Genomic DNA, 57,671 nt, shown 5'->3' on the forward strand with positions numbered 1-57,671 from the left:
AATCGCCATCATTGCCCCTGGAAAATTACGTATTCAGATAAAACATATCCCACATTTTATTGGATTAGGGGTATGTGGTATTGTCTTATTCAATTGGTTTTACTTTACTGTGATGACACAGACATCCATATCAATAGCTGTAGTATTACTCTACACTGCTCCTGTCTTTGTTACAGTATTATCTAGATATTTCTTTAACGAACCAATTACGAATAGAAAAATCGTCTCTTTAGTATTATCGATTTTCGGATGCTCTCTGGCAATTCAACTTATTCCTGTCGGGCATATGCAAATTCCATTCATTAGCGTTGCTTTCGGTTTACTTTCTGCTTTTTTCTGTGGTTTATACAGTATTATTGGTAAAAAGATCAGCAGACATTATAATTTTCTTACTACAACAGTATATGCTTTATGTATGGGCAGTGTCTTTATCCTTCCGACAAGTGGCTTATGGAATAAGATAGATGCTTTTCAGTCGTTTGACGTCTGGTTTAATATTGGTGGTATTGTGATTATTTCTACCATTAGTGCCTATACACTTTATACGTATGGACTTACTCATATCGAATCGAGTAAAGCTGCCATCTTAGGAGCATTAGAACCAATTGTTGCGGTATTAATTGGTGTAATCATTTTTGATGACCACTTAAGCTTTTTACAAGTCATAGGTATCTTACTGGTAATCAGTGCAGCATTCGTTACTGTTTACCATAGACAGAGAATAATATATAGACATACAAAAACCGAGCAATAACGCTCGGTTTTTGTATGAGACCCTAATTAATAATGAAGGACACTTTTGTTCCAGGTGCAAGAAAAGCTCAGAGCACTGGGCGTTCGGAGCTAGACACCCACACAAATTTTATGCTTACTAGTCTTACCAGATAACAGCTTTAACTTACTTTAAATAATTTAATAAATAACTCCAGACGTCTTCTTTTCCTTCGCTTGTTTCAGCAGAGAATGGGATGACGCTATCATCGGGATCTAACTCAAGCGTATCTATCACTCTTTTTAAATGTGTCGCTTTTTTGTTTTTAGGAATTTTATCCAATTTAGTCGCGACCACCAAAACAGGTATTTCATAAAACTTCAGAAAATTATACATCATCACATCATCTTCTGATGGTTTATGGCGGATATCTACAATCATCACGGTTAATCTTAATGTGTCTCGGAGTGAGAAATATTCTTCCATCATCTTACCCCATTTTTCCCGCTCTTTCTTAGATACTTTGGCATAGCCATAACCAGGAACATCAACAAAATAAAAAGCATCATTAATGGTATAAAAATTTAATGTTTGTGTTTTTCCAGGCTTTGAAGATGTTCGCGCTAAATTTTTCCGGTTGATCAATTTATTAATAAAAGATGATTTACCTACATTCGAACGACCTGACAAGGCAATTTCCGGCCATCTGTCCGTTGGATATTGCTTTTCAGACACTGCACTAATAACTATTTCTGCTTTATTGACTTTCATCGTTCTCCTCCAATAATGCATATTCTAATACAGTATCTAAATGGTCAACCGGAACGAAGGTTAAGCCTTCCCGAACACTTTCAGGAATATCTTCTAAATCTTTTTTGTTATCAGCCGGAATAATAATCGTCGTAATACCTGCCCTGTGTGCACTTAGTGATTTTTCTTTAAGTCCACCAATCGGAAGTACTCGACCTCTTAAGGTAATTTCCCCTGTCATTCCAACTTCTTTTCGAACTGGTCGTCCTGTTAAAGCAGACACAAGTGCAGTTGCCATCGTAATCCCTGCTGATGGACCATCTTTTGGTGTAGCACCTTCTGGAACATGAATATGAATATCATATTTTTCATGAAAATCTGGATCTATTTTTAATTGATCGGCTCTTGAACGAATATAACTGAAAGCAGCTTGTGCTGATTCCTTCATGACATCCCCTAATTTACCAGTTAAGGTTAATTTACCTTTACCTTTCGAAATACTAACTTCAATCGATAAAATATCACCACCAGCAGAGGTATAAGCTAAACCTGTAGCAGCACCAATTTGATGCTCTTCCTCCATGATGCCATAGCGGAATTTTGGTTTACCTAAAATGGTTTCTAATTGTTTTTCCGTAACGATCACACGCTGCTTTTCACCAGATACGATGATTTTAGCTGCCTTTCTGCAAATGGAAGCTAGCTGACGCTCCAACCCGCGTACTCCTGCTTCCCTGGTATACTGACGGATAAGCTTCAATATTGCTTCATCACGGATTTGTATTTGTCCTTTTTTAAGACCATTTTCTTTTAGCTGTTTCGACAATAAGTGTTGCTTAGCTATGTGTAATTTTTCTAGCTCGGTATAACCGGCAATCGAAATAACTTCCATTCGATCTAATAATGGGCGTGGTACAGTTGCTAAATTATTTGCAGTAGCAACAAACATAACATTAGACAAGTCATACGTTTCTTCTAAATAATGATCACTGAACGTATGATTTTGTTCAGGATCTAATACTTCCAACATAGCAGCTGATGGATCTCCTCGGAAATCATTAGACATCTTATCAATTTCATCTAATAAAAAGACAGGATTAATGGTTTCTGCTTTTTTCATTCCTTGAATAATTCGACCAGGCATTGCTCCTACATATGTGCGACGATGACCACGAATTTCCGCTTCATCTCGGACGCCACCAAGTGATATGCGGACAAAATGGCGATCAATCGACCTTGCCACAGACTTGGCCAAAGATGTTTTACCCACACCTGGTGGTCCTACCAAACAAAGTATAGGGCCTTTCAACGAATTGGTTAACTGTTGTACAGCTAAATATTCGAGTACGCGTTCTTTTACCTTTTCTAAACCATAATGGTCTTCGTCTAGAATTATTTCTGCATTGTTTATATCAAGGTTATCTTCTGTTTCTTCTTTCCATGGTAATGACAATACCCAATCAATATAATTACGTATTACTGAGCTTTCTGCTGAACTTTGTGGAACTCTTTCGTATCGGTTTAATTCTTTTTCTACCAGTTCTACTATTCGTTCAGGTAAGTTTTTTTCATCCAGCTTCTTTCTTAATGCTGCTAATTCACCTGTCTTACCATCTTTATCACCAAGTTCACTTTGGATAGCTTTCATCTGTTCCCGTAAGTAATATTCTTTTTGGGTTTCTTCCATGGATTTTTTAACACGTTGTCCAATTTTTCGTTCTAATTCTAGCACTTCTTTTTCATTAGAAATGATTTCCAGTAACTTTCGGAGTCGTTTCGTAACATCTAACGTTTCAATTATTTCTTGTTTGTCTGACATCTTTAATGTAATGTGAGATGCAACGTGATCGGCAAATCGGCTCGGGTCCTCAATATCCGTCACACTTGCCAACGTCTCTTTACTTACCTTCTTTGAAATTTTAGTATAATACTCAAATTGCTCTAACAATGCTCGCATTAATGCATCTTCTTCAGCTTGTTTCTGATGTACATCTTCCACTTCTTCAATTTCAACAAAAAACTGCTTCTCTTCATTAATAAATTGTTGAATTTCAGCACGGTACAAACCTTCCACTAACACTCTCATCGTTCCGTTCGGTAATTTTAGCATTTGATTCACTTTTGCAACCGTACCAACCGTATGAATATCTTCTTTTTCGGGCTCATCTATTGCGCTTTCTTTTTGAGCAGCAAGAAATATATTCTGATCATTCATCATTGCTTTATCTAAAGCTTGAATGGATTTGTCTCGTCCTACATCTAAATGAATTACCATACCCGGAAAGACAATTAACCCCCTTAATGGTAAAAGCGGAATATGTATGAATTTTGATTCTGTCATTTGGCACCTCCGTCAAAGCTACTAGTTTTATGTAATAATACAACCGAAATAATCACCATATGTTTTGGCGAAAGTCTTCGTCGTTTATACTATAGCCAACTTAAAAATATACATACCTATAGTATAAATTAGTAATACCTAGTACCATTGTTTGATTGTTCTATTGTTATAAGTTTAAAGAAGTTTCGTTTTTTTGTAAATCTAAAAGTACTTTTTATTAGTTTTACCTATGGTTATAAAACAATACAAAATCCCTTGTTGCACAACAAGGGATTTTTTGCCTATTAAGCACTTTCTTTTGGAGATTCAAGATCGATAACAGTTCCATCCTCATGGACTAATTTTGGTCGACCACTTTCTTTCGTAACCGTTTCTTTTGTGATCATACATTTCTTAATATCATCACGTGAAGGCAACTCAAACATAACATCTAACATTATGCTTTCCAAGATAGATCTTAAACCACGAGCACCTGTTTTTCTTTCAATTGCTTTTTGAGCAACTGCTTCCAGAGCACCTTCTTCAAATTCCAACTCAACATCATCAATTTCAAAAAGCTTATTATACTGTTTGACTAAAGCATTTTTCGGCTTTGTTAAAATTTCTACAAGAGCATCTTCATCTAGCGGCTGCAAGCTTCCAATTACTGGTAAGCGGCCGATGAATTCTGGAATTAAACCAAAGCGTAATAAATCTTCTGGAAGAACTTTAGAAAGTAGTGTCGCTTTGTCTAATTCTTGATTTTCTGATTCAGAACCAAAGCCAATTACTTTCTTACCAAGACGACGTTTCACAATTTGTTCAATACCATCAAATGCTCCACCACAGATGAACAAAATATTAGTGGTGTCAATTTGAATAAATTCTTGATGTGGATGCTTTCTTCCACCTTGTGGAGGTACACTTGCAGTAGTACCTTCAAGAATTTTAAGTAGTGCCTGTTGAACACCCTCACCTGAGACATCACGTGTAATGGATGGGTTCTCTGATTTACGTGCAACTTTATCAATTTCATCAATGTAGATAATACCTTTTTCCGCTTTTTCAACGTCATAATCAGCTGACTGAATAAGTTTTAATAAAATATTTTCTACATCTTCCCCTACATAACCTGCTTCCGTTAATGATGTCGCATCTGCAATAGCAAATGGCACATTTAAAATACGAGCAAGTGTCTGGGCTAGTAATGTCTTACCACTACCTGTAGGGCCAATCATTGCGATATTACTTTTTGCCAATTCAACGTCATCTTTCGCTTTTGGTGAATTGATACGTTTATAATGATTATATACGGCTACAGATAAATTCTTCTTTGCCTGTTGCTGACCTATTACATAATCAGCTAATATGTCACAAATTTCTTGTGGTTTAGGAATATCTTTATATTCCACTTCTTCATCTGTACCTAATTCCTCTTCCACAATTTCTGTACAAAGTTCAATACATTCATCACATATATAAACACCTGGTCCAGCAACTAACTTGCGAACCTGGTCTTGACTTTTTCCACAGAATGAACATTTCAATTGACCTTTTTCTTCATTAAATTTATACATGACATTCACCCCTTGTTCAAAAAATATCTCCATATGATTCATAAAAACGATGCAATACTTTTCGTCTTTAAGCAATCATATCAAATTGTTCTAAAATTAAAAAGTAATACACTTTTTTACGTTGGTAAAGCGTATCAATCTTTTATGTCGATTACAAATAGTTTGCTTTTTTTAGGAGAAGTGTTTTCTATATGTATATGTTAGTCTTACCAAATGTATATCCTTCTATTTCATTCAACTATTTTTTATGTAAAAAAATATGGGGCTGTATTGTTAGGTAGGTTTAATCTTTATAGAAAACAAGGTACGGAGTAACGCACCTTGTTTTCACATATAGTTATGTTTATTTTGTTTTGCTATTATCAACAAGGATGTCAATTGCTTTTTTGAATTTCAAGTCTTCTTTAAGTGCTCCGGTGTTTCCACCAAGTGCTTGTTTAATTTGGTCGATTTCCATGTTGTACATAGAAGCCATTGACTCTAATTCTTTTTCCACATCTTCATCTGTTACTTCCGCATTTTCAGAAACAGCGATTGCTTCTAATGTCAAGTTTGTTTTTACGCGTTTGCCAGCATCTTCTTTCATTTGCTGTTTTAACGCATCTTCATCTTGACCTGAGAACTGGAAGTACATATCTAATGTCATGCCTTGTGATTGTAGTCTTTGTTCAAATTCCTGAAGCATACGATCTAATTCAGATTGCACCATAGCTTCTGGGATCTCTACTTCTGCATTGTCAGAAGCTTGTTGAACTAACTCTTCACGTTTGTTAGAATCAGCTTCATTTTCTTTTTGTTCTTGAAGACGTTTCTTCGTTTTTTCTTTTAATTCATCAAGTGTTTCAACTTCTTCGTCTACGTCCTTAGCAAATTCATCATCCAATTCCGGAAGTTCTTTTGCTTTAATTTCATGGATCTTCACTTTAAAAGTAGCTTCTTTTCCAGCTAGGTTCTCTGCATGGTATTCTTCAGGGAAAGTAATTTCAACTTCAGATTCCTCTCCTGCTTTTTTACCAACTAACTGCTCCTCGAAACCAGGAATGAAAGATCCAGAACCAACTTCTAATGAGTGGTTATCTGCTTGACCGCCTTCAAATGCTTCACCGTCAACGAAACCTTCAAAGTCGATTACAGCAGTATCGCCATTCTCGATTTCTCCATCTTCTTTTACTACAAGTTCTGCTTGTTGTTCTTGTTGTTTTTTGATTTCTTCTTCTACGTCTTCGTCCGTTACTTCTGTACTTACTTCTTCTACTTCAAGTCCTTTGTAATCGCCAAGTGTTACTTCAGGCTTCACAGTAACTTTAGCAGTGAAAATAAGGTTTTTGCCTTTTTCGATCTGTTCAATATCTACTTCAGGTTGATCTACTGGTTCTATACCAGCTTCTTCTATTGCATTTGTGTATTCACCAGGAAGAATAATATCTACCGCATCTTGGTATAATGATTCTACACCAAAACGTTTTTCGAACATTCCTCTTGGCATTTTCCCTTTACGGAAACCAGGTACTTGTACTTCTTTTACAACCTTTTTAAAGGCTTGGTCTAAAGCACTATCTAATTTATCTGCATCTACTTCTACAGTTAAGACGCCGACATTACCTTCTTGCTTTTCCCATTTTGCTGTCATTCTAAATTCCCTCCAACATAAAAAATCTGTATATTTGACGTTCATTCAATGTACCATCCTATAATAGACCGAACGCAAATTGCAACCATCTCATTATAACATAATTGGATTTGCTTTCAATAATAATAACGTATGTAGTCAATTTTTCACAATCTGTTACAAAACCATTAAACGTCTAAAATTGTTCCATAAAGTGTTTCGGATACATCAATCATGTTTAAATAATGTTCTTTTAGAACAGAAATCTGGCGATCGTCTTCCTGATCTAAATATTGAAAGCTTCTGCTTACATAGTACAACAACGACTCAGCTAGGAGTTCATAATTTTCCTGCTGTGGTAAAAAAGGGGTGTACACATACGCAAATCGTTCTAAAATGAATTGAATCATTTGATATTTGGTTGGGTCTTGCTGTTGTATGTTATCTAAAAAATTGGTGACACCTGTAATAAATGAAACAGGTAATATGTCGTCCAATTCTTGTATATGTATTTCTTCTGTTAACTGAAATTTCTCAATATGTATCGGTTGGTCCGGTTTTACTTTTTGATAATACTCTAATAACGCCGTCTTTACCACCGGGTGAATTTCTGGATTCTTTAACATCTCTCTAAAAAATGATTTGTCGTGGTATACTTCTAACTGAAGTAAACGCTTCACCATATACCATTGCTGACGATCATTTTTCTGTTCAATTGCTTTCTCTAATTGTTTTTGAACTTCTATGTATGATTTTTTATCTTCCTGTTGTTGCAATTCTTTACTAAGTTGATACATATGTCGTAATTGATCTACGATATGGGAAGGAATATCTGTTTCTTTTAATGCATCGTCAATTAAAAACATGACTTCATTATACTTACTTGACTGAAATAACAAAGTGGCATATATATGTACGTAAGAAGTAAAATAAGCGTCTTTTTTTGCAATTAATTGCTCGCATAAATCTTCAGCTTCGTCTTGCATATTCAGTTCCATCATGCATATTAACTTTCCTGTCATTACTTCATGCGATCGGACACCATTTTCCGTTAGTTGATGGAAATGGTCATAAGCTTCACTGAAATGATTTTCCTGCATGGCAGTTTTCGCCTTGTCCTCTAGATTATCTTTCCATTTAGGAAAAATAATAATATTTTCCCTTTCTTCTTCCATTATCTCACCTGCCTTTTTTCTTATGATAGTAGATACTATTATAAAGTTTATTCCAATATTACTCAAGCGTCAGATGTATAGAAGGTAATGGAAAATGGAGGGACATTTTAATTTGTTACTAGAAAATCTTTGATAATAATCGGAATTTCATTTAAATCCTCAATCACGAAATCCGCACTGTCACAGGTAATCCCCTTATGTTTTTTCCAAATTGATTTCATGCCTACTTTATTAGCGGCATTTATATCATTTTCGGGGTGATCCCCTACAAAAAAACTTTCATTAGGTTGTACTTGCATATGTTTTAATGCTTGTTCAAAAATTTTAGGGTTCGGTTTTTTTATTCCTACTATTTCTGAGATTAAAATGATTTCAAAATACTCCTCAATTTCTAATGCACTTATATTATATTCTTGAAACTCCTTTTTCCCATTTGTTATCATCCCAACTTTTATGTTCATTTTCTTTAGACTGTGTAACATTTGATATAGATTGGGAAAAGGTGTAGAACTATAACGAAACTGGTTCACATAATCCTGTAACAACTCTTCCCATGTTAAGTCCATTAACCTGAATTCCTTTACTAACTGTTGGTAAACTTTATCCTTCCAAACCATACCTTTGTTATCCAATTTGATAAAACGAGATATATACAATTCTTTATCTATATGCTGAAAAGATTTATAATATTTATTATATTGTTTTTCCGCGAAAATATTTATGGAGGTTTCCCGGTCTAATAAAGTTCCATCTAAATCAAATATAACTGCCTTTATTATCTTCACCACCCTTTTTCTCCTTATTATAACAAAAATATACCATGAATTAATTAGAATAGAGGTGAAGTTGATGTGTCAGTCACATCATAAGTAAAATGAAACTACAGAAACTAACGTATTTATTTATTTTATTAACAGGATTCTCTATAGGCATTTATCAAGCTTTTGAACACTCTTTTACTCAAATAACTATGATTATATTGATTATTGTTACTTTCATATTAATTGTCAAAGATATCCGAAATTTGTCTAAAGAAAAATAATAATTGATGGTTTTTGCAGGAATTTTTATTCTTACATAGAAATATTTAATGTCTATAAAATTATAAGATTGATTTCTATAGGTTTTAGGGGGAGTTAAAATGAAAATAGTATTTCATGAAATGAATAACAAGAAAACGGTCCACCATGTATTTGAATTAGATTGTAGCTTTGATATGAAGGTCTTGCATCAGTTAATTGATGATCAATTAGACAGTCAACAAAATATATCTAGCAGTGAATCGTATGAGGAATTTCATGATGAAGCACAGAAATTGCATGAAGCCATTTCAAACCATGATTTATCTAAACTTACGTTGAAGTACTTTAACTTTGATATAATTGAAAAAACTTTGGATGAAGCATTAACTGAGCTAGGTTATGAGGTTATAAAAGCAGATGCATCCTCCAGTCTATATGTAACAGGGGTTAGAGGTAAGGTGATTCGGATTTCTGATCATAAAATGCCTGTTCCTTCCAGCGGGTACAGTATAATGATCGACTATGAATATGATTACGAAGTGATCTCAGAAAGTCGATTAATTAAAGCAATTGATCTTGAAAAGCTTGGACTTAAATTAGATCAGGATTACTATTTAGCGTGAAAAACAGAGAAGTATTTTAAATTAAGCAAGATGAAATCGGGCAGCTAAACTAGCTGTCTTTTTTTATCTGGTTTTCTGATAATCTTTTCACATAGGAAATACGCATACCTTTACAAAGGCATGCGTATTTCGATAAGGATGATGATTTTTTTGAGTAATTAGAACAGTAATCGATTATAAACTTCTAAATGGAACTTAAAGTGGGAGAATCGAGCTTACCAATGAAAGCAGTACGTCTAACAAAGATAAATCAATAGGTAAATTAGGTAAATTTTCCATCTTGTCGCCCTCCTTTCTTTACTAACAAAAGTGTACTACGTACATAGACAAACCGTTATAATATTTCTTAGCATTTTATAAAATTTTTATGGTCAATTAAAAAAATTTGCAGGTGAAGATAGTAATCCTCATGAGTTAGTATTAAGAGTACTTATTCTTAAGTTTTGGCTTTTCCGCTAATGATAATAGAGAAAACAATAATAAAAAGCCCGACAATCATATAAAGAGATAAACTCTCTTGTAGAATCAGAGAGCCAAGCAACACACCAATTAGTGGAATAAAGTAATTTGAAAAAGAAGCAAATACTGCGCCTTCTAAATGAATCAAGATGTTATAAAACCAATAGACAATCCCCGTTTGAAAGACACCTAAAATCAGTAAATCAATGATATGTCCTGTACTTAGTGTGGTGAATGTCAGATTTTCCATTATCAAAGTGATTGGTATTAATATAATGGATGCTATACATAGGATATTTCGCATAGACACAACTGTTGATTCAGCTGGCAAATATTGCATTAAAACTAAAGCACTTGCATAGCTGATTGCAGCGATTAGGAGTGCTACAAAACCTGCTATACCGTTTGAAAATACATTCGCTCCTAAGGATGGCAAAAAAACAAAGACTATACCAATAAACCCTAGTATCACTCCTGTCATTTGGTAGAAACTAAGCTTCTTTTGAGATACCACTCTTACAATAAGTATCGTCCATATAGGGGTGGTACCAATTAAGATTGAGGCAATACTACTGCTTACCCTTAGCTGTCCCCAAGCAACCAAGAAAAACGGTATGACTGCCTCTAATAAAGCAATGGATGCATAAAGTAAGTATAATTTAGAAGATTTAGCGATGTTGCTTTTTTTATGAGTAGGATTCTTGATGAAAACAGCAATGATAGATAAGGCGATAGCTCCTACAATTGACCGAATTGCAGCCAATGTAAGGGGAGCCACTTCATCTAATACTTTTTCGGCAAAATAAAACTGCGAACCCCAAATAAGACTTATAAGTAATAAAAACAGATATTTTTTCATCGTTTATTCTCCTCCATAACTCCGTGCTTTTAGCAACTTCATTATAATAAGAATGTGTTATGATTAAAAATGTCTATTGTTGATATCGATATCAATTTTTTTGATAAAGGAGTTTATTAAAATGGACATAGAGAATATAAAAGCTTTCGTGATGGTAGCTGAATTAGAAAGCATCTCAGCTGCTGCAATAAAACTAAACCACATTCAATCAAATATGACCGCTAAAATACAAAAAGTCGAAAAACATTATAATCAAATGCTTTTCAGTAGAAATTCAAAAGGGGTAACTTTAACAGAGTCAGGCAAGAAATTATATGATCAATTCAAGAAGATACTCTTACTTTGGGAAGAAACAGAAATTAAAATGGGGAAAAGCGAGGAACAACTACGTATTGGTACGATGATATCTATTGGAGGAGCAATGTTCTCAGATGCCTTAGATAGACTTTATAACTCTTATCCTGCTCTCTCAGTTACGTTTAAAACAGGTTCAACAGAATACCTAGAGAAGCAGATTGTTCATGGTCATCTCGATATAGCTTACACAATTGGTGCGATGCATAACAAAAAAGTTAAATATCAAAAAATCGGCCTAGACGAAATGGTTATTATCGGGAAAGGTATCCGTACAAATACAAACTTTTATGATTATATATTTGGTAAAGACCTCATTACATTATCTAACAAATGTTTGTATTTTTCTAAATTAGACCAAATATTTACCGATCATAATATTAAACAAGGGGAAATTATTGAAGTTGGTGACTTCGAAGCATTAGTTCAATTCTCAACCATTGGCATGGGAATTGCCATTGTGTCTAAGCACGTAGCCAACCGCTTCAACGTTAAAGATTATTTAGAAGTTCCCTCCCCATACAAATATATCGACTTATATCTAATCAGTAGACGTAATCATGAATTTTCATGTCTAGAAGAGCAAGTTATCGAGTTAAGTAAATTAGCCTAAACACGCTGGAAGGCTGAACATATTTAGTTAGTTTATTGCTTATGAAAAAGTTTCTCAACTGAATTTATCATCATTATTAATGATATGATTATTATAAATATATAAATATTTAAAAACATTGTATTAGTATACTGATTAAGAAAACTCAATCGATATATTACTGATTCAGGATTGCCGAATCCTCCAAGTTGATTTATCAAATCAACAACATATCTATATTCTGACAAGATGGTGATGGCAAGTATAAGAATAGAAACCAATAATATTATTAAATTGAGTCTTTTAGATATTAAATATTTATACCTTATAACTTTTCTTAGCTCAATGGAGAAAAATAGCAATAATATATATCCTATTATTAAAAAAAGTACACCTAAATTTCCATTACCTGAAATCACATCTGGTTCTACAGTAAATATTTTCACAAAATAAATATTTACTATATTTACTATAAATAATACGATTAATCTAATAGGCATGATATCATCCTTGCTTGGTTGTTTATTATGGACAAAGTTGGAGTAAATAGGCATAACTACAATCGGCATTATTTAATGTACAATAAATTCAATGTGTAGTTCCTGTACCTCAGTGACCTGTCAGCGAACACATGCATCAGTACGGACGGCATCGTGGTTCTCTCATTTCCAGCCTTAGTTGTAAAAATCTTAGATAATCTTTACGTTTAAAACGATTCTAACCGAACCTATCGAGCGGCACCATCTAGTGAAGTAAAAAATAATTAACTGATGTTTCAACTAATTTTTTCGTGATTTCTTTGAACTAAACCAAATGAACCGAGTAATATTTGGACTAAGCTTATTAACAAACATTGTACTGTTGCTAAGTACCATTCGCCTAACAACAATAATTGTATAACAATACAAAAGAAAAATAAGGCTCCCATAGTAATGGTTAATATAAATATTTTATTATTCTTCTTTATAAATCCATAAGTTGAAGCAAAGGCATTGCCAAGCCCAAAAATTATTATTGCAAATAAAGCTAAACTCGCCCAATTATTAAAAGGCATTTTACCTACCCATTCTTGTGGAAACGTTGCGAAAACTCCACTTTCTAAAAACATAATTACAGCTACATAAAAAGCGCCTAAAGACAATAATAAATTATAAGAATTTGAAATATTTTTGAGTAACAATTTTCTCCTCCTTTTGTTTCCATCTTATTTTATACATATGAAGAAATCTTCAATTAAAATACATTTTGGATAAGCATCTTTATCCCTTCATAGATTGCCATTCCAACAACGAGTCCCAGAACCATTGTGATAAAGTTCATAGGTTTCATTTTCATAAAAAAATCCCCCTTTATTCGGTAGGTGCTTTTTTTCTTTCATTAATCTTTCTATGTCATGTAAACACTTAGTTTGATTCTCTTTTTCGTCTAATGCTTTCTGTAATAATGATATAATTTCTCCAAAACCCAAGAATAAAAAGCATGTAATTATTCCAGAAACGATACAGCTGAATAATACCCTATAATTTTTATCCTTATTGGTTAGTTCACCTAACACATCCTGCTGAAACTTTTATAAGTATGAATCACATTAACCAGTTCATCTTTATGTTCTTGCCTTTCTATTTCTACTGTAACTTTAATCAACATATGCATAGCCTTACTGTTTTTTTAGCATTTTTAAACATGTCCATCACTCCTTAATATATTTAAAATTTCAACCCTTGCTTTACACAAACATCTTTTAACGTCCGCGTACGTGTTTCAGATAATGAGTCCCAAATCAAAAACGGCACATGTTTATACTGCTTAACTATTATCTTAGATAGTTCTTTATATTTTTTGACTTTATCATAGTTTGTTTTCATGATTTGCACATTATCTATAAAAAGTTGTTAACACCTTTTTTAAGGTAGCAGAAGAATAGGAGTTAATAGATCAGTATCCTTCCGACAAAATTAAGCTGCCAACCGTTAAGTCAGAAGTGCTCAGTGTGGAAGAATCAAAATGATTATTTGACCTATTACAAAAAGAAAATCTAATATGGCAATTAATCATACAACTCACAGCAGTACAGGAGCAAGCAAGGAGAACCAGCACTGGAAGGTAAATATTTAGACTTTAAAAAACGTAATATTAATTGCCACGTATTACAGATGCCGAAAAAGTGCTGCTAGGTGCCGCTAACCATTTCAATGATTTATTTAAGATAGCTTAAAAATGGTATCCTATCGGTCCCTATATAAAAATTATATCCTTTCAAAGATAAATAAAAAAACCTCACAACGATTATCGTTGCAAGGCTTTGGGTAGTGTCCCAGGCAGGATTCGAACCTGCGACCCACAGCTTAGAAGGCTGTTGCTCTATCCTACTGAGCTACTGGGACATGGAGCGGGTGAAGGGAATTGAACCCTCGACATCAGCTTGGAAGGCTGAGGTTTTACCACTAAACTACACCCGCATCACTATGTATCATATTATGTATCTCGTTAACGGACAAGTACCATTATATAAATTTGAGTTAGTATTGTCAATATATAATCACAAATTTATATGTTTTTTTAAATATATTTTATTAAAATGTTAAAATCCAGCCAGCAGAATCGATATCTGCTGGCTAATTATTTATGTTAATGAAGTTTGATAAGCAAGACTGGAAATCTCCTGATCATCTTTTGTGTAGAAACGGATATCGATATTTTCCAGTTTTTCATCAGCTGTCAGAATCGCATAGGAACCTGGGTGTGCACTTCTAGGTTGACGAATACTTCCCGGATTAATAAATAATTGATCCTTGACTTTTTCAGCGCCAGCTACATGCGAGTGACCAAAGCAAATTATATTTGCTCCTAACTCTTCCGCACGATAGGAAGCTGGCATCAAAGTTGTTTTAATTTGAAATAAGTGACCATGCGTAACGAAAAAGTGTAGCTTTCCTACTTTGAAATCAATTTCTTCTGGTAAATGAAAATCCATATCCATGTTTCCTTGGACTGCTTTAAAACCCGTGAGTTCCTTACTATCTAAATCAAGTTCTGAATCACCACAATGGATCATCGCATCCACTTCATTCTCATATCTTGCTTTTATTTCAGTTACTTCACTTGTCCAACCATGACTATCACTAAGTATTAAGATTTTTGGCATATCCTCCACTCCTTTTACAACTGTTTTACCCAGTTTTCGATTTTGTCTAACGCTTTTTTGCGATGACTAATCTGATTTTTTTCATCTGGAGTAATTTCCGCCATCGTTTTTGCGCTGCCAGTTGGGTAGAAGATCGGATCATAACCAAAACCATTCTTACCAATAGCTTGATAACCAATTGTTCCTTCACATTCACCACGTTTAAAGATTGTTTGTTGTCCTGGTTGAGCTATTGCTAATACACACACAAAACGACCAGTACGTTCAGCTTGAGGTACATCTTGCATTTCAGTTAATACTTTTTCGAGATTGGTTTTATCATCTTTGTCTTCTCCAGCATATCTGGCTGAATATACACCTGGAGCGCCATTTAATGCATCAATCTCTATCCCTGAATCATCTGCAATCACCGGAATATTGAATTTTTCACAGATCGCTTCTGCTTTAATTGCCGCATTTTCTTCAAACGTCGTACCTGTTTCTTCAATATCATCAATTGGTTCTGACAAATCTAATAAGGAAGAAATTTTGATTCCTAACGGTTCAAATAGCACTCTAAAATCTTTCATTTTTCCCTTGTTTTTTGTTGCGATTATTAGTTCTTCCATGTAAAAAATGCTCCTAAGATTGTTCTATGTTTTCTTGATAGGGATTGATTGCTTCTGCTTGCATTTCAAAAATCTCTTTTAAGCCTTTGTCTGCCAGAGCTAACATTTTAGTTAGTTGTGTATTTGTAAATGTTGCTTCTTCACCCGTTCCTTGGAGTTCCACAAATTCACCTTTTCCGGTCATCACCACATTCATATCGACATGTGCTTGAGCATCCTCAGAATACTCTAAGTCTAATATTTCCGTTCCATCAGGTAATACACCAACGGAAATAGCTGCAAGATAATCTGTAATTGGTAAAGATTTTATTTTTTCTTCTTTTAATAATTTACCTAATGCATGTACAACTGCGACAAATGCTCCAGTTATCGATGCAGTTCTTGTACCGCCATCTGCCTGGATTACGTCACAATCGACCCAAATCGTACGCTCGCCTATAGCTTCTAAGTCCACAACTGCTCGTAGTGACCGTCCGATTAAACGCTGAATTTCCATGGTTCGTCCTGAGACTTTACCCTTTGAAGACTCGCGAATATTTCGCGTCTCTGTTGCTCGAGGTAACATAGCATATTCAGCAGTAATCCATCCTTTTCCTGAACCTCTCATAAACGGTGGGACACGGTCCTCTACACTGGCATTACATATAACTTTCGTGTCACCAACAGTAATTAAAACGGATCCTTCGGCATGTTTTGTAAAATTAGTTTGAATATCAATTGATCTAAGTTGATCTATTTCTCTCCCTGTTTCACGCATTCAATTTCCTCCTTACATACTGTTCTATCTTAACATATTTTCTCAGTACATGGGCTTTTCATACATAAGAAAATTGGAAAAGAAAAACTTGGCTTTTCACCAAGTTACTGGAGAAAGCCTTAGTTTCACTTATACTCCACACTTAAACTCCCGCCACGCCTACTAATCATCTATGTTAAAAAGATATACACCCGTTTCGCAAATGAAACGGGTGTATATTTTTCTATATCATTTAACATGACACATAACCAGTGGTCATTACTTATAACTAATGGAATTAGATGCTTTCAGTTGGTGTAACCATATCTCTTGAAACAGGTTCAGTATATGGTTGTCCACTTTCACTAATTACTTCTTCATGATTTTCAACAGAGACCTCAACTGCCTCAACATCTTCCTGTTCTGTTAACGTAAGCACGATTGATTGCATCACCTCATCGGCGATCTCACTTTTTGCACTATTGGATAATATATTTTCATTAAAGTTTAACGAAAGGACTCCATCTTCAAAAACAGGTTCAGACGCAAGTTGTGAGCCAGTGTTAATAAAGTGCTGTAATGGTAAATCAAATGACGGACCTTCCATTAAGGCTTGTACAACAGATTGATGTGGATTTTCTTCATTCATTGGAATATGCTGTGTAATTGGAACAAAGTAGACCATTTCATCACCTTGCATTGGAAAGTAAAGCGTAGTAGCTTTACTTTCCATTAAATCAATACCAACAGCTTGGTGAACGTTAATACCATTAGCTCGTGAATACCCTTCCGTTAATGGTGTGCCATTTACCGGCATAGCATCTTGTGCTTCACCATCTATCCATAACTTAACACTATCAACATTTTCAAATTGTGTTAATGTATGTGTCATTGATTCTAAAATCTTCTGTTCATTCTCTGCTTCATAAGAAGTAAATTCTTCCGAAACATTAACCACTAATGTCCCGTCTGCTTCTAAATTCAAGTCGATAACCTCAGTTCCTACAGGTAAAACTGCCTGAAATCCACTTGGTAAGAGCGATGTGACAGGACCATCCTGAACCAAATATTCTAATACTTGTTTCGCTACTTCTTTTGATTCAGGAGCTGGCATTTCTACTTCCTGAGGTACTACTAAGCCATTTTGGTCTAATAAATACAAAACCCGTGTTACTTGTTCAGTGGTCGTAGCTGAATCTTCACCTTCCGTCTCTCCCTCTTCTGATGGATCTTCTCCTTCTACTTCATCCCCGTCTTCTTCTGGGTTTTCTTCAACATCATCTGAGCCTTCCGGAATGTTTTCCAAGTCATCTGCTAATTCTGCATTTTCGGGTGGTGCATCTATTTGATCTAATGTCTGTTCTCCTTCAAAAACGCCACAACCTACTAACAAAAGCAAACATAATAATACAACTCCTGCATACTTTTTAGCCAAATCGATTTTCATAACCGATACCTCCTACGATGGTTTGTACTATTATGTATACGAGCTTATTATTAAAATAGACCAAACAAAATAATCTTTAAAAAAATTATATGAAAGATTATTTCTACAGCAAGGATTTTTCTTAGAAAGAAAACATGCTTATTTTAGGAGCAGTTTCCTTCCTATAAGAAAAAAACATAAGATGACCACCTTATGTTTTTCTACGCTTTTTTCACCGTATTTAATTCAATTTTGTCTACTGCGTCAATTTTCTGATTTAACCACCGTGATGCAATTTCATGAAATACTCCAACATCTCCAGTTGTATAGAAATAATGTTGTGGTGCCTGCTCACCTTGATAAAGTTTATTTTGATATTCTAAAATGGTACTAACTTCTCTTGCTGTTTCTTCCCCTGAGGATATCACTGTCACGGTTGAACCTATCTCCTCTTGAATCAACGCTTTAATCATTGGATAATGAGTACAACCCAAAATGAGCGTATCCATATTAGAAAATTGTTTCAAAGGTTGTAAGGTTTCTCTTACCACTTGATATGCCTTTTCTCCTTGTACAATTCCTTTTTCCACTAGAGGAACAAAACGCGGGCATGCTAAATCATGCACTTCAATATCTGTGTTAATTTGTCTTAATGTATCAACATATGCTTTACTGTTAATCGTTCCGTCTGTTCCAATCACACCGATTTCAGCCGTGCGAGAATGCGTAATAGCAGCACGCGCACCAGGTTGAATTACCCCAACAACCGGAATCGCAAGTTCTTCTCTTAATTGGTCCAACGTAAATGCAGTTGCTGTGTTACAAGCAATAACTAACATTTTAATATCTCTTTCTAATAAAAAGTGGACCATTTCCCAAGTGTACTGTATCACTTCTTCTTTAGGACGTGGTCCATATGGACATCTTTTGGTATCGCCCAAGTAAATAATTGATTCTTTTGGTAATTGACGTACTAATTCACTTGCTACTGTGAGTCCGCCAACTCCTGAGTCAATAACTCCAATAGGTTGTTTCACTTTCATCGCCTCTTTACAATTTTGCATTTTCTGTTTGTTGTCTCATTTCCTGATGAAGGAGATGTAACAATTTTGACACCTGTTCCATATCCTCTTCTTTAACATTCGTTAAAACCTCACCTAAATATTTCTGTCTTTTTTTAATTACTTCTTGGATAATTTTTCTTCCTTTTTCTAATAGGTGGATGCGAACCACTCGTTTGTCTTTAGTATCTTTCACTCGTTCCACAATATCAGTCTTTTCCATGCGATCAACTAAATCCGTTGTCGTACTAAAAGCGAGGTTAATTTTTTTGGACAATTCACCTAATGTTAAATCTCCATGCTCTAATAAAAATTGTAAGGCAATAAATTGTGGTGTTGTAATCGGATAATTATTTAAAATTTCCCGGCCTTTTTGTTTGATGATTCCTGAAATATATCTTAATTCTCTTTCTATATCTGCAATTTGTTCTTCTTCTTTCGCATTAACCAAATCAAACGCTCCTTCATACATAAAAAATACATAAGTTTACTATAACATTTTTACTCAACTAAATGTTATACAGAATCTTTTTTGGTTAACAGAAAGAAAGCGTCTAACCGAATCTATACGCTTACTTATTTCTTATGCGTTAGTAATCATATAGAATAATACAACTATCACAGGTATACTTTTCTAACTTTTTAGTAGGATGCATCCGTTTAACCAATTGATACTTGGTGAGTAGAACGACTATTACCTATACCAATTACGAATAAACACGTTAAAAAGGCTACCAGTGAAACAAAATCAGTCATCATTAATCCTATACCTGCCTCGCCAGGATAGGATGGTTCTAATGTTGCATACCAATAAACTGAAGAAAATAATCATGATCACGTAAAAACTGCTCCCTATTAGAGCAAGCTTCCATTTATTCAGCTTACTTCCGCTCCAAGAACGTGCACATACAATCCATACAAATATACTGATTAATACTGCACCAGCCATAACAAACAAGTGAAGATACGGAAGTTTAACCACTTATGTTTTTCACTGTTTAATTGCAACGTCCCGAAAACTTCTATTTTTTTGATTATTGGGTTTCGGAAGAATAAAAAAAGAATAATTGCTAAAACTCCCATTAATAGAAAAGAACTCATTATTATGACCTCCTATACTTTTTGATCTGGAGATGATTTTATGCCTTTTACAAAAGATAATCCTGCTATTTATTACCAAAAAACTGGCAGTGGAACAGCTATTATATTCATTGCCCCACCAGCAATGGGACACTTAACATTCCGTTATCAAACCTTACTTGAAGATAGTTTTACAGTTATTACCTTTGATAACAGAGGAGATTGCAGTAGTGAACATACTGATACAAAATTGACCTTTTCACAATTCGTTGATGACGTAAAAAGAGTCCTTGACGAAAATGGTATCTCACAAGCTATTGTTTGCGGCTATTCCAATGGTGGGTTAATCGCTCAACAATTTGCTTTATCTTATCCTGAACATACACTAGCTCTTATTTTGATTGGTGGTTATCATGCGCCAAAAAGTATTATCCTGCGTACTGAATATAAAATAGGAATAGCGATTGCCAGAAAAGAATGGATTCCGTTATTGGCAAAAGGGCTTGCTTTCAATCATTTCTCCGACAAAACGGAAGCAAAAGAAATAGAATTGGAAATAAAGAAAACAAACGCTGACATGTTAGCGCAACAATATCAATTAGGATTAAATTATGATAATGAGGACCACCTAAGTCACATTGATGTACCTCTTTTGATTATCTACGGTGCAACTGATCATTATGTACATCCATATCAAAACATATTTCGGAAAAAATTAAAAGATGTGGAAGTTGCTTATGTTCATCGTTCTAAACATCAAGTACCTACTAAATATTTTCATGAATGTAATGCAATCATTTATGAATGGACAAAGCGAAAACAATTAAAGTAATCATTACTTATTCGATCAGATTATAGCAGATATTGTAGAAGGTTAGAAAAAAATTTGTGTGCATTATTCTTACGGGCTGCCCTGTTGTATCAGCTTATTACACATGTAATTGCTATACCGAGTTTCTTAGAAGATAGGAGACAGCCCTGTAGAATCTGCTATATTAAATCCCATGTTAAGGGAGTTCCTTTTTCGATATCCTGATTTACTATTTTACCTAAACAAACTTGATAATATTTTGGCGCCATGCCAAATCCAGGGCGAATGACTCGTAAATTATCGTGGGTTAATGTTTCCCCTTTTTTTACATTTTCACTAACATAAATGGATCTTCGATATTTTTTTGACTGATCTTCTGCTTTGGTAGGACCGTAATGGACTTGCCCCATTGCCTGCCAAGCTTTTTTCGTCTCTTGCACTAGTAAATGGAATTCAGCTGGCTCCAATGAAAACTGTGAATCGACTCCCCCATCTTGTCGAGAAAGTGTAAAATGTTTTTCGATTACAGATGCACCCATGGCAACACTTGCAACAGCAACACCGCTTCCTAGCGTGTGATCTGACAAGCCAATTGGGCATTGAAATAAATCATGCATATGTGGAATGGTTTTGATATGACTATTTTCAGGGGTTGCTGGATAGGTGCTCGTGCATTTTAATAAAATGATCTCCCTGCAACCTTCTTCTTTCGCTGCTGTGACCGATTCATCTATTTCAGCTGCAGTACACATTCCAGTAGAAATAATCATCGGCTTCTTGGTTCTGGCAACTTTGCGTATCAATGGAATATCCGTACATTCAAATGAGGCAATTTTATAGCAAGGTACCTCTAAGCTTTCTAAAAAGTCAACAGCCGTCTCATCAAAAGGCGAACTGAATGCGATCATACCCAATTCCCTACAACGGCCGAAAATCGATTGGTGCCATTCCCATGGTGTATAAGCTTCTTGATATAAATAATACAGCGATTTGTTTTTCCATGGACTTGTTTGATCCGAAATGACAAAGTCTTCTTTTTCGATTTCTAATGTCATCGTATCTGCTGTATATGTTTGGATCTTAAGCGCATCTGCTCCTGCCTTGGCAGCCGCTTCAACAATCTCTAATGCACGATTCAATGATTGATTATGATTTCCCGACATTTCTGCAATCACAAACGGTTCATACTCGGTACCAATTTTTCGATTTTGTATCGTCACTTCCTTCATAAGCGCCCTCCTATCCAATCTTCTTTGAACAATGCCATTGTTGTCACATCATAAAAGTGATCTTCTTTTACAATATGTTGGTGTAAAGTACCTTCCACTTTAAACCCCAGCTTTTGGTGAAAATGTAAGCTAGCATGATTGGTTTCCATTACTTCCGCACAAACCTTTCGTATCCCTTGATCAAAAATATGATGTAATGCCAAGGTAGCCATTTTAGTTCCTGACCCTTTAGGGGCATTTAATTCTCCAATATAGAAACCCCAAAAACATCGCTGATGCCGTTTTTGCTTATCAAAAAATTGTACAACTCCGATAGGTTGATCATGTTGGACATAAATAAACACGTCATGATCAGGAGCAGTAGATACATTCTCATACCAATTCAAATGTTCCTGCCAAGTGATATCTTTATTGGTATACATATACTGTTTAATTGGTGTACTATTTCGCCATGATAATACTTGTTTTAAATCTTTTTCTTCTATCTTCCTCAAAAAACAATTAGCCATTAGATCACTCCTTCAATATAAAACGTGAAACGGAGCGGTGAGCGACATTTGACCGGAAGACTGATAACCGCTCTGCTATTTGTCGTAACAGTTGAGGTGCATCCATTAATTGCAATAATGCTTCTTTTATGTCTGCAGATTTTACATCATCATTTTTTCCTAAGTGATGCACTAAGCCTTTGACATGCAGATGATCTAATATTTCCGATTGGTTATCTGCGACTTCAAGGGTGATTGTCGGCAATTGCATATAACACCTTTCCCACGTTGTCGTACCTCCCGCACCAATGGCGATATCTGCTTCCGCCATTAATTCGGCGATACGATTTGTTTGTTCATATAGCCGCATATTTTTATGCAACGTAGTAAAATGGTACAGTGCTTGGATTTGCGGATTGGCTGCACCTGTAACTACATCGATTTGCCAATTCTGATCCGGAATCTGAGTGATTGCCTCTAAGGTTTTTAATGTTTCATTAGTTGGATCACTACCTCCAAAAGAAACAAGAATACGATCGATAGTCTTTCCCTTACTATGTTTTACCTTCGTTGTCACAAATTCTTCTCTTAATAAAAGATATTTTGGACCCAATAACAGAACGGTATCAGGTGCCACCCATTGCTGATATCGTCTCACCCTGTTCGCAAACAGATTTTGATCCAGCAAACTGTCACAAAGATGTTTGCGGTTTGCTAGATCATCAATGACCATCACTTGATGCACATACGGTTTCACGGTGGACTCCCAGCGATAATCTAATGCATAATGATCTACTACAAAATAATCAAATGTATAATATTGTCGAATATATAGCAACGTTTCCTCCGCGTCCTGTTTCCAATTTTGTTTTAAATCATCTATCGAGGCAGAATGAGATAAAACTCGGACTGTAAATCCTTTTCTCTCTATGTGGGCAATTAAATTTCCTGGGAAATGGTGGCAAAAAAATACAACCTCCACACCTTGCATTCGTAATTGGTCCGCTAACACCAGACAACGCATAACATGACCAGTACCAATTTGTTGAGATGCATCTGCACGAATACCGACTCGCATTAGGATCACCAACCTTTTTGTTCAATGTTTGCATTGATATTTACCCAGTCTGGATGATGTTCTAATAAAGTGATTACATCTTCCAAAGTAAAGTATCGCCATTTCGGTTCCAATGATTTGATGATTTTTTCGATTAATTGAAAATCTTCTAATGTGTCGACAGTTAAACGATAGCTACTATAATTTGTATGATGAAAGACATTGTATATATGGAATTGATCAGGATGGTCTCTGATATAGGTAGTAACATGTTCCCGATCACTAGTACGGTTTGCTATTTTACTGATCTTCTCTAACGTCTGCATCGTGAATACTTCAATATCATAGCCTCTTGGATAAGTTCGTTCCTGAACATTCGTAACATAATCAGCAATCTTCTTTGTGACAAAAGCCTTTATCACTTGATCGATTGTATCTGCATCTATTAATGGGCAATCAGCTGTGAAGCGAACAATTACATCAGCTTGCGTCTCTTCTGCTGCTCTAAGATATCGGCTGACCACATCTTTTTCCGACCCTCGGACACAACGAACCTTTTCATGCCTACAAAAATCAACAATAGCGTCATCTTTTTTGTTGTTTGTTGTCGCAATAACTATTTCATCTAAATAAGAAGATTCTCTAATTCGATCTATTTGATACTTAATAAGAGGTTTTCCTACTACTTTTCGTAACACCTTTCCTGGTAATCGTGTAGAACCCATTCTCGCCTGTATAATCGCTACAATTTTCATGAAAGCACCTCATAATAAGAGAGTACTTTCTTCACAGCCGCAATCACATCATCTGTATCCTCTTCTGACATTTTCGGAAAAAGTGGTAAGGTAATAATTGCTTGATATAACGATTCCGCTTGAGGGCATAGGCCTTTTTGGTATCCTAACTGTTGATAATAGGGGTGAAGGTACACCGGTATATAGTGAACATTCACTCCGATATTTTCTTTTTGTAATGCTCGGAACATTTCTGTTCTACTTACGTTTAATTTTTCCAATTGAAGTCGAATTACATATAAATGCCAGCTGGAATTCGTATGTGGTAATTGGTAGGGTGAATGAATCAGATCAAGTTCATGAAATGCTTCATTATATTTGTTTGCGATTGCTCTTCGTATGGCTAAAAAATCTTCGATTTTATTTAGCTGGCTTAATCCTAGGGCAGCTTGCAAGTCTGTCATCCGGTAATTAAACCCTAGTGACTGCATTTCATAATACCAAGGTTGATCTGAAACAGCTAATCGATTCTGATCCCTAGTTATGCCATGATTTCTAAAATCTCGTAGTTTTTGATGATAAACAGGATCATCGGTTGTTATGATGCCACCTTCACCCGTCGTAATATGCTTGACAGGATGGAAACTGAACATTGTCATATCTGCTAGTGATCCTACCCTTTGTTTATGATAAGTTGCACCTATAGCGTGAGCCGCATCAGAGATTAAAGGAATAGAATATTTATCCGCTAACTTTTGTATTTGTTCATAGTCTACTGGTTGACCGGTAAAATCCACCGTTATGATCGCTTTTGTTTTATTAGTAAAAAGTGCCTCGATTGCCTTAGCTGATATATTGTAGGTGTTGGGGTCAATATCTGCAAATAGAACATTGCCACCTTGGTATCGAATGGTATTCGCAGTAGCAGCGAAGGTAAGAGGTGTCGTGATCACTTGATCATTTTTTTGTATCCCTGCTGCAAAACATGCTCCATGAAGGGCTGCCGTCCCACTGGAAAAGGCAACCGCGTACTTTGCACCAACATAATCTGCTATTCTTTTTTCAAACTGTTCGATTGTTGGTCCAGTTGTCAGGTAGTCACTCGTCAACACGTTAAGAACTGCTTGTGTATCAGAGCTGTCTAACCACTGTTTCCCATATGGTAAATAGTTTTCTCTTACTGGTTTCCCGCCATAAAGTGCTATAGTTTCTTCAGACATATATCATCCTTCCTTTTATATAAGATTAGTAGACTGGATCCATTCTTCTGTTTTTCGAACTCCTTCTTCCAAACTGAATTTTGGCTGCCAGTCTAATAAATTTTTCGCTTTCTCATAGTTACATAATAATTTCGGTATTTCACTTTGAGGATGGATATGTGTGATGTGTTGAAGACGATTTTGATCTTTAACAATTAATGTCGCTAACTCATTAATACTGATATCTTTACCTAGTCCCGCATTTATAATTTCTCCATTCGTTTCATCCGCATAACCCGATTCCACTACAAACCGGGCACAATCTTCGACGTACAATAAATCACGTGTTTGTGTTCCATCGCCATAAATCGATAAGGGATTTCCGGTTAATTTATTTTTGATAAAAATCGCAACAACCCCTCCTTCTCCACCTGTTTTTTGATAGGGACCATACGTATTAAATGGTCGAATTACTGTTACTGGCAAACTATAAGCATGATAATAAGATAACACCATATTCTCTGCCGCTAATTTGGATCCTGCGTAAGGTGAAGCTGGTTTTACTGGATTGCTTTCACTGATACCACTATCATTATTTGCTTTTTCATATACCATACATGTACTTATAAACACCATTTTCACCCAGTGCTTTCGGCATGCTTCTAACACATGAAATGTGCCAATAACATCATTATTAAAAGTGGTCTCTGGATAGTCGATACTATCTTGAACATTAATACTTGCACCTAAGTGATAACATATATCAAATTGCTTTTTAAATAAATCATTCAAAAGCTGCTTATTTTTCATATCAGCTTCTATTAATCCATGAAAAAGTGAATGCTGTTCAAACTCTATTAAATTTTCTTTTCTGCCATTTGATAAATCGTCTAACACCCACACATGATGTTTATCCTCTAATAAGTTTGCTACTACCCAGCGACCGATAAAGCCTGCTCCACCTGTCACGAGAATGTTCAACAATACCACCCTTTCTATCGTCCGTAACTACATTTCCACTAGTTACAGATTTTTTGAAATTGTATCTGGGTTTCTCTTTTTGAAAATTCTTAGCGTATAATTTGAAAGTTTTACTGATTCTCCAGTTGATTCTTCCACTTGTTCAAAACCTAAATTCTCAAATATCTCCCGATAATTACGGGGGAAAATACGCCAATTTTCATATTTTTCCGCTTCTAATGTTATCAAGTAAGATTTTGTTACCCTTGCAATATGGTCAAACAACCATTCACTGTCTGGATGAATATGTTCCAACACTGCCATCGTGAACACTAGATCATAATGATCTTTCGCCATATGCTTTAAAACAGACTCAGCAGGTGCATGGATGATATCCGTATTTTCTGCTAGCTGTGGATAATTCTTATATAGTTGTTCAACCGCTTCCTGACTAATTTCAATTCCTGTTAACTGTCTATAGTCGTTATCAAATAAATGATATAAGTTTCTCCCAACATTACAACCAATTTCTAATATACGTTGGTTTCCTTGTATATAATTCTGAATATAATTTAATAAAAAGATACTACGATCTGTTGCTACACGATACGTTTCTGGATAACTGTTTTTTTTCCAATATTCATGAATCTCTTTTAATGATTTTTTCACTTTTTAGCTCCTTTCGCTAATTCATCCACTAAATTGCGCAGACGTTGACCAGAAGAACTTTGATCAGGATATGCGTAAGCAAGAAATTTATCTTGAATTTTTTGTACTGATTTTCTCCATTTAGCATGTTTGAAATACAATTGGATAGCATCAGCCAATTTCAATGGATCATTGTTGACTAACGATTGTAACCCGTTGTAATATCCTGTATAACTCGGAAGTTTCGTGTGTAACATGAATACTGGCTTTCCAACAAGCATGGCTTCTAATGCAACAGTTGACGTATAGGACACTACTGCATCAACATGTGGAAGAATATCGTATAGTGAAAGATTTTTTGTAGATTTTATTGATGAATAATGAAGAAGTAATGGATGCTGTTCATCATTTGGAAAATCTCTTAGAATGATATTGAGATTTAATGTTTTTTCTATATGCTCTAATAATATTTGCCACTTATTCATATTTCGTTTTCCTCGAACAATTAGCAGCAACGTTTTTTTCCGTTTATCTAATTTTAAATACTTAATAAATTGCGCTTTGGTAATAGCTGGTTTTTGGTTACTTTGATCAAATCTCGGATGACCAATTATTTTCACACCATCTTCTGGGACTCCACTTTGTAAATACCAGTCTTTTTCAAATTGACCATAAACTGCGTCTATAGTTGCCACTTTCGGCAGATAACCGAGCTCATTTCCAATAATGCCATGTTGCATACAGATCGTAGGGATGCCTCGCTTTTTCGCTACAAAAGCCATTACCCTACCAAAATGATTAGGACTAGACATGATCACCGTTGAAATATTGTTTTTTTTAAGCAATTGTTCCATCATCTCTATCTGATCGATTACAAAGTGGATTTTTTTAATGAGCATATGTTGAAATACATGATCCTTATAAAGGTGATGATCAGAAAATTGTGTCAAGAGAGTTTGTATTTGCTTTTTAATTTTTGCTTTGGATTCAGCTGTACTATGTGACAGATAATCCTGTAAATAGTAAATATTTTGTTGAGCTTGATCATGTGGATACTTATAAGTTTTTATAAAAATGGTTTTGTTTTTCTCAAAATATTTCTCGAAGGTTCTAGTTGGTATTCGAAGTAAAGAATCTTCTAAGAAAGCGATGTGTCCATTTTTTGCGTTCTGTGGTGAATTCCATGTTGCTAAATAACGGGTAAAAAAATCTTGCACTTGTTTTTGATCAGTAACATGATGATGCAATTCGTTTTGTAAGGAGTCTCTTGCGATTCGATCCCAAATATTGGAATTATTACGAATAAGGCTAGGAAAGTGAACCAGATGAGATAATCGATAACCTCGATAGATAACTTCTTTAAAATCCTCAACAAAATCCAGATACAGTGACCAGTAATTTTCCCTGTAAATGTTCATCTGTTCACCCTTCCTTTGCTATTAACTGATGAATTAACTTATTCAAACGATCAATTGATTTTTGAGTACTAGGATACGTATATCTAAGAAATTGATTTCGCTTCTTATCTGCATATTGTTTAAAGTGTGGTTGTGAAAAATACTCAATCACTTTCTCAGCTAACTGACAAGGATCATATTGCATGAGTTCTCCTAACATTTGATAATAGCCAGTTGATCCTGGGAAGTCTTTATTCAGAATAAAGGCTGTTTTATTGCTCAGCATTGCTTCTAGACCTACTGTAGAAGAATAAGCAATTACGGCATCTACATAAGGGAACATGTCATAGATTCCATAATTTTGTGTAGAAAATACATTCGTAAACTCTTTCGTTAACATGTGTGGTTGTTTACTTGGATAATTTTTTATTAAAATATTCAATTTTTGCTTATTATTTAGTGTTTGAATTAATTTTCGCCATTGCTCTATATCTTCATTACCTCGAACTACGATCATTATTGTTTTTTGATTTTTGTTTAAACCTAAGCTTTGATAAAAGGAAAGACGGTTTAGTATAGGTTGACTATATACTTGATCGAATCGGGGGTGACCAATGATCTCCAGGGAATCTTTTTTTATTCCAAGCTTTTGATACCAGTCTTTTTCAAATTGGCCATAGAGAGCATCTACTGTTGCAATTTTTGGAATATAACCTAATTCACTAGAGATAATACCATGTTGCATACATATCGAAGGAATTCCTTTACTTAAACCAATTACAGACAGAATTCGACTGATAAAACTATGCGTAGTAGAAACTACAAAACAAGATATATTGACTTTTTTCAGCAATTGTTCGGTCATTTCCATATAGATAATGACAGAGCGAATGTTTTGTAATAACCATTTTTGAAAAGTAGTTCTGCTATATAATGGATGGTCTTTATAGTTTGCTAATAACTCTCTAGCTTGTTGCTGTACTTGTTTTACCTGTGTCTCTACATCAACTTTGATATCACCAAAATAATATAACGGAATTTGGTTGATTTTAGTTAATTTATTTTTGGGTTTTGTATTTAACACCATTTGATCAAGAGGTCTGGCACGCTTTTTCTTTTTAATTGGGCGTCGGCTAATTGTTCGGTTGGAACCATTTGTTAGCAAAATTGTTTCAGATGGTGAAAATTGTTGGTTTATGCTTAACTTAGGAAACCGAAGTAATTTATCGACATGTATAGCAACTTTACCTTCTGATTTAGCTGCATTTGTTTTGTGTTTGGTAGTAAACATACTAAATTTATCTTGTATGTCCTTCGAAGATGAAACTTCCCGTTTCGCATACTGTGTATAGAATCCCTTTTGTAGAGCTTTCATCAAATCAAGGTTCGGCAATATATAAGCCGGCAAATGACAAAAATAGACAATTTCATACTTCTTATATATTAAAGATTCAAAATCATGAAGAAAATCGCGGTAAATAGACCAATAATTTTTTAAAAATGTGTCCATGATTTCCTCCTTCTAAATCAAATTTGCTCCAGATAACAATTGATAAAGTTCCTTCTTAGAGAGTACTTTCTCGTCTGCAGAACTATAAGTGCTTGATTTTGCTTTTAGAGCATTGGAATAGGTGATGTCTGCATCTATTGGAATCACAAACATATTGGTAAATTCCCATGCATGTAAAGATTCTTCATAGGTCATTAATTCCTCATACATTTTTTCACCTGTTTTCAAACCAATAATTTCAATATTAACTTTTTGATCTGATTTTTCAATTACAATCTCAGCTAAATCTCCTAATCGAATCACAGGCATTTTCAATACGAAGATTTCTCCTCCTTTTGCTTCTTTTAACGTATTAATCGTAAGTTTCGTTGCTTGTGGTACAGTCATCATGAATCTAGTCATGTTTGGATCCGTGACAGTTATCTTTTGTTCTGTCCGTATTTGTTCCTGAAAAAGGGGTATAACTGATCCTCTTGATCCCATCACATTACCAAAACGGACACTCGCAAATACAGTGTTATTTTCACTTGATGTTGATATTAAACGTTCACCGATTAATTTTGTTGCACCGTAAGCATTAGTTGGAGAAATCGCCTTATCTGAACTAGTAAAAATTACTTTTTTAACATTTTTTGCTATTGCTGCTTTCATTACGTGGTAAGTCCCAATAATATTTGTTTGAACAGCCTCGATTGGATTCTTCTCACAGGTATCGACTCGTTTCATCGCTGCTAATTGCAAGACATAATCAACATTTGTCATTACTTCCTCTACTCTATCTTCATTACGAACATCACCGATTACGAATTCAAGTGTATGATGGTCAAATTGTTCTTTTACTAAATGTTGTTTATATTCATCCCGACTAAATATAATAATTTTCTTTGGCTGCTCTTGTAACAGTTCAGCAATGACACTTGTTCCAATTGTGCCGGTACCTCCAATAACTAATATTGTTTTATCTTTAAAAAACACCGCTGTCCCTCTTTCCTGTTTCATAAGGCTAATAATAAATGGTACTGTATATGTATATTGAGTAGTCGAAAAAAAGTAACGACCGCAGCCTATTCAAAGTTACCCAATTATCTGTTAGATCGCAAAAGGAACTTTTTTTCACAAGATATCAAGGTCATTTCACGGTATAACGCACCGACTCAACAAGATTCCATCACTTATCTCGCGACAATAAAAAAAGGCAAAACCCCCGCCCCCATTCTGATCATCAGATTCGAGATAGATACAAACTTCGAAGTAATGAAAATTCTCTTGGTGTAGCATTGTGCTTGCATACGCTACGGCAAGATACTTCGCTTTCACCCGAGGGCACAAGTGCGACATCTGTTCAACCAGGTTTTCACAGTGTCTTCTATGCCATTGGGCACGGCCTTAGCCTCCTCGTAAAGCAAAGAACGCTTTCCTGCGGGGTCTGCGGTTCGTGCTATTCCCGTATGAGTCTGCGTATCTTGCCTCCGCTTTGCGTAGTGTTCTGATTGTTGAAAGAAATAATACACGGGAAGTGAATCCCAACATTTCCACTTCAAAGAGATAAAACGCTGGAAATAGCGTAGGCAGAATACGGAGACTCCTGTGGGAACAGCGCGAGCTGAAGATCCACTTGGTAAAGTGATTTTCTTTACCAAGTTAGCTGAAGCCGTGCCCACTGCATAGAAGACACTGTGAAAACTTGTTTGAACAGATGTCGCACTTGTGCCCTTGGGTAAAAGCGCAGTATTCTGCCGGAGCGGTTTGTCAGCACTATCCAAGTGAAGAATCGAAGAGAGCAAATCTATGTAAGAATTACTTCGCAGTTTATGTTTTTTGTGCTATATTTTTTCTTTTATTGCATAAAAAAAAGAGAGGATTATTCCTCTCCTTCTGACTTTTCTTCTACATTTGTTAAATCTGCTGTTTTAGTTATTTCATTTGATTCTGGTTCTTGATTTGTGATTTCTATATTAGTTTCTGCTTTTGGTTGTTGTTCTGTATACATCATTCCTAATGTTTTAGTTTCACTAGATACATGCTTTTTCTTCTTACTTATTTCCGGTTCGGGGTCTAGAGCGGGAAAAACTACCGGACATTGTACTGGGATGGTTGGTGTTGGACAAGGCGGAACTGGTAATACATCACGCGGTTGGCAAAAATCTGCTTCTAACTCAATTGTAACCTCATATGTCGATTGAATGCTTTGGCATAACCTTACTGTAAATGTCACATTTAACTCATCAATTTCAGTAGTTGTTCCTGTATCACAATTCACCGAACATACAAAACAATCTAAATCTGTATATGATACATTAATATCAGTTCCTTCTGGTGCACACAGTATCACCTGCTCACAACGAGAAAAGGTTGCCGTACCAATTTCAATTGTACGCCCACCAAGCTCTGGTATCAGTTGTACATATACGATGACATCAAAGCTTTTACGGATATTAACTACTTGTAAAGTGACTTCCTCTCCATCTATTATAAATACCTGATCTTCACGATCTAAAATTACAAACGGATCTTCTTCTGATGGAGTAACCGTACATGTTACGTTATTTAAATCAATATCGTCACATTCTAATTGGGCTCCAGTCACTGTGTTAATCGGTAACTCCAATCCATCAATATTTAAATCAAAACTTGCCTCATTTAGAAGCCAATCGTATACTTTTTCTGTATTGATGCACAGTAGTTCCTGCCCACCTGTTATGTGGTTGTTTATCATTACGCTTACACACCTCCATTATCGTCATCTCCCTATAGACTATGAAACCACTAGGCAAAACGTTAATATAATTTCACGGTTTATCAAAAACATCATACATTAGCTAGTAGGCTTTAATCACGAAAGGAGATCGAGAAATGAACGAATATAAGGATAAATTAGACATAGAAAATCTAAGTGAAGTGCTGACTGAATTGCAGAAAGAAGTGCAGTCCATTAAGGGTGATGTGGAGAAATTACGAATAGCGAAATTAATTGATCGATTAGAATTATTTATTAAGGAAATGAATGTCGCCAAACAAGATATACATCAACTACAGCAAGGTTTAGAACAAATAAAAACACCAGAAACCTCTAAATCAACACAATACAAGCAATCCGAGTACAGCAGATTACAAAAAATGCTCCAAACCGTAAAAAAGGAAAACTCGTCTTCCACATTCAACAATTCAAATAATAGGTGGAATACCCCAACCACTGAGGTAACATCTATTCAAACCAATAGACGTTAAATACCTAATTTTAGATTACTATCTCCATTCGTCCATACCTTTTTCTGAAATAAAAGTATACTAAAACTAACCATAATAAAGGAGATGAATATATGAAAGCTAAACAAATTGCGAGTAAAGTAGGCAGTTACTTTAAAACTTCAGATGAACCAATTGTGATCACTGCCAAGATTAAGAAAAAAGGTATAATAAGAAGAAAAGGCGGCTGTTGTTTAAAATAACTAGCCAGCCTTAATATAGAAAACTTGCGGTGCGATTTGTTGAATCGTTCGTTTAAAAGTTTGTTGCTCAATCTCATCTAATATTTGATAAAAGGATGTAATTTCTTCTTCTAATAAAGAGAATTTCCGCTTTTGCTTTCGAACATTTTTTATCGGTTTCTTCCTTGACTTTGAAAGGCTAAGAGGTGGTGATGGCAGAGTTATCGTATTACATAAACCCAAAATATGCTGAAATGAGTAATCACCTATATCCCATCTGCAATAATGATACAACCTGTCATCATCAGGAATAATCGCTTTATGATGTAATAGCTGATCGATTGTTTGATGTAATTCTGTTATGGTTGTTGCCTTGAAACCTAATAGATTGGGGAGCTCTGTATCTTCTGTTTCAAAGGGTATATAGGCAATTACCGGCTTATCCAAAAGAAATGCCTCAATACCTGATGTACAACCATTATGAATCACCATTTTTGCTGCTAATAACCATTTATTAATAACACCTTCATGGACTACATGTACATTTGATAAGTCCCGAAATGCTTGACGATAAGAATTAAAATTCTCGGCAGGATGAGGGCGAATAATAATAGTTAAATGCGAAAAGCGCCTTGCAGTCTTTTCAATCATTTTTAAAAAAGATTCATACAGTTCTTTAATATGTTGGACAAAGACCGTATCCTTTTTACCTTTTGCTGCATTGTATATAGAAAACCTAGTATTAATTAAAATAAATTCACCATATTGTTCTTGTAAGCTTTTCACTTCTTTTTGATATAAAGATCGATATTTTGGTTGTAATAAATCAAACCGCGGATTACCAACCACATGACATTTATAAGCCATATCAGGATATGTATTACTAATAACTTGTTTTTGGTGCTCTCCCCAACAATATTCGTGCTCTACAAACTGTAACGTATCTTTTCTCATTCTGTCTCTGATATATCGTTTCTTTTCAATTAGTAATCCTTCTTCATCTAACTCGACGACGGTTTGACCATTATCAACTGCAGATGTAATCATTCGTTTTCTAAATCCTTTTGGGCCGCCTTTTGCAAAATAAATTCCTTGAGGATACTGTGCCAGGGTTTCTGTTACGTTTGGTTGGTCACCAATAATTACCTGATAACCTTGTTGAATCGCATAATAAGAAAGCAACAGTTTGGCATCTAGTTCACGCACTTTTACTTCTATCGGTAAATAGAGCCAACGATTAGTCATTTTGGGTACTTCCTTGCACTCGATCTTTTAATAACTGAATTACTTCTCCATATCCTTGACGATTGTTGATAATATGACTATCTAGTTTATCCACTAATTCTGAAAGGTTGAGATTAGGCTGATTATGACTATTGCTATCATCTTTCATAAACAAATACATGATCAGCATTTGCAATGTTTCATTTTCCAAATATACGAAACTATTATTCTTTTTGTGTTCCTCGTTGCTGATACGCTCCATATAGTCTTTCATATATTGAGTGACCATCTGATTAATATCAAATGAGTTTTGGTCTCTTTTACTCTTTTTCATGTATATCGCCCTCCTGTTGTCGATCTGCTACCGAACCGTTTAGGCTAATCTGATTCAAGGAATTAATTCCATCAGGTAATTCATTTCCATAGGTAAATCCTTGGATCGTTCCCGAGTATGTACTAGTTGGCATCCATTTGATTTGGAAATTGGAAAACGTCAGCGTTTCACCTGGTTCGACTATCTGATTTTGTGTGGGCCTAAGCCAAAATTCTTTTTTGTCAGATGGTTCATTGACTCGCTCCCAAGCATTTGATAGTATTCGTGTTTGTTTGGAATTTGGATAGAGATATTTTCCTGAAAAATGAAAGTCGATGTTAGATGTGATTTTTAATCCTATATGTGGATTGGTTAATGGTTTTTCTCCTACATTTTGAATATGAAAGGAACCGATGCCATAATTTTCACGACCTTCTTGGTGAAATAGCTGATAGGAAGATGTAAAGTAACAAATAATCTTTAAATGTTCTGTTACACCTAAATCTTGAATTAAACCTTTAATTTGATCTAAATACGATGATTGCTCCTCTTGCCAGTCGATTAATTTCTGTTGAATTTCTTGATGATTAGACATACAAGCACCTCTTTCGTTTATCATGCTGCTTTATAAAAAAAGCTCAAGAGCGCTCTAAAAACGTAACGACTGTGCCCGTGCCATACAGGTAGAGTAACTAAGGCTCTGTTTTGTCACCAATCGCCTAGTTTCTGGCGCTCAGAGCTAGACATCTCTAAATATGCTTTCTTACGTTATCTAATAAAAAAAAGAAAGAGAGGATTTTCCCTCTCTTTATCCCTATGTTGATGATTTATCCGTTATTCCCGTTACTAGGGAAAACTACAGGGCATTGTGCTGGAATAGTTGGTGTCGGGCATGGTGGGAATGGTAAGATGTCACGTGGTTGACAGAATTCTGCTACAAGCTCTAATGTTACATCAAAAGTAGACTGGATGCTTTGGCATAGACGTACAGTTACGGTAACATCTAATTCATCTGCTTCAGTTGTAGTTCCTTCATCACATGCAGCAGTACATACAAAGCAATTTAAATCTGTATACGATACATCTATGTCTGTTCCTTCTGGTGCACAAAGAATCACTTGCTCACAACGAGTAAATTCTGCCGTACCAACTTCTAACTGACTGCCACCAAGTTCTGGCAATAAGTTTACAAAAACAGTTACTTCGAAATTTTTACGAATGTTAACAATTTGCAATGTTACTTCTTCATCATCCACGATAAACACTTGATTTTCACGGTCCAAGACAACGATTGGATCTGTTTCAGCAGGAGCAACTTCACATGTCACTGTGTCTAAATCAATATCAGCACATTCTAACTGGTCACCTGTTACAGGGTTAATTGGTAATTCTAAGTCTGGTAAGTTTAAATCGAATGTTGCTTCATTCAAAATCCAGTCATACACCTTCTCTGTATTTATACACAGAAGCTCCTGCCCTCCTGTTAAATTATCCATTTGCATCGAGCAAACACCTCCAAATAAGATTACTGTCCATATAGCCTATGACAACACACCAAAAAATGTTTTAGTGAATTTGCGGAAATATCATGATATTTGGGAAGATAGGCGAATATCATATGATAAAAAGCCACAATCACCGTGAGTTTCATCAATACTAGTTATTAAATTGAATAAAACAGCACATTTGTCACGAATTGGTGTTTCATCAATATTATATTAATGTGCAGTAAAAAGGGTGAATCGTCATGTATCAATATAGGCTATATAATTTTGAAGATATTGAAAAATTAAATCGGGATCTCGAAGTGTATAAAAAAGCAATAGAAACATGGAACGAAAGTGAATCCGTTCTATATATGGAAGCCCAGGAAGAACTAGAAGCAACGAAAAAAGAATTAGAAAAGTACAAAGGAGAAATGAAGGTTATGGAAGAAACCTATCAAAAGCAAATGCAGGGCTATGAACACAAGGAACAGAAAGTAGCTGCTCAAATCCATGCGATTAACCACTCCATTCAACAATTAAAAAAAGATGTTCACAGCATAAAAGATGATGTGAAAGAAATACGTATCAATGAATTGCTTGAAAAAGTAGATCAAATAATTGGAAATACAGACACAGAATTATATGATGTAAAAAAGCAAATAAGTAATCAGAAAAATATCGTTAATCAAGTTAAAAATCAATCACAACCAACCAAACAACAGAAACAAACGAAAAGACGAACTAGTGAATATCGACGATTGCATAACATGTTGAAAACGGCAAAACCCAAAAGTAATGTCACTCCACCACCTAGTAATAGCTCGATGACAAATCCAAAACCGCGCCGTCAACCAGGTAATACGAATATGACTACTGTCCAAAATGGTAAGAAAACATTCCATAATGCAAAGTACGAGTTAAACAAAAACATCATTGTCAAAAAGAAAACAGCGAATACTGAACAAAAAAATAAAAATAGCAGAGTAAAAAATAAAGACGGGGTAAAAGAAGAGATTAAAGAAAAAGCCAAAGAAGAGAATAATAGCATCCCAGAAAATGAAGTGAACGAAAAATATACCCAGCAAGTGAAGCAAGTACAGGAAGAACCTCAACAACCAGCTGTCAATCCTGAAATAAAAGATCAAAAATCAGTCGTTGCTCCAGAGCCCAAAAAACAAGAACCAGCTGTTGAACCAGAACCAAAAATAGCGGTTGAAAAACAAGAATCCAAAACAAGACAAGAGGAAAATAACTCTCCAAATGGCATAAAAAAAACATGGTTATTAGCAAAATCATTATGGAAAAAGTAATCACTTTATCCAAAGACATATATCAGAAAGTGATTGCAGAAGGTGAAAATAATTTGCCTTATGAAGCATGCGGACTAATAGCTGGTTACCATCATCAAGTAACGTCATTTTGGCCATTGCAAAATCAATTAAACTCAAGCACTCGCTTTTTTGTTCATAAACAAAAGGTGATCGAAACAGTAAAATGCATTGAAAACAGGAAGGAACAAGTTTTAGCTGTTTTTCATACTCATCCTTCAACTAAGCCTGTTCCTTCTCCATATGATTTAAGCCATCATCCAGATGACCAGGTTGGTATGGTGATTGTTTCCTATAAATATTCCCTGCCGCAAATAAAGTGGTATCAGATTAAAAATAAAATCTACAAAGAATGTACCATCATTATAAACTGAATACCTATTTTCTACAGCAACGAAGTCATTCAATCAAATGATCATTTTATATTATCTTGATTAACTTTAAGTAACTCTTTCAGTACACGTTGAATATTTTGCAGACTGATCAAAATAAACCCTAACATAACAAAAGCAATTATTTCACCAGTAAATATTGAAACTATCCCGAGGATCAACGCATACAATCCATATAACCAATTATTCATTTGTACCACCTTTCCCTTTTAGCTTGTATTTATTTCTTTTTATTAGAACATAAACTCCTCTTTATTTGATAACTCAACTAAGGTTGGATAAATAGCGGCCATCACCGTTAATGTTAATACTAGTGAAAAGACGGATATCATAATGGATACATCGACTACTGTCGGTAGTAAGATCACCAGGGCCGCAGGAAAATTTAGTATACTTGTTTTTCTTTTGGCCATTTTCGTCAAGAATTGTCTTGTATCGCAATATGGACAAGTCATGGCTGAATCAAGTGTGAATAACCTTTTAAATGTTTGTTTGTAAGACCATTCATTATGGCAATGCTGGCAAGTTGGCATTATATCCCCTCCATACTATTCCAGTTAATAACATCATTGGTATATTGATAAACCCCGTTAAAGCTTTAACTTTAATCCTTCATGTGTTGCTTGAAAGCCAAGTTTTTCATAAAATCGCAAAGCATCTTTTCTAGTTTTGTCTGTTGTCAACTGAACTAGGTGACAATTTCGAGTTTTAGCACGTTCAATCGCCCATGTTATCATATTTGTTCCAACGCCCTTACCTCTTACATACTCACTAGTTCGCACTCCTTCAATCGTTGCTCTCCACCCACCCTGATGTGTTATGTAAGGAGTAAATGTGATTTGGAGTACACCGATAATTTGATTTTCCCAAACAGCTACAATTAATTCATTATTTGGATCTGATCTTATCGCTTCAAACGCTTTTAAATATTGATCCGGTAGTGGATGTATATAATTTTCACGCGTTTTGCCTAACGGGTCATTTGCTAACATCTTTACAACTTCATCTACATCTGTTTCTTCTGCTTCTCTGAACAGCATATTGTTATCCAATGAAAGCCAACTCCTTATATTCAATTATTTTTTATTTCTAGATCAAATTGTTAAGTAATGTGATGCGATTTTGTGTACTAGATAGGGAATTTTAAGTGTTACGTAAAAATAACCTTTTCACCAAAAGTTGTTTTTAGTTCGTTTTTGAGTACCATTGTATCCTCTTCCGTTAACCATTCTTTACGTATCTGTTCTTCCTTACCATTTTCCATTACCAATAAAATGATATCATTCATCTCAACTACACGTTTTATATGAGTGTGTTCGATTCGATTTTTGGACACTAAATTTGGTCGATACATCGATATATAGTCCTCTTCCAATTTTAAATAAACTTTATTTGGCAAACTAAAATAATACATCACTCTAGTAATACCAAATACAACCAGTAACACCTGTAATAGGATTGCGACAATTAACTGGATGGAGTAAAATTCAAACATGTTGTAAAATGTAATAATTCCTATAATAACAATAGCTATCACATCTAATAACCAATTGATGGTGTATTTTTTCCAATTAACGTCGGGATTAAATTTAAATACCAAATGATCACTCCTAGAATGACTGCATTTTAATTTAATTTGTTAGAACAGTCTTTTCTCCATTATTATACAGTTCTTCTATATTTTCAATGCTGTAGAATTAGATTATAATAGACGTTACTGATTGAAATTTTTCATACTTATTGAGGTGCAGCAGAATGAAGCAGATTTATACCAATGTAATTCAATTTCGCGGATCACATTATGATTTAGGCTATATGCAAGGACAACATTTAAAAGACTCTTTTCTTGTCCAAAATAGAAACAAGCAATGGAAGGTTCGTATACCTCATTTTCGCATTGACGTGGAAGAAACTAAAGCACTATTTAAGCAATTAGGCTCTTCAATCTGGGACGAAATGGAAGGGTTAAGAGATGCACTGGACTGGCCAATGGAACGAGTGTTATTAGAGTTCGGCGGCTACCGGTTGAAAATCCAGCGATCAGGTTGTTCCATTTTTGTTGGAAACGATTATATGATCCGTAATTATGATTATCATCCGAAAACATATGACGGACGTTATGTTATATATCAACCAACGGATCATGGTTATGCGACAATCGGTGTCAGCCAACGTGTTTCTGGAAGGTGTGACGGAATGAATGAAAAAGGACTCACTTTAGGATATACGTTTATTAACCGGAAACGCCCCGGGGATGGATTTGTTTGTCATATGGTTGGCAGACTTGTTCTCGAGTTATGTGCAAATATTTCAGAAGCAGTGAATCTATTAAGTAATCTGCCTCATCGTGGTTCGTTTAGTTATGTATTGTTTGATACCGAAAGTAATGAAGCATCCATTGTGGAAACTTCACCACGAGGTGTAGAAGTACGTCAAGGAAATACCTGTACCAATCACTTTGAGATGATGAAAAAAGAAAACCGACATTTCTTAGATGATTCAAACAAAAGGTTAACTGTGATGGATGGCAAACAAGATTATCATTTAACCGGGAAAGAAGCATTCCGAATGTTGAATGATTCTGATCAAGATCTGTTTTCGAATCAATATCGTAATTGGGCCGGTACGATACATACTTCCGCTTACTTTCCAAAGTCACTAGCATCATGGCTTTCATTAGGTGGTGACCAGGAACCAGCTGAATTTGATTTTGCTAACTGGTTAACAGGTACCAACTTTTCCATGGAGCGAATAGAGGGTGAAGTGGATACAGATATTCCGTTTCTACATATGGAAAAAGCGGATTGGTTTAAGAACTAGAAATGGTGAAAGCCAGTTATTCCTTAACAAGAATAACTGGCTTTGGTAGTTTATAAACATTTATACTGTGAATTCAGCCTTTTTCCATTACTGCAAAATAGTTATCCTCATCATCCGCAAAGTTAAAAACGCTACCATTCGGCATATCTACAAGTTCCCCTACAGTAACTCCTTTACTTTTCAATTCTTCATATAATGCATTAAGATTTTCAGAAAAGAACATTAAAGATGGTGTATCTAGATTCATTTCAGCAATTAATTTCTTGTCATGAATCACAATACTTGTTTCTGAATCCTTTGACGGAGCCACCTCAATCCATTTCATTCCTTGCCCATCTTCGTTTGCAATGACAGTAAATCCTAGCCTTTCTGTCCAAAAAGTTACTGCTTCTTCCTGATTATTGACATACAACATTACTTGGCCAAGTGCTTTAATCAACTTGTTCACTCCTCATATTTTATTTTAATAATATTAAATAGAAAAGACATTATTAATTACCTTCTCTATTTTTAAAAATGGTAATTTGTTGAAACTAATAAAATGATGAATCGTCTAATTAATCAAGGAGGTTTTTATAGTGAAGAATATTATTCTAGTGATTGTATCCTTCGTTCTTATGTCAGGACTTATCGTTTGTTCTCATCATAATATGATTGTGTATGCTGATATAGAGAACTTAGAATATATTGGTAATGGACTTGTAGATTGATATTCAGCAAATTCAATTCCAAAAATCACTTAATACCGTAACTGGCCTTAGTAATCTACTTCTCTATCATAAGTTGTTTGCAAGGTAGATGTTTTGAATCATTATGGCCCTAAAAAATAATAGCCAACAGCCATAAAACTCATTATTCCATTCAATATAATTAAATAACCATTTTCAGTTAGTGTGATAATTTTTGATAGAAGTATTATTTCATATGTACTTTTTTATGTTTTTTCTCTAACACGAATTTAGCGATTAATTCACTTGCAAAAAACACTGCCAATCCTGATAGCAGTAAATCAATTGATTTCATATCGATAGCTTTATCAAATAGATCATCAAGAAGGCTATCCAACAAGAGAAATACCGACCAATAGACAAATATACAATAATAAGCAATATTAACACTTCTATTGTCTTTACTTTTACTAGGTTTAAAAAACATGATTATTGCTCCTTAACCACTCATTTCTATAAAATGGAAATTAATATACACTAATTGTAAGCTATAGACAACTATTCTTCAAGAAGTTTCGAACAAAGGCCTTTCCTTCTTTTCCACCATCCATTGTACGTTGGGTTAATGGTACCGTATATCCTTTCTACAACTAATTCAAACTTCCATAAATCTAGCTTGTACCTCTCTTCTGGATTTTCGATAAATATTTTATTAATACTGCATTAAAATAAGCAACATCTACTCTTAAAGTAGATTTGATTATTCAATTGCTAAAATGGTTATATTTGTTATAATTGAATTTAATAATTACCATTTTATTCAAAAAGTAAAGGAGGGTTACCATTGCGAGCCACAATTAAATCAATAGTAGAGTTTCTTTTGGTATTTCTTTTTTCAACCGGGATTGGAGCTTTTATTCAAATAAGTTCTATTGCTCTAAAAATCAATTCTACGTTCACCAACATTTTATTATTCGGTTGCACTTTTATTATTTGGTATCTTTTTATTCCGTGTAATGAAAAGACATTATTTAAAAAAATCGATTTTAATGTTAGCAACTGCTATACTATTATTTTTGTCAAGCATCATCCCGGATCAAACACCTACACTACTTCATACAACAAAATATGCTTATACATTTGGCTTTCCATTTCCATTTGTAACCATTTACAGCGAAACTAGTTCTGGCTTCATTTTACAGCATTTATCTGTAAACAATTCTTATTCAGTTAACATAGTCTCTTTGATTGCAAATATTATTTTAATCTATCTAGTCATGACATTTTTTAGGAATATTTTTAATAAATCACAAATATCAACCACTATTTCTCATATGCATTCCTAACCAACAGAAACACCAGTTATACTGTTTTCCGTTGGTTATTCAAGTGGTAACTGAAGTTCTACGTTATATATTATATCTTCGTTTGATAGGATATGCCCGGCCTATCATGAACCACATTCTATGTAAGCAACTTAGGTGCATTTCAGCCGACTTCACTCATTTAAAAATTGTATTAGCACTAAAGAATTATAATTTTATCTTGTTATTGTGTTCATAATTTGACATATCTAGAAAATTAGATATAATATGATTTATGGAACCTATCGATGTATTTAAAGCTCTATCTAACGAAATTCGGCTTAACATCTTACAGTGGTTAAAAGAACCAGAGAAGCACTTCCCTAAACAAGGCGCTCACTTGCCAAAGGAGGTTAGTTATAAAGGCGGAGTATGTGTTGGGGACATACAAGAAAAAGCCAAAACTTCTCAATCGACGGTATCTCACTACTTAAATATGATGCAGCAAGCAGGTTTACTCGAATCTGTCCGTTATGGAAAGTGGACTTATTATAGAAGAAATGAGGAAACCATTCGTCAGTTTGCTGAGTATTTTAGAACGGAGATCTAAATAGATTTTCGTTATTTTTTCAATATAAACATCGATAATTCTAGATATATGAATATAAAAGTTATTAGGGGGATTTAAATAATGCGTTACATTGCATATATTTTTGCTTTATTAGGAGGAATAGCCCTCAGTTTTGAAGGAGCTATTTATGGTGAACTAGGTAAAACAATTGGTCAGCTCGAAACCAGTTTTTATAATTTTTTTGTGGGTGCAATTATTCTTGGACTATTATGGTTATTTTTTGGTAAAGGCAAGATTTCACATGCCGTTGAAGCACCCAAATGGACACTCCTTGGAGGTCCATTAGGAGTTGTATATTTAACAGCTATTGTAATTAGTGTTCCATTTGTTGGTGTTGGTGTAACAATGGTTGCTGTAATTATTGGTCAATTAATAATGAGTATGATCATAGAGCACTATGGTTGGCTGGGTAATATGAAAACGAGAATTAATAAAGAGAAGATATTTGCTGTTATTTCAATGATAATAGCGCTTATTTTAGTTAATTAGGAGGTACAATATGAGTATACTTATGATTCTATTCACTTTACTTGGTGGTATCACATTGAGTGCACAATCAGCTATTAATGGTACATTAAGTCGCAAGGCAGGAACTATTGAAACTACACTTTTAACTTTTGTCACAGGCACTATGTTTTTAGCTATAATTATCCTCTTCTTTGGTCAAGGAGATATATTTGCTATCTTCGAAGTACCTACTTGGCAATTAAGTGCGGTATTCTTAGGAGTACTTTTTTTACTTTTTAACGTATTTGCAGTTCCCAGAATTGGTGTTATTGCAACCAGTATTACTGTTATCATCGGACAATTATTCAGCGGAGTCGTAATTGATCATTTTGGTTGGTTTAATAGTTTAGTTATCCCTCTTGATATAAAACGTTGGTTTGCTTTGCTTTTTATGATCATCGCTCTTTATTTTATCTATAAAGGAAATAAACGCTCAAATGAAGAAGCAAATGCACAATAATTAACTAAATTAAAGTGCTCCAATCATAACTAACTGGATCACTTTTTAGTTGTATCCTTCAACAAACTTCCATCGTTACTTAAGTTGAAGCTATTAGATTATTTATATCTATAGAAAAAAGTCCGAATGGATTGATGGCACTTGGGAAGATGGCAAAGTTTCTAAAATTACCTTGAATAAAAATATGTTCATTCACATGGAAGACAAATCATATGAAGGAAAAGAAGTGTACTTGATTGATTATCCTACTAAAAACACAGCGATTCCAAATAATATGATTGTGTATGCTGATATAGAGAACTCAGAATATATTGGTAATGGACTTGTAGATTGATATTCAGCAAATTATTTCCAATAATCACTTAATACCGTAACTGGCCTTAGTAATCTACTTCTCTATCATAAGTTGTTTGCAAGGTAGATGATTTGAATCCACTATTTCTCATATGCATTCCTAACCAACAGAAAACCAGTTATACTGGTTTTCTGTTGGTTATTCAAGTGGTAACTGAAGTTCTACGTTATATCTTCTCTAAAATCCAAATATCGGCCTTCCACACCTAAATTGACCAATTTTTTATAATAACCAATTTTAAATAGTGTCTCTTCATCATTATTAAAATGCAAATCGTAATCAGGTAATTCAAAGTTCATATTAGCTGTTGAACCTGTTTTGGCATTATCTAGACTATTTACAAGTTCTTCTATAAACTCTTTATCATCAATCGTGGCAATTTGTTCATCACTATCCCTTTCATAAACTCCTATGTTCGTCACATCTTGATTTAGATTTAAATTATTGTTTTGGCATCCTAATAAAACGAAAGATACCAATAACAATACTGTTACTAATTTAATTTTAACACTGATATGCCCACTCCTTTACAAATATCAGACGGCAGAATTGACCAAGAAGTTTCAGAGTCTTCTTCAATAATTCTGCTAGTTATCAGAATAAGCATATATTTTATTGAAGAAACGCACCTTATTCTTGAACATTGGCTTTTGTACCATAAAGTTAGTTTCCATTCTTGATTGTTCGTGTTATACCCCAAAATATAAAGCGGTATACAGCTGCAACAAGAAAGAAAACCCAAATATATTCAAAAGTCGTGTAAGACGTATTACCGATTAAAAGAGAATTTAAAAAAACTAAGAATAGAGACAAATACTCCATTAAAGAATCTTTAAATTTAATTTTTTTATACAAATTTTTAGTTTTTATAAAATTAAAGACATCCTTTAATTCCTCACTACGATATCCCTTGACAAGTCCTAAACCCATTATATAGACTCCCAGAGCAGGTCCATAGTCTACATTCAAAACCCGTATTATTACACAGTATAATATAGTAAATAAAAGTAGATACATTTTACTTCCTCCTTTCTTTTTATTAACCATGCTAAACAATTCTTTTCAACAAACCTACTTCTTTACGATAAGTAGCCTTTATGAAATAGCAGTAGTCCATATTGGATTCTGTTTTTCCTTTCACCACAAAAAAACAGTTATTCCTTTTGTAGAATAACTAGTTTTCATCTAAAGCTCTAATTCGCCCATTCGCAATAACTCCATTACAGCTTGCGAGCGCCTCTTTTCAACCAACTTCTGCATTGCGTTTGAGATATGTAGTGATTGCGAACCCAAATATTTATGTTTTAAGTTTTTAAAATGAATTTACATAGTAACCAATTGCCATAAAAATAAAAAAGCTTAAACTCATAATCGTGTTCAGTATGATTAGAAGTATGTTTTTATTTAATACAGCAAAAACTATGCCTAATGGTCCTATTATATAAACTAGCATCCAAATTGGACTACTAATCTGAAATACAATATTAGGTATCCATAAAAGTAAACAAATGATAAAGCATATCCAAGATGCAGTTTTGTAATCTTTTAGTTTTCTCAAGTTGTCACCGCTTTCGTATATTGGTTATTATTCCATAGCATCAGATTGGCCATCTTATTAAGTTTCATCAACATTAAATTTTATCCCTTCTTTATCTTGCGAGATATATTCTTGTACTTCAACTAAGTGTTGGCTATATATTACTATATTCTACATTAGTTGTAAATAAAAGGTATATTCTTTATTTTTCATTATAAAAAGCGTAAAAAATAAAGTGAGACTATGATAAGTGGGGGTCTTACAGACGGTTAGCACCGTGATATTTAAATGGTTTCAATTTTTAAATTAGCAACTGTTAATTGTAACTTTATAAAAACAGAAAAACCAGTTATTCTTTTTGTAGAATAACTGGTTTTCATCTAAAGCTCTAACTCGCCCATTCGCAATAACTCCACTACAGCTTGCGAGCGCCCCTTTACACCCAACTTCTGCATTGCGTTTGAGATATGATTCCTCACCGTTTTTTGCGAAATAAATAAGTCCTGGGCGATTTCCTTTGTTGTTTTATCCTGCACTAGTAGCTCAAATACTTCTCTTTCCCTTTTCGTTAGTAATTGCTTCGGTTTGTAGTCATTATCTTTCAAATGTGAACCCCTCCTTGCTAACTTTAGGGCGTTGAAAATAAGAGGGTAATTACTTAGTCAATCTTATAATATGTTAACCACAGTGAAGGTGTGCTCTACAAACGTCTAAATGACTACAAGTTTTTGATGTTAGGCATTAATGTACATAATTATCTCATCATTTTACAAATGATCTACATGTTTCTTATATATGTCACTGTTCAATTATGCTCCTTTATTTTTTTGATTCACGATCAATTTCCGCTCTAAAACAAACAAAAACCCTGTTCCAAATTGGAGCAGGGTTTTTGAACCATATTAATATGCGTGATCGCTTCCGAAGAAGTTTTTGAATGATTGGATATTCGTATCACGGTTTAATGCTGCGATCGAAGTTGTTAAAGGAATACCTTTAGGACAAACTTGCACGCAGTTTTGTGAGTTACCACATCCAGAGATTCCACCGTCGTCCATTAATGCTTCTAGACGTTCGCTTTTGTTCATCTCACCTGTTGGATGGGAGTTGAATAAGCGAACTTGTGATAATGCTGCAGGTCCAATGAAATCGGTACTGCTGTTCACATTTGGACATGCTTCCAGGCAAACACCACATGTCATACATTTTGATAATTCGTATGCCCATTGTCGTTTTTTCTCCGGCATTCTAGGGCCAGGACCAATATCGTGTGTACCATCGATTGGAACCCATGCTTTTACCTTTTTCAAGGAGTCAAACATGCGACTACGATCTACAACTAAGTCACGGACAACTGGAAATGTTGCCATCGGTGCAACACGAATTGGTTGTTCCAGTTTATCTACAAGTGTAGAACAAGCTTGACGTGGTTCCCCATTAATGACCATCGAACAAGCTCCACAAACTTCTTCTAAGCAGTTAGATTCCCATTGAATTGGAGCAACAGATTCTCCTTTTGCATTAACTGGATTTTTTTGTGTTTCCATCAATGCGGAGATGATATTCATATTCTTACGGTAACTTACCTTAAAAGTCTCCTCATACTCAGGGGACTCCGGGCTATCTTGACGAGTCACAATCAGTGTTAATTTCTCCTCTGCCATTTCTCGCTACCCCCTTTTATTTTTTCTTACTGTAATCACGTTTTCTCGGTTCGATTAGTGATACATCTACATCTTCATATTCGAATTTCGGTGCTTTAGTTGCTTCGTCAAAAGATGCTTTGGTTGTTTTAAGCCATTCTTCATCATTACGATCAGGGAATTCCGGTTTGAAATGTGCACCACGGCTTTCATTACGGTTGTAAGCTCCTTGCGTAATAACGCGTGCTAAATGAAGCATGTTTTTCAATTGACGAGTAAACATAACACCAGAGTTATTCCAGCGTGATGTATCATCCATATTGATGTTATCCCAACGTTCTATCAATTCCTGGATTTTTTCATCTGTTTTTAATAATTTTTCGTTGTCTCGTACAACGGTTACGTTATCTGTCATCCATTCACCAAGCTCTTTATGGATTTGATACGCATTCTCATCACCACGCATATTTAATAACGATTCAAATTTTTCCTCTTCTTCTTTTAATCGGTTATCAAATACAGTGGAAGGTACGTCTTCAACTGTTTTTTCCAGACCATCCATATATTTAATCGCATTAGGTCCGGCTACCATACCACCATAGATGGATGATAGTAACGAGTTAGCTCCTAGACGGTTTGCTCCGTGTTGAGTGTAATCACACTCACCAGCAGCGAAAATACCAGGAATATTTGTCATTTGGTCAAAATCAACCCACAGACCACCCATTGAATAGTGTACTGCCGGGAAGATTTTCATTGGTACTTTACGAGGGTCTTCCCCAACAAACTTCTCGTAAATTTCAATGATACCGCCAAGCTTAACATCTAACTCTTTTGGATCTTTGTGTGAAAGGTCAAGATACACCATGTTTTCACCATTGATACCTAATTTTTGGTTTACACACACATCAAAAATTTCACGTGTTGCAATATCACGAGGTACTAGGTTACCGTATGCAGGATATTTCTCTTCTAGGAAATACCATGGCTCCCCGTCTTTATATGTCCAGAGACGACCACCTTCACCACGCGCAGACTCACTCATTAGACGAAGTTTATCGTCCCCTGGAATCGCAGTTGGATGAATTTGAATGAACTCACCATTTGAATAAACTGCTCCTTGTAAATAAAGTGCAGCAGCTGCAGAACCAGTATTGATAACAGAGTTAGTCGATTTACCAAAGATAATACCAGGTCCACCTGAAGCGAAAATAGTAGCATCTGCTTTAAATGCTTTTAGTTCATGAGACTTAATGTTTTGACCAATAATACCTCGTCCAACACCTTCATCATCAATGATGGCTGAAATGAATTCCCAGCTTTCATATTTTGTTACTAAACCTTGCACTTCAAAGCGACGAACCTGCTCGTCTAAAGCATATAATAATTGTTGCCCTGTTGTCGCACCGGCGTATGCTGTACGGTGATGCTGTGTACCACCGAAACGACGGAAGTCAAGTAAACCTTCTGGTGTACGGTTAAACATAACTCCCATACGATCCAGCATATGTATAATTCCAGGTGCAGCATCACACATTGCTTTTACTGGTGGCTGATTGGCTAAGAAGTCACCACCGTAAACTGTATCATCTAAGTGTTCCCAAGGAGAGTCACCTTCCCCTTTTGTATTTACTGCACCGTTAATTCCACCTTGTGCACAAACAGAGTGAGACCTTTTTACAGGTACAATTGATAATAGATCAACGTGTACGCCTGCTTCTGCTGCTTTAATTGTGGCCATTAAACCTGCTAGACCACCACCAACAATAACAATATTGCGATCACTCATTTTTACTCACTCCCTTTACTCCCTACTACTTAATTAAACAAACGCGAACAATGCGCGGATACCGATATATGTTACTGCTAAGAAAACTAAAAGTGTTGCATATGTAGCAATTTTTTGTGAGCGTGGTGTAACGGTAACACCCCAGCTTACTAAAAAGCTCCACAAACCATTTGCGAAGTGGAATGTAGTTGAAACCACACCAATCACATAGAACCAGAACATGACTGGATTAGCCAAAATATTTTCCATTAATCCGTAATTCAATTCCTCTGTTCCCATTCCAATTTGAACACGTGTCTCCCATACGTGCCACACAATAAATACAAGTGTAATAATACCTGTGATTCGTTGCAGATAGAACAACCAGTTACGGAAGAAGCCATAACGACTTACATTATTTTTTGCAACAAACACGATATACACACCTAATACTGCGTGGAATATAATAGGAAGAAAAATGATTAAGATTTCAAGCATGAGCCGGAATGGTAAATCATGCATGAATTGTGCTGCTCTGTTAAAGCTTTCAGGACCATAAACTGCAAAATGGTTTACAACCAAGTGCTGAATTAAAAAGATCCCGATTGGCACAACGCCTAATAGTGAATGTAACCTGCGATAAAAAAATTCCCTATTCTCCACCTTTTGTGTACCCCCCTCTTGTTCAACTTAAATTCAACATACGACTCTTTTTTCATTAAAAACTTTAAAGCGCTTTACATCCCGTTGTAAGAATTCTTTTTTCGTTTCATCCCTCTAACGGGACTTCCCATCCAAAGATTTTCGTATATTGTTACCACAACTATTGTACTTCTATCAGGAAAAAGCGTCAAGAAAACGAATTCTTTTTCTTCAATATTTGTCGATATATATTAGAAAATAGAGAAAGTTACTTTCTAATGATTGCAGAAAACGTTAAAAAAGGTGATAATAGTTAGTAAAGAGTTAGGTTCTGATTGAGGTAAGAGAGGGGACAATCAAGTGACAAACAAAAAAACAAACATCGCGACAGTACTTGCCAACCTTCAAACAACCAGCAGTGGCTATGATTTAATTCGTTATGTGGGATTACCAGATATGCTGGGGCAAGAATCCGATCTTATTTTATATGTTATGGGGAAAAACTTGGCCAGACAAGCGGAATGTGCAACAACAGAAGAAGTAAAGGAATTTTTTCAGCATGTTGGATGGGGAGAGTTGTGGTTAACACAAGAAAAACGACGTGGTTTTATTTATGAACTAGGCGGCAATCTAATTAAAGCACGATTGCAAACGTTAAAAGAAATTGACTTTCAACTAGAAGCAGGATTTCTAGCGGAAACAATGTATCATATAAGCAATAAAAGTTGTGAATGTGTAGCAGAAGTCAATAAAGATCACGTTATTTTACACGTTCTACATAATTAAAGCCCCTTATTCCTCATGGTCGGCTAAATGTTGGCCACGTCTTGTGGCCAACACCGACATTTTCGAAAAGGGACTTTATTCTTCTTCTTGAAGATGATGTAATATATTCTCTGCAACGGGCTTCGGGATCCCTAATTTTACAATGGAGTCAACCGATGCCTGTTCTATTTCCTTTACAGATTTAAAATGAGTAAGTAATAATTTCTTCCTCTGAGCACCAACTCCATCAATATCATCTAATTTAGAACGGAAGGCACTTTTTCCTCTGAGCTGTCTGTGAAAAGTGATCGCAAATCGATGCACTTCATCTTGTATCCGTTGAATAAAATAAAATTCCTGCGACCGACGATCAAGCTCCACTATTACTGGGGGATCGCCATATAATAATTCACTCGTACGGTGTTTATCATCTTTTGCTAAACCGCATAAAGGAATATCTAATCCCAGCTCATTTTCCAATACATCAATAGCTGCTGACATTTGTCCTTTAGCACCATCGACAAGTATCAAGTCCGGCAGTGGTGCTCCTTCTTTTAATAGCCTTGTGTATCGCCTTCGTATCACCTCACGCATTGTCTCATAATCATCAGGACCATCCACATGTTTAATTTTATATTTACGATATTCTTTTTTTGCTGGCTTACCGTCAATAAAAACAACCATCGCTGATACTGGATCCGTCCCCTGAATATTAGAGTTATCAAAGGATTCAATACGATGTGGTGTCTCAATGTGCAGTTTTTCTCCCAGGCTTTCGACAGCACGAATGGTACGTTCTTCGTCTCGTTCAATCAAACTGAATTTTTCCTGTAGGGCAATTTCCGCATTTTTCTTTGCTAATTCTACTAATTCTTTTTTGCGACCTCGCATTGGAATATGAACATCAACTTCTAATAATTGCTTTAATAAATCGACATCTGTCGGAATTGGTACAAGAATTTGCTTCGGCTTTGGATGATGATGGTGCATGTAAAAACTTCCGATAAAACTTAGGAACGTTTCCTCTGGTTCATCGTAAAACGGAAATATCGAAATATCTCGTTCAATTAATTTTCCTTGGCGTATAAAGAATACCTGCACACACATCCAGCCTTTGTCATAGGTGAAATTAAACACATCACGGTCTACCTGGTCTTTCATGGTCATCTTTTGTTGTTCCATTACCGACTCAATATGCTGGATCAGATCACGAAATTCTTTGGCCCGCTCGAAATTTAAATCCTCAGAAGCTGTGAGCATTTTTTCTTTTAATTCTGTTTTTATATTTCCGTACCCACCATTTAAAAAGCTTGTGATTTCCTGAGTGATTTTGCGGTACTCTTCCTTGGATGGTGGAGTATCGGAGCATGCTAAGCATTGATCCATATGATAATACAAACAATGCCGCCCTTTTGGATTATTGCACTTTCGCAACGGGTATAACCGGTCTAATAACTTTTTAGTTTCCCTCGCCGCCAATACGTTAGGATAAGGTCCGAAGTATTTACCCTTGTCCTTTTTAACTTTTCTAGTAATAATTAAACGCGGATGACGTTCGTTTGTAATTTTTAAAAAAGGATAAGATTTATCATCTTTCAACAGTACATTATATCTCGGGTCATATTTTTTGATTAAGTTCATTTCAAGAATCAGTGCTTCTATTTCTGAACTTGTGACGATATATTCAAAATCTTTGATCTCACGAACGAGACGCTGTGTTTTTTGATCATTAGCCCCAATAAAATAAGAACGAACCCGGTTACGAAGGATTTTCGACTTCCCAACATAGATAACAGTTCCATGTTTATCCTTCATTAAATAACAGCCAGGTTGCGCCGGTAATACCGCCAATTTCTCCTTAATATGTTCTTTCACCACTTCACCCCCCTTATATTCGTGATGTTTATCTCTATTTGGGTTCTTCGATCTAAACATTATTATAGAATAAAAAAAGACTCTTTCCGTAAAGAATCCCTTATTATAGGGTAAGTTCTCTATAATAAGGGATTATCTCGTTTTATTATGCGTGTTTGTTGATTATTTCAACAAGTGCTTCTTTTGGTTGGTAACCAACAACTTGTTCTACTACTTCACCATCTTTGAAAAGTAGAAGTGTTGGAATACTCATAACACCGTATTTTCCAGCTGTTTCTTGGTTCTCATCAACATCAAGTTTTACAATTTTAACTGTGTCGCTCATTTCACCATCTATTTCTTCTAGGACTGGTGCAATCATTTTACATGGTCCACACCAAGTAGCCCAAAAATCAGCTATTACTAATCCCTCGCTAGTTTCATTACCAAAAGTGCTATCGCTAGCTGCTACAATTGCCATTAAGAATTCCTCCTTCATTATTCCGATTTCTTTACAAGTATAACATTGACAAAAAAATCATCCTAGTACTTTGCTTATAGTTATTATATGATTGCAAAAAAATACTATACAGTCATCACATAGTAGATTCCGATAGCTAAAAAGATGACTGCTATCACGATTAATACATAGGCTAAAGTTTTCACAATGCCACTCCTTTACTGGATGCTTGACCCGATAACATAGGATAATCCGACGGAAATAACCAGTGATATAAAACCAACAGCCCTATTATCATTGGCAATTTCCTGATCGATTTTATAGGTTGGTGTTAAAAATTCAAAGATAAAATATCCGAACAACAGTAACAGAAAGCCATATCCACCCCATGCAATGCTTTCTAAGATCGTATCATTGTGTTCTATAGAGTATCGGATGATATTAGCAATCCCAAATATTTTCCCGCCTGTTGCCATCGCAACGCTGAAATTGCCTTGTTGAATTTCTTCCCAATTTTTATAAGAAGTGACAAGCTCAAAAATAACCAGAAATAGTACTAAACATAAAATGGCAACACTATAACGAGCTGCGGTTTCAACAAATAAGTTTCCCCAAAAGTCAGACATGACATAGCCTCCTTTTATTTTAATTCCAGCATGGTGACACCAAGGCCACCTTCACCCATATTACCATCACGTGCACTCGTAATTTTAGAATGTTTTCGGGCAAAATCTTTAACCCCTTTTCTTAGTGCTCCGGTTCCTTTTCCATGGATGATTGATACTTTGTTATAACCTGCAAGCAGGGCATCGTCAATATATTTCTCCAGTTGTTGCACAGCATCTTCAAAACGTTCCCCGCGCAAATCTAACTCTGGTTTGACGAGATACCCGGAACCTCTGACCGTTGCTAATGGTCTTTCCATTTTTGGCTCTTCTCTTCTAATAAATAAAATATCTTTTCGTTTGGCTTTCATTTTCATTATACCAATCTGCACCTGAAATTCGTTTTTGCCTGTTTGTTCGATAATAGTTCCTTTTTGATCTAGTGTTAATAATCGGACCTCATCACCAGGCTTTAACGTTTTTGCTTTGTCATCATCAATGGTTGGTTCCTGTTTTTTGTCCTGCTTTTTCGTTAAATTAGGTCTGGCATCATTTAATAATTTCTTTGCTTCTATCCATTCATGCTCTTTTAATTCTGCCTCTGTTTGCATATTGCGTAGTTCCGCAACTATTATTTCTGCTTCTTCACGTGCTTTGGTAACTGCCTTTTCTGCTTTTTCTTCTGCTTTCTTGTATAAAGTTTCGCGATCTTTTTCAAATTGCTGCCACTGTTTTTCCAAGTCACGTTTTAACTGTTCTGCACCTTCTAAAATATCGTTAGCATCTTCATAATCGGTTTCTGCCTTTCGACGTGAATCTTCAAGAGAAGCGATCATATTTTCCACACTTTTCGAATCGGTACCGATATGACTTTTGGCATCCTCAATAATTGATTCATGTAAGCCTAGACGCTTGGAAATTTCAAATGCATTACTCCGTCCTGGCACACCGATTAACAATCGATATGTTGGCTTTAATGTTTGGATATCGAATTCAACTGACGCGTTAACCACGCCGTCACGGTTGTATCCATATGCTTTTAGTTCTGGATAGTGTGTTGTGGCAATAACTCGCGCCTTTTTACTCAGGACACGATCGAGAATAGACATCGCAAGTGCTGCCCCTTCTTGTGGATCTGTACCTGCACCAAGCTCATCGAATAAAAGCAATGATTTTTCATTAAAGTTATTAAGGATGTCTACTATGTTTGTCATATGAGAGGAAAAAGTACTTAAGCTTTGCTCAATCGACTGCTCATCCCCTATATCTGCGAAAACATCCGAGAATACTGCTAATTCACAACCGTCCAGTGCTGGGACCTGTAAGCCAGACTGTGCCATTAACGTACATAGGCCAACCATTTTTAATGTCACCGTTTTACCACCAGTGTTGGGACCTGTGATAACTATAGCAGTGAATGCTTCGCCTAATTCAACATCATTTGCCACGACTTCATCTGAAAGGATCAGCGGATGTCGTGCCTGCTTCATCTTAATCACACCACGATCATTCATCGTTGGTCTGCTTGCTTTCATTTGATGACTTAGTTTTGCTCTTGCAAAAATAAAATCTATCTCTTCCAGAGCTTCGACGTTTTGTAATAAAAACTCTTCATCAGCTGCTATTCGTTGCGATAAATCTTTTAATATCCGTTCGATTTCCCGCTTTTCTTCGACTCGAGCCTCTTGTAATTGATTATTTAATTCCACAACTGATTGTGGCTCCATAAACAATGTTTGAGCTGATGCCGATTGGTCATGGACGATACCGCCAATTGCAGAGCGATATTCTTGTTTCACTGGTATCACATAACGATCATTACGAATGGTAATAATCGCATCAGACAGCATTTTAGCTTTCGTTTTTGTAAGATTATCTAAACGGTCACGTACTTTATTTTCATTGGTACGTATTCTGGAACGCAATCCGCGTAGTTTATCGGAGGCTCCATCCATCATATGCCCATGATCATCAATACAGCTTTTGATCTCTCGTTCTAATTCATTCAATGGTACAATTTCATCCGCTAATTCCTGGATAATCGGTAATTCGATATCTTCCAATTTATCAATAAATAGTTTTAGCTGTTTCCCACCGTAAATTGTGCTTGCTACATCGAGACATTCATGCGTACTTAATATACCTCCGATAACAGCTCTTTTTACATGGGGTTTAATATCAAAAATCCCACCTAGCGGGACATTTCCTTTTAAGCGGATGACGTGATAAGCTTCGTCTGTTTCGTTTTGCCATTTCATGACTTGATCGAGATCCGTTGATGGCTTCAGCTTTCGTATTTTTTCAATCCCTAGGGAAGAAGCTGCTTTGTCGACTAGCTGTTCAATAATTTTATGATATTCTAAAACATTGAGAATTCGGTTATTCATAAACGGACCTCCTTCCATTTATTTCTCTAAAAATTGTTTCAACTGTTCTTTTGTCCACGTATTAACTACCGTTTGTTTTTTCAATTTACCTCGTCTTGCCGTGCCTACACCTGCAGTCATGTCTTCTAACATGGCATAGCTATGAGCATCGGTATTAATGGCTATATTCACGTCTTCTTGTTGTGCCAGTTCTACCCATTTTGCAGCTAAGTCAAGACGATTAGGATTAGCATTTAATTCTAAAATTGTATTAGTATCTTTTGCTTTTCCAATCAACCATTCTACATCAACAGGGTATCCGTCTCTTCGACCTAGAAGTCTGCCGGTTGGATGAGCAATCATATCAACATTCGGGTTTTCGAGCGCATTAAGTAAGCGATCATGAATCTTTTCCTGGGATTGCCCGAAACTGGAGTGAATGGATGCAATCACAAAATCAAGCTCTTGTAAGAAATCGTCATCAAAGTCTAAGCGCGCATCAGGTAAAATATCCATTTCAATCCCTGCAAATAGGTGAATGTCTGGATGTTTGGCCTGTACTTGCTCAATTTCTTTTCGTTGTAATCTTAAGCGGTCTTCATTTAAACCATTAGCTACTCGTAGATACTTGGAATGATCGGTAATCGCAATATATTCGTATCCCTTTTCTTTCGCACGAATCACCATCTCTTCCAATGATTGAGCACCATCACTCCAGGTGGTGTGCATATGTAAATCTCCACGTATAGCATCTTCATGCACTAAATCAATCTCCGTTTTTGCTAGTTCTATTTCATCTTTTCCTTCACGTATCTCTGGTGGAATATAATGAAGATCGAAACTTTCATAAAACGCTTCTTCTGTATCAAATGTTTCTACTTCTCCAGTTTCTACATCTTCTACACCATATTCACTAATTTTTTTACCTTGTGCTTTTGCAAGCTGTCGCATCTGGACATTGTGATCTTTGGAA

The 57,671-nt window shown here is 35.3% G+C and carries 62 protein-coding genes, 2 tRNA genes and 1 pseudogene (2 of these 65 cut by a window edge); 14 read left to right on the forward strand and 51 right to left on the reverse strand.

The features are described 5' to 3' along the window. Nucleotides 1–754, forward strand: partial view of a DMT family transporter gene (locus tag BM121_RS13335; protein WP_091484147.1) — the 3' portion only. The gene continues 155 nt to the left of window position 1, outside the view; the window shows 754 of its 909 coding nt (coding positions 156–909); its start codon lies beyond the left edge, outside the window; it ends in the stop codon at nt 752–754. A gap of 144 nt (nt 755–898) precedes the next feature. Here the strand turns inward: BM121_RS13335 and yihA are convergent, their stop codons facing one another. The 6 genes from yihA to BM121_RS13365 form a co-directional block, all read right to left on the reverse strand. Further along, nucleotides 899–1,483, reverse strand: a complete 585-nt coding sequence (gene yihA / locus BM121_RS13340) for a ribosome biogenesis GTP-binding protein YihA/YsxC (protein WP_091484148.1) — start codon at nt 1,481–1,483, stop codon at nt 899–901. Beyond that, nucleotides 1,470–3,803 carry an endopeptidase La gene (gene lon, locus BM121_RS13345; RefSeq protein ID WP_091484149.1) on the reverse strand — a complete coding sequence of 778 codons (2,334 nt, stop codon included), beginning with the start codon at nt 3,801–3,803 and terminating at the stop codon, nt 1,470–1,472. Before lon ends, yihA begins: the two co-directional genes overlap by 14 nt. 284 nt (nt 3,804–4,087) lie before the next feature. Next, nucleotides 4,088–5,359, reverse strand: coding sequence for an ATP-dependent protease ATP-binding subunit ClpX (clpX, locus tag BM121_RS13350; RefSeq protein ID WP_091484150.1), 1,272 nt, complete (start codon nt 5,357–5,359; stop codon nt 4,088–4,090). 343 nt (nt 5,360–5,702) lie between these two features. Further along, on the reverse strand, nt 5,703–6,989 hold the full coding sequence (tig, locus tag BM121_RS13355) for a trigger factor (RefSeq protein ID WP_091484151.1): 1,287 nt from the start codon (nt 6,987–6,989) through the stop codon (nt 5,703–5,705). A 167-nt stretch (nt 6,990–7,156) separates the two neighbouring features. Next, nucleotides 7,157–8,143, reverse strand: coding sequence for a hypothetical protein (locus BM121_RS13360; RefSeq protein ID WP_091484152.1), 987 nt, complete (start codon nt 8,141–8,143; stop codon nt 7,157–7,159). A 107-nt stretch (nt 8,144–8,250) separates the two neighbouring features. Further along, on the reverse strand, nt 8,251–8,931 hold the full coding sequence (locus BM121_RS13365) for an HAD family hydrolase (protein WP_342714481.1): 681 nt from the start codon (nt 8,929–8,931) through the stop codon (nt 8,251–8,253). 353 nt (nt 8,932–9,284) lie between these two features. Between BM121_RS13365 and BM121_RS13370 the strand changes: the two genes are divergently transcribed. Continuing rightward, nucleotides 9,285–9,788 (forward strand): hypothetical protein, encoded by a 504-nt coding sequence (locus BM121_RS13370; RefSeq protein ID WP_091484153.1) that lies wholly within the window; start codon nt 9,285–9,287, stop codon nt 9,786–9,788. Nucleotides 9,789–10,224: 436 nt separating this feature from the next. On the opposite strand, the gene BM121_RS13375 is transcribed toward BM121_RS13370, so the two are convergent. After that, complete coding sequence (locus BM121_RS13375; protein ID WP_091484154.1) at nt 10,225–11,106, reverse strand: DMT family transporter; 882 nt, start codon at nt 11,104–11,106, stop codon at nt 10,225–10,227. Between the two features lie 121 nt (nt 11,107–11,227). Here BM121_RS13375 and BM121_RS13380 point away from each other — a divergent pair, with 121 nt between their 5' ends. Further along, complete coding sequence (locus BM121_RS13380; RefSeq protein WP_091484155.1) at nt 11,228–12,073, forward strand: LysR family transcriptional regulator; 846 nt, start codon at nt 11,228–11,230, stop codon at nt 12,071–12,073. 32 nt (nt 12,074–12,105) lie between these two features. Here the strand turns inward: BM121_RS13380 and BM121_RS13385 are convergent, their stop codons facing one another. From BM121_RS13385 to BM121_RS22110, 11 genes are all read right to left on the reverse strand, one after another. Next, on the reverse strand, nt 12,106–12,552 hold the full coding sequence (locus tag BM121_RS13385) for a hypothetical protein (protein ID WP_091484156.1): 447 nt from the start codon (nt 12,550–12,552) through the stop codon (nt 12,106–12,108). Between the two features lie 275 nt (nt 12,553–12,827). Beyond that, nucleotides 12,828–13,232, reverse strand: a complete 405-nt coding sequence (locus BM121_RS13390) for a hypothetical protein (protein WP_091484157.1) — start codon at nt 13,230–13,232, stop codon at nt 12,828–12,830. 1,130 nt (nt 13,233–14,362) lie between these two features. Continuing rightward, a tRNA-Arg gene (locus tag BM121_RS13395) sits at nt 14,363–14,436 on the reverse strand. 1 nt (nt 14,437) lies between these two features. Further along, nucleotides 14,438–14,511, reverse strand: a tRNA-Gly gene (locus tag BM121_RS13400). 164 nt (nt 14,512–14,675) lie between these two features. Beyond that, nucleotides 14,676–15,197, reverse strand: a complete 522-nt coding sequence (locus tag BM121_RS13405; RefSeq protein WP_091484158.1) for a metallophosphoesterase — start codon at nt 15,195–15,197, stop codon at nt 14,676–14,678. 14 nt (nt 15,198–15,211) lie between these two features. After that, on the reverse strand, nt 15,212–15,805 hold the full coding sequence (locus BM121_RS13410) for an XTP/dITP diphosphatase (RefSeq protein ID WP_091484159.1): 594 nt from the start codon (nt 15,803–15,805) through the stop codon (nt 15,212–15,214). Between the two features lie 13 nt (nt 15,806–15,818). Beyond that, the gene (rph, locus tag BM121_RS13415) at nt 15,819–16,562 is read right to left on the reverse strand and encodes a ribonuclease PH (RefSeq protein ID WP_091484160.1); all 744 of its coding nucleotides are present in this window, start codon (nt 16,560–16,562) and stop codon (nt 15,819–15,821) included. Nucleotides 16,563–16,839: 277 nt separating this feature from the next. Beyond that, nucleotides 16,840–17,988, reverse strand: coding sequence for a GerMN domain-containing protein (locus BM121_RS13420; RefSeq protein WP_091484161.1), 1,149 nt, complete (start codon nt 17,986–17,988; stop codon nt 16,840–16,842). A gap of 200 nt (nt 17,989–18,188) precedes the next feature. Further along, on the reverse strand, nt 18,189–19,004 hold the full coding sequence (gene racE, locus BM121_RS13425; protein WP_091484340.1) for a glutamate racemase: 816 nt from the start codon (nt 19,002–19,004) through the stop codon (nt 18,189–18,191). Nucleotides 19,005–19,017: 13 nt separating this feature from the next. Next, nucleotides 19,018–19,479, reverse strand: a complete 462-nt coding sequence (locus BM121_RS13430) for a MarR family winged helix-turn-helix transcriptional regulator (RefSeq protein ID WP_425432238.1) — start codon at nt 19,477–19,479, stop codon at nt 19,018–19,020. A 479-nt stretch (nt 19,480–19,958) separates the two neighbouring features. Further along, nucleotides 19,959–20,129 carry a hypothetical protein gene (locus BM121_RS22110; protein ID WP_175495431.1) on the reverse strand — a complete coding sequence of 57 codons (171 nt, stop codon included), beginning with the start codon at nt 20,127–20,129 and terminating at the stop codon, nt 19,959–19,961. A 40-nt stretch (nt 20,130–20,169) separates the two neighbouring features. On the opposite strand from BM121_RS22110, the gene BM121_RS13435 reads away from it, so the two are divergent. Then, complete coding sequence (locus BM121_RS13435; RefSeq protein ID WP_091484163.1) at nt 20,170–20,940, forward strand: alpha/beta fold hydrolase; 771 nt, start codon at nt 20,170–20,172, stop codon at nt 20,938–20,940. Nucleotides 20,941–21,098: 158 nt separating this feature from the next. Here BM121_RS13435 and pseI read toward each other — a convergent pair whose 3' ends face one another. The 11 genes from pseI to BM121_RS13490 all read right to left on the reverse strand — a co-directional run bounded on the left by pseI (nt 21,099) and on the right by BM121_RS13490 (nt 32,857). Then, nucleotides 21,099–22,148 (reverse strand): pseudaminic acid synthase, encoded by a 1,050-nt coding sequence (gene pseI / locus BM121_RS13440; RefSeq protein WP_091484164.1) that lies wholly within the window; start codon nt 22,146–22,148, stop codon nt 21,099–21,101. Beyond that, nucleotides 22,145–22,657 carry a UDP-4-amino-4,6-dideoxy-N-acetyl-beta-L-altrosamine N-acetyltransferase gene (gene pseH / locus BM121_RS13445; RefSeq protein ID WP_091484165.1) on the reverse strand — a complete coding sequence of 171 codons (513 nt, stop codon included), beginning with the start codon at nt 22,655–22,657 and terminating at the stop codon, nt 22,145–22,147. Before pseH ends, pseI begins: the two co-directional genes overlap by 4 nt. 4 nt (nt 22,658–22,661) lie before the next feature. Then, nucleotides 22,662–23,714 carry a UDP-2,4-diacetamido-2,4,6-trideoxy-beta-L-altropyranose hydrolase gene (gene pseG / locus BM121_RS13450; RefSeq protein ID WP_091484166.1) on the reverse strand — a complete coding sequence of 351 codons (1,053 nt, stop codon included), beginning with the start codon at nt 23,712–23,714 and terminating at the stop codon, nt 22,662–22,664. 5 nt (nt 23,715–23,719) lie between these two features. Continuing rightward, nucleotides 23,720–24,448: a cytidylyltransferase domain-containing protein gene (locus BM121_RS13455; protein WP_091484167.1), complete on the reverse strand. Its 729-nt coding sequence runs from the start codon at nt 24,446–24,448 to the stop codon at nt 23,720–23,722. After that, complete coding sequence (pseC, locus tag BM121_RS13460; protein WP_091484168.1) at nt 24,445–25,647, reverse strand: UDP-4-amino-4,6-dideoxy-N-acetyl-beta-L-altrosamine transaminase; 1,203 nt, start codon at nt 25,645–25,647, stop codon at nt 24,445–24,447. Before pseC ends, BM121_RS13455 begins: the two co-directional genes overlap by 4 nt. 15 nt (nt 25,648–25,662) lie before the next feature. Next, the gene (locus tag BM121_RS13465; RefSeq protein WP_091484169.1) at nt 25,663–26,607 is read right to left on the reverse strand and encodes a dTDP-glucose 4,6-dehydratase; all 945 of its coding nucleotides are present in this window, start codon (nt 26,605–26,607) and stop codon (nt 25,663–25,665) included. A gap of 42 nt (nt 26,608–26,649) precedes the next feature. Next, a complete protein-coding gene (locus BM121_RS13470; protein ID WP_091484170.1) occupies nt 26,650–27,255 on the reverse strand; it encodes a class I SAM-dependent methyltransferase in 606 nt (201 codons plus the stop codon). Continuing rightward, the gene (locus BM121_RS13475; protein WP_091484171.1) at nt 27,252–28,652 is read right to left on the reverse strand and encodes a hypothetical protein; all 1,401 of its coding nucleotides are present in this window, start codon (nt 28,650–28,652) and stop codon (nt 27,252–27,254) included. The genes BM121_RS13470 and BM121_RS13475 overlap by 4 nt, the downstream gene beginning before the upstream one ends. 4 nt (nt 28,653–28,656) lie before the next feature. Next, a complete protein-coding gene (locus tag BM121_RS13480) occupies nt 28,657–30,141 on the reverse strand; it encodes a glycosyltransferase family protein (RefSeq protein WP_091484172.1) in 1,485 nt (494 codons plus the stop codon). A 12-nt stretch (nt 30,142–30,153) separates the two neighbouring features. Next, entirely contained in the window at nt 30,154–31,116 is a 963-nt protein-coding gene (locus BM121_RS13485; protein WP_091484173.1) for an SDR family NAD(P)-dependent oxidoreductase, read from the reverse strand. 886 nt (nt 31,117–32,002) lie between these two features. Continuing rightward, nucleotides 32,003–32,857, reverse strand: coding sequence for a BMQ_0737 family morphogenetic spore coat protein (locus BM121_RS13490; protein ID WP_245780807.1), 855 nt, complete (start codon nt 32,855–32,857; stop codon nt 32,003–32,005). A gap of 137 nt (nt 32,858–32,994) precedes the next feature. Between BM121_RS13490 and BM121_RS13495 the strand changes: the two genes are divergently transcribed. Together BM121_RS13495 and BM121_RS22550 are read left to right on the forward strand one after the other, a co-directional pair. Continuing rightward, nucleotides 32,995–33,369 (forward strand): hypothetical protein, encoded by a 375-nt coding sequence (locus BM121_RS13495; RefSeq protein ID WP_091484174.1) that lies wholly within the window; start codon nt 32,995–32,997, stop codon nt 33,367–33,369. Nucleotides 33,370–33,461: 92 nt separating this feature from the next. Further along, on the forward strand, nt 33,462–33,590 hold the full coding sequence (locus tag BM121_RS22550; RefSeq protein WP_281244822.1) for a hypothetical protein: 129 nt from the start codon (nt 33,462–33,464) through the stop codon (nt 33,588–33,590). Here BM121_RS22550 and BM121_RS13500 read toward each other — a convergent pair whose 3' ends face one another. The 4 genes from BM121_RS13500 to BM121_RS13515 form a co-directional block, all read right to left on the reverse strand. After that, entirely contained in the window at nt 33,591–34,814 is a 1,224-nt protein-coding gene (locus BM121_RS13500; protein ID WP_091484175.1) for a surface carbohydrate biosynthesis protein, read from the reverse strand. It abuts the gene before it with no gap. Further along, on the reverse strand, nt 34,807–35,127 hold the full coding sequence (locus BM121_RS13505) for a hypothetical protein (protein ID WP_091484176.1): 321 nt from the start codon (nt 35,125–35,127) through the stop codon (nt 34,807–34,809). The genes BM121_RS13500 and BM121_RS13505 overlap by 8 nt, the downstream gene beginning before the upstream one ends. Then, on the reverse strand, nt 35,114–35,701 hold the full coding sequence (locus tag BM121_RS13510) for a hypothetical protein (protein ID WP_091484177.1): 588 nt from the start codon (nt 35,699–35,701) through the stop codon (nt 35,114–35,116). The genes BM121_RS13505 and BM121_RS13510 overlap by 14 nt, the downstream gene beginning before the upstream one ends. 232 nt (nt 35,702–35,933) lie before the next feature. Next, complete coding sequence (locus BM121_RS13515; RefSeq protein WP_091484178.1) at nt 35,934–36,608, reverse strand: BMQ_0737 family morphogenetic spore coat protein; 675 nt, start codon at nt 36,606–36,608, stop codon at nt 35,934–35,936. 245 nt (nt 36,609–36,853) lie between these two features. On the opposite strand from BM121_RS13515, the gene BM121_RS22115 reads away from it, so the two are divergent. Together BM121_RS22115 and BM121_RS13525 are read left to right on the forward strand one after the other, a co-directional pair. After that, nucleotides 36,854–37,903, forward strand: a complete 1,050-nt coding sequence (locus tag BM121_RS22115) for a hypothetical protein (RefSeq protein ID WP_091484179.1) — start codon at nt 36,854–36,856, stop codon at nt 37,901–37,903. Then, a complete protein-coding gene (locus BM121_RS13525; protein ID WP_217649320.1) occupies nt 37,891–38,295 on the forward strand; it encodes a M67 family metallopeptidase in 405 nt (134 codons plus the stop codon). Before BM121_RS22115 ends, BM121_RS13525 begins: the two co-directional genes overlap by 13 nt. A gap of 41 nt (nt 38,296–38,336) precedes the next feature. Here the strand turns inward: BM121_RS13525 and BM121_RS22120 are convergent, their stop codons facing one another. The 4 genes from BM121_RS22120 to BM121_RS13540 form a co-directional block, all read right to left on the reverse strand. Continuing rightward, the gene (locus tag BM121_RS22120) at nt 38,337–38,504 is read right to left on the reverse strand and encodes a hypothetical protein (protein ID WP_175495432.1); all 168 of its coding nucleotides are present in this window, start codon (nt 38,502–38,504) and stop codon (nt 38,337–38,339) included. A gap of 42 nt (nt 38,505–38,546) precedes the next feature. Then, nucleotides 38,547–38,846, reverse strand: coding sequence for a TIGR04104 family putative zinc finger protein (locus BM121_RS13530; protein ID WP_091484181.1), 300 nt, complete (start codon nt 38,844–38,846; stop codon nt 38,547–38,549). A 57-nt stretch (nt 38,847–38,903) separates the two neighbouring features. Then, nucleotides 38,904–39,353, reverse strand: coding sequence for a GNAT family N-acetyltransferase (locus BM121_RS13535; RefSeq protein ID WP_175495438.1), 450 nt, complete (start codon nt 39,351–39,353; stop codon nt 38,904–38,906). 110 nt (nt 39,354–39,463) lie between these two features. Continuing rightward, nucleotides 39,464–39,913, reverse strand: a complete 450-nt coding sequence (locus BM121_RS13540) for a hypothetical protein (RefSeq protein WP_091484183.1) — start codon at nt 39,911–39,913, stop codon at nt 39,464–39,466. Between the two features lie 155 nt (nt 39,914–40,068). Between BM121_RS13540 and BM121_RS13545 the strand changes: the two genes are divergently transcribed. Then, nucleotides 40,069–41,133, forward strand: coding sequence for a C45 family autoproteolytic acyltransferase/hydrolase (locus tag BM121_RS13545; protein WP_091484184.1), 1,065 nt, complete (start codon nt 40,069–40,071; stop codon nt 41,131–41,133). A 73-nt stretch (nt 41,134–41,206) separates the two neighbouring features. Here the strand turns inward: BM121_RS13545 and BM121_RS13550 are convergent, their stop codons facing one another. Both BM121_RS13550 and BM121_RS13555 read right to left on the reverse strand, forming a co-directional pair. Continuing rightward, on the reverse strand, nt 41,207–41,572 hold the full coding sequence (locus BM121_RS13550; protein WP_091484185.1) for a VOC family protein: 366 nt from the start codon (nt 41,570–41,572) through the stop codon (nt 41,207–41,209). Between the two features lie 476 nt (nt 41,573–42,048). Then, entirely contained in the window at nt 42,049–42,288 is a 240-nt protein-coding gene (locus BM121_RS13555; protein ID WP_091484186.1) for a hypothetical protein, read from the reverse strand. 1,112 nt (nt 42,289–43,400) lie between these two features. On the opposite strand from BM121_RS13555, the gene BM121_RS13560 reads away from it, so the two are divergent. From BM121_RS13560 to BM121_RS22125, 4 genes are all read left to right on the forward strand, one after another. Beyond that, the gene (locus BM121_RS13560; RefSeq protein WP_091484187.1) at nt 43,401–43,715 is read left to right on the forward strand and encodes an ArsR/SmtB family transcription factor; all 315 of its coding nucleotides are present in this window, start codon (nt 43,401–43,403) and stop codon (nt 43,713–43,715) included. Between the two features lie 81 nt (nt 43,716–43,796). Then, on the forward strand, nt 43,797–44,225 hold the full coding sequence (locus BM121_RS13565; protein ID WP_091484188.1) for a DMT family transporter: 429 nt from the start codon (nt 43,797–43,799) through the stop codon (nt 44,223–44,225). A gap of 10 nt (nt 44,226–44,235) precedes the next feature. Then, nucleotides 44,236–44,703: a DMT family transporter gene (locus BM121_RS13570; RefSeq protein ID WP_091484189.1), complete on the forward strand. Its 468-nt coding sequence runs from the start codon at nt 44,236–44,238 to the stop codon at nt 44,701–44,703. A gap of 196 nt (nt 44,704–44,899) precedes the next feature. Further along, entirely contained in the window at nt 44,900–45,037 is a 138-nt protein-coding gene (locus tag BM121_RS22125) for a hypothetical protein (RefSeq protein ID WP_175495433.1), read from the forward strand. A 182-nt stretch (nt 45,038–45,219) separates the two neighbouring features. On the opposite strand, the gene BM121_RS13580 is transcribed toward BM121_RS22125, so the two are convergent. From BM121_RS13580 to BM121_RS13610, 7 genes and pseudogenes are all read right to left on the reverse strand, one after another. After that, complete coding sequence (locus tag BM121_RS13580; protein WP_217649321.1) at nt 45,220–45,543, reverse strand: hypothetical protein; 324 nt, start codon at nt 45,541–45,543, stop codon at nt 45,220–45,222. 178 nt (nt 45,544–45,721) lie between these two features. Beyond that, complete coding sequence (locus tag BM121_RS13585; protein ID WP_139220272.1) at nt 45,722–45,988, reverse strand: hypothetical protein; 267 nt, start codon at nt 45,986–45,988, stop codon at nt 45,722–45,724. Nucleotides 45,989–46,243: 255 nt separating this feature from the next. Beyond that, nucleotides 46,244–46,333: pseudogene (locus BM121_RS21830) on the reverse strand (hypothetical protein); the annotation flags it as partial. A 642-nt stretch (nt 46,334–46,975) separates the two neighbouring features. Then, nucleotides 46,976–47,200, reverse strand: a complete 225-nt coding sequence (locus tag BM121_RS13595; protein WP_091484192.1) for a helix-turn-helix domain-containing protein — start codon at nt 47,198–47,200, stop codon at nt 46,976–46,978. Between the two features lie 297 nt (nt 47,201–47,497). Then, nucleotides 47,498–48,259 carry a succinate dehydrogenase iron-sulfur subunit gene (gene sdhB, locus BM121_RS13600; protein ID WP_091484193.1) on the reverse strand — a complete coding sequence of 254 codons (762 nt, stop codon included), beginning with the start codon at nt 48,257–48,259 and terminating at the stop codon, nt 47,498–47,500. Between the two features lie 16 nt (nt 48,260–48,275). Then, entirely contained in the window at nt 48,276–50,027 is a 1,752-nt protein-coding gene (sdhA, locus tag BM121_RS13605; protein WP_091484194.1) for a succinate dehydrogenase flavoprotein subunit, read from the reverse strand. Between the two features lie 33 nt (nt 50,028–50,060). Continuing rightward, entirely contained in the window at nt 50,061–50,669 is a 609-nt protein-coding gene (locus tag BM121_RS13610; RefSeq protein ID WP_091484195.1) for a succinate dehydrogenase cytochrome b558 subunit, read from the reverse strand. A 339-nt stretch (nt 50,670–51,008) separates the two neighbouring features. Between BM121_RS13610 and BM121_RS13615 the strand changes: the two genes are divergently transcribed. Then, a complete protein-coding gene (locus BM121_RS13615) occupies nt 51,009–51,434 on the forward strand; it encodes a DUF2507 domain-containing protein (protein ID WP_091484196.1) in 426 nt (141 codons plus the stop codon). 75 nt (nt 51,435–51,509) lie between these two features. Here the strand turns inward: BM121_RS13615 and uvrC are convergent, their stop codons facing one another. From uvrC to polX, 5 genes are all read right to left on the reverse strand, one after another. After that, a complete protein-coding gene (uvrC, locus tag BM121_RS13620) occupies nt 51,510–53,288 on the reverse strand; it encodes an excinuclease ABC subunit UvrC (protein ID WP_091484197.1) in 1,779 nt (592 codons plus the stop codon). Nucleotides 53,289–53,433: 145 nt separating this feature from the next. Then, nucleotides 53,434–53,748 carry a thioredoxin gene (gene trxA, locus BM121_RS13625; protein WP_091484198.1) on the reverse strand — a complete coding sequence of 105 codons (315 nt, stop codon included), beginning with the start codon at nt 53,746–53,748 and terminating at the stop codon, nt 53,434–53,436. A gap of 197 nt (nt 53,749–53,945) precedes the next feature. After that, nucleotides 53,946–54,353, reverse strand: a complete 408-nt coding sequence (locus tag BM121_RS13630) for a DUF350 domain-containing protein (RefSeq protein ID WP_091484199.1) — start codon at nt 54,351–54,353, stop codon at nt 53,946–53,948. Nucleotides 54,354–54,367: 14 nt separating this feature from the next. Next, nucleotides 54,368–56,719, reverse strand: a complete 2,352-nt coding sequence (locus tag BM121_RS13635; protein WP_091484200.1) for an endonuclease MutS2 — start codon at nt 56,717–56,719, stop codon at nt 54,368–54,370. An 18-nt stretch (nt 56,720–56,737) separates the two neighbouring features. After that, on the reverse strand, nt 56,738–57,671 hold the 3' portion of the coding sequence (gene polX / locus BM121_RS13640; RefSeq protein WP_091484201.1) for a DNA polymerase/3'-5' exonuclease PolX. It continues 779 nt past the right edge of the window; the window shows 934 of its 1,713 coding nt (coding positions 780–1,713); its start codon lies beyond the right edge, outside the window — the gene reads right to left on this strand; it ends in the stop codon at nt 56,738–56,740.

The sequence above is a fragment of the Gracilibacillus orientalis genome, from assembly GCF_900114645.1.
GTDB classification, from domain to species: Bacteria; Bacillota; Bacilli; order Bacillales; family Amphibacillaceae; genus Gracilibacillus; species Gracilibacillus orientalis.

Coding starts and splice junctions, on each gene's coding strand:
- yihA (WP_091484148.1), bottom strand. CDS start 1,483: ATGAAAGTCAATAAAGCAGAAATAGTTATTAGTGCAGTGTCTGAAAAG.
- lon (WP_091484149.1), bottom strand. CDS start 3,803: ATGACAGAATCAAAATTCATACATATTCCGCTTTTACCATTAAGGGGG.
- clpX (WP_091484150.1), bottom strand. CDS start 5,359: ATGTATAAATTTAATGAAGAAAAAGGTCAATTGAAATGTTCATTCTGT.
- tig (WP_091484151.1), bottom strand. CDS start 6,989: ATGACAGCAAAATGGGAAAAGCAAGAAGGTAATGTCGGCGTCTTAACT.
- BM121_RS13360 (WP_091484152.1), bottom strand. CDS start 8,143: ATGGAAGAAGAAAGGGAAAATATTATTATTTTTCCTAAATGGAAAGAT.
- BM121_RS13370 (WP_091484153.1), top strand. CDS start 9,285: ATGAAAATAGTATTTCATGAAATGAATAACAAGAAAACGGTCCACCAT.
- BM121_RS13375 (WP_091484154.1), bottom strand. CDS start 11,106: ATGAAAAAATATCTGTTTTTATTACTTATAAGTCTTATTTGGGGTTCG.
- BM121_RS13380 (WP_091484155.1), top strand. CDS start 11,228: ATGGACATAGAGAATATAAAAGCTTTCGTGATGGTAGCTGAATTAGAA.
- BM121_RS13385 (WP_091484156.1), bottom strand. CDS start 12,552: ATGCCTATTAGATTAATCGTATTATTTATAGTAAATATAGTAAATATT.
- BM121_RS13405 (WP_091484158.1), bottom strand. CDS start 15,197: ATGCCAAAAATCTTAATACTTAGTGATAGTCATGGTTGGACAAGTGAA.
- BM121_RS13410 (WP_091484159.1), bottom strand. CDS start 15,805: ATGGAAGAACTAATAATCGCAACAAAAAACAAGGGAAAAATGAAAGAT.
- rph (WP_091484160.1), bottom strand. CDS start 16,562: ATGCGTGAAACAGGGAGAGAAATAGATCAACTTAGATCAATTGATATT.
- BM121_RS13420 (WP_091484161.1), bottom strand. CDS start 17,988: ATGAAAATCGATTTGGCTAAAAAGTATGCAGGAGTTGTATTATTATGT.
- BM121_RS22110 (WP_175495431.1), bottom strand. CDS start 20,129: ATGAGTTCTTTTCTATTAATGGGAGTTTTAGCAATTATTCTTTTTTTA.
- BM121_RS13435 (WP_091484163.1), top strand. CDS start 20,170: ATGCCTTTTACAAAAGATAATCCTGCTATTTATTACCAAAAAACTGGC.
- pseI (WP_091484164.1), bottom strand. CDS start 22,148: ATGAAGGAAGTGACGATACAAAATCGAAAAATTGGTACCGAGTATGAA.
- pseH (WP_091484165.1), bottom strand. CDS start 22,657: ATGGCTAATTGTTTTTTGAGGAAGATAGAAGAAAAAGATTTAAAACAA.
- pseG (WP_091484166.1), bottom strand. CDS start 23,714: ATGCGAGTCGGTATTCGTGCAGATGCATCTCAACAAATTGGTACTGGT.
- BM121_RS13455 (WP_091484167.1), bottom strand. CDS start 24,448: ATGAAAATTGTAGCGATTATACAGGCGAGAATGGGTTCTACACGATTA.
- pseC (WP_091484168.1), bottom strand. CDS start 25,647: ATGTCTGAAGAAACTATAGCACTTTATGGCGGGAAACCAGTAAGAGAA.
- BM121_RS13475 (WP_091484171.1), bottom strand. CDS start 28,652: ATGAACATTTACAGGGAAAATTACTGGTCACTGTATCTGGATTTTGTT.
- BM121_RS13480 (WP_091484172.1), bottom strand. CDS start 30,141: ATGGACACATTTTTAAAAAATTATTGGTCTATTTACCGCGATTTTCTT.
- BM121_RS13490 (WP_245780807.1), bottom strand. CDS start 32,857: ATGATAAACAACCACATAACAGGTGGGCAGGAACTACTGTGCATCAAT.
- BM121_RS13495 (WP_091484174.1), top strand. CDS start 32,995: ATGAACGAATATAAGGATAAATTAGACATAGAAAATCTAAGTGAAGTG.
- BM121_RS22550 (WP_281244822.1), top strand. CDS start 33,462: ATGAAAGCTAAACAAATTGCGAGTAAAGTAGGCAGTTACTTTAAAACT.
- BM121_RS13500 (WP_091484175.1), bottom strand. CDS start 34,814: ATGACTAATCGTTGGCTCTATTTACCGATAGAAGTAAAAGTGCGTGAA.
- BM121_RS13505 (WP_091484176.1), bottom strand. CDS start 35,127: ATGAAAAAGAGTAAAAGAGACCAAAACTCATTTGATATTAATCAGATG.
- BM121_RS13510 (WP_091484177.1), bottom strand. CDS start 35,701: ATGTCTAATCATCAAGAAATTCAACAGAAATTAATCGACTGGCAAGAG.
- BM121_RS13515 (WP_091484178.1), bottom strand. CDS start 36,608: ATGCAAATGGATAATTTAACAGGAGGGCAGGAGCTTCTGTGTATAAAT.
- BM121_RS22115 (WP_091484179.1), top strand. CDS start 36,854: ATGTATCAATATAGGCTATATAATTTTGAAGATATTGAAAAATTAAAT.
- BM121_RS13525 (WP_217649320.1), top strand. CDS start 37,891: ATGGAAAAAGTAATCACTTTATCCAAAGACATATATCAGAAAGTGATT.
- BM121_RS22120 (WP_175495432.1), bottom strand. CDS start 38,504: ATGAATAATTGGTTATATGGATTGTATGCGTTGATCCTCGGGATAGTT.
- BM121_RS13530 (WP_091484181.1), bottom strand. CDS start 38,846: ATGCCAACTTGCCAGCATTGCCATAATGAATGGTCTTACAAACAAACA.
- BM121_RS13535 (WP_175495438.1), bottom strand. CDS start 39,353: ATGCTGTTCAGAGAAGCAGAAGAAACAGATGTAGATGAAGTTGTAAAG.
- BM121_RS13545 (WP_091484184.1), top strand. CDS start 40,069: ATGAAGCAGATTTATACCAATGTAATTCAATTTCGCGGATCACATTAT.
- BM121_RS13555 (WP_091484186.1), bottom strand. CDS start 42,288: ATGTTTTTTAAACCTAGTAAAAGTAAAGACAATAGAAGTGTTAATATT.
- BM121_RS13560 (WP_091484187.1), top strand. CDS start 43,401: ATGGAACCTATCGATGTATTTAAAGCTCTATCTAACGAAATTCGGCTT.
- BM121_RS13565 (WP_091484188.1), top strand. CDS start 43,797: ATGCGTTACATTGCATATATTTTTGCTTTATTAGGAGGAATAGCCCTC.
- BM121_RS13570 (WP_091484189.1), top strand. CDS start 44,236: ATGAGTATACTTATGATTCTATTCACTTTACTTGGTGGTATCACATTG.
- BM121_RS22125 (WP_175495433.1), top strand. CDS start 44,900: ATGGAAGACAAATCATATGAAGGAAAAGAAGTGTACTTGATTGATTAT.
- BM121_RS13585 (WP_139220272.1), bottom strand. CDS start 45,988: ATGGGTTTAGGACTTGTCAAGGGATATCGTAGTGAGGAATTAAAGGAT.
- sdhB (WP_091484193.1), bottom strand. CDS start 48,259: ATGGCAGAGGAGAAATTAACACTGATTGTGACTCGTCAAGATAGCCCG.
- sdhA (WP_091484194.1), bottom strand. CDS start 50,027: ATGAGTGATCGCAATATTGTTATTGTTGGTGGTGGTCTAGCAGGTTTA.
- trxA (WP_091484198.1), bottom strand. CDS start 53,748: ATGGCAATTGTAGCAGCTAGCGATAGCACTTTTGGTAATGAAACTAGC.
- BM121_RS13630 (WP_091484199.1), bottom strand. CDS start 54,353: ATGTCTGACTTTTGGGGAAACTTATTTGTTGAAACCGCAGCTCGTTAT.
- BM121_RS13635 (WP_091484200.1), bottom strand. CDS start 56,719: ATGAATAACCGAATTCTCAATGTTTTAGAATATCATAAAATTATTGAA.